General features: G+C 72.8%; 49 protein-coding genes, 1 other RNA gene and 1 pseudogene (1 of these 51 only partly in view). 26 read left to right on the forward strand and 25 right to left on the reverse strand.

The window, feature by feature from the left end; genetic code table 11:
- The 6 genes from ACZ4TO_RS11400 to ACZ4TO_RS11425 form a co-directional block, all read left to right on the forward strand.
- Window positions 1-136, forward strand: partial view of a FecCD family ABC transporter permease gene (locus ACZ4TO_RS11400; protein ID WP_385042294.1) — the 3' portion only. 896 nt of this gene lie to the left of the window's left edge; only the last 136 of its 1,032 coding nucleotides appear in the window; its start codon lies off the left edge, out of view; its stop codon occupies window positions 134-136.
- Window positions 133-1,008 carry a heme ABC transporter ATP-binding protein gene (locus tag ACZ4TO_RS11405; RefSeq protein WP_468024039.1) on the forward strand — a complete coding sequence of 292 codons (876 nt, stop codon included), beginning with the start codon at window positions 133-135 and terminating at the stop codon, window positions 1,006-1,008. The genes ACZ4TO_RS11400 and ACZ4TO_RS11405 overlap by 4 nt, the downstream gene beginning before the upstream one ends.
- A gap of 178 nt (window positions 1,009-1,186) precedes the next feature.
- Window positions 1,187-2,323 carry an iron uptake system protein EfeO gene (gene efeO / locus ACZ4TO_RS11410; protein WP_382781372.1) on the forward strand — a complete coding sequence of 379 codons (1,137 nt, stop codon included), beginning with the start codon at window positions 1,187-1,189 and terminating at the stop codon, window positions 2,321-2,323.
- A 10-nt stretch (window positions 2,324-2,333) separates the two neighbouring features.
- The gene (gene efeB / locus ACZ4TO_RS11415) at window positions 2,334-3,644 is read left to right on the forward strand and encodes an iron uptake transporter deferrochelatase/peroxidase subunit (protein WP_385042127.1); all 1,311 of its coding nucleotides are present in this window, start codon (window positions 2,334-2,336) and stop codon (window positions 3,642-3,644) included.
- Between the two features lie 2 nt (window positions 3,645-3,646).
- Entirely contained in the window at window positions 3,647-4,522 is an 876-nt protein-coding gene (gene efeU, locus ACZ4TO_RS11420; protein WP_382781377.1) for an iron uptake transporter permease EfeU, read from the forward strand.
- Window positions 4,479-5,501 carry an SCO2278 family lipoprotein gene (locus ACZ4TO_RS11425; protein WP_468024040.1) on the forward strand — a complete coding sequence of 341 codons (1,023 nt, stop codon included), beginning with the start codon at window positions 4,479-4,481 and terminating at the stop codon, window positions 5,499-5,501. Before efeU ends, ACZ4TO_RS11425 begins: the two co-directional genes overlap by 44 nt.
- A gap of 39 nt (window positions 5,502-5,540) precedes the next feature.
- On the opposite strand, the gene ACZ4TO_RS11430 is transcribed toward ACZ4TO_RS11425, so the two are convergent.
- Window positions 5,541-6,275, reverse strand: a complete 735-nt coding sequence (locus ACZ4TO_RS11430; protein ID WP_382781382.1) for a bifunctional DNA primase/polymerase — start codon at window positions 6,273-6,275, stop codon at window positions 5,541-5,543.
- Between the two features lie 508 nt (window positions 6,276-6,783).
- On the opposite strand from ACZ4TO_RS11430, the gene ddaH reads away from it, so the two are divergent.
- Window positions 6,784-7,605, forward strand: a complete 822-nt coding sequence (gene ddaH, locus ACZ4TO_RS11435; protein ID WP_468024041.1) for a dimethylargininase — start codon at window positions 6,784-6,786, stop codon at window positions 7,603-7,605.
- A gap of 1 nt (window position 7,606) precedes the next feature.
- Here ddaH and ACZ4TO_RS11440 read toward each other — a convergent pair whose 3' ends face one another.
- From ACZ4TO_RS11440 to ACZ4TO_RS11450, 3 genes are all read right to left on the reverse strand, one after another.
- Window positions 7,607-8,602: a small ribosomal subunit Rsm22 family protein gene (locus ACZ4TO_RS11440; protein WP_468024042.1), complete on the reverse strand. Its 996-nt coding sequence runs from the start codon at window positions 8,600-8,602 to the stop codon at window positions 7,607-7,609.
- Window positions 8,603-8,710: 108 nt separating this feature from the next.
- On the reverse strand, window positions 8,711-9,892 hold the full coding sequence (locus ACZ4TO_RS11445) for a serine hydrolase domain-containing protein (RefSeq protein ID WP_468024043.1): 1,182 nt from the start codon (window positions 9,890-9,892) through the stop codon (window positions 8,711-8,713).
- Window positions 9,838-11,241 carry a multidrug effflux MFS transporter gene (locus ACZ4TO_RS11450; RefSeq protein ID WP_468024044.1) on the reverse strand — a complete coding sequence of 468 codons (1,404 nt, stop codon included), beginning with the start codon at window positions 11,239-11,241 and terminating at the stop codon, window positions 9,838-9,840. The genes ACZ4TO_RS11445 and ACZ4TO_RS11450 overlap by 55 nt, the downstream gene beginning before the upstream one ends.
- An 80-nt stretch (window positions 11,242-11,321) precedes the next feature.
- Between ACZ4TO_RS11450 and ACZ4TO_RS11455 the strand changes: the two genes are divergently transcribed.
- Window positions 11,322-12,332, forward strand: coding sequence for a Gfo/Idh/MocA family protein (locus ACZ4TO_RS11455; RefSeq protein WP_468024045.1), 1,011 nt, complete (start codon window positions 11,322-11,324; stop codon window positions 12,330-12,332).
- 343 nt (window positions 12,333-12,675) lie between these two features.
- Here the strand turns inward: ACZ4TO_RS11455 and ACZ4TO_RS11460 are convergent, their stop codons facing one another.
- Entirely contained in the window at window positions 12,676-13,953 is a 1,278-nt protein-coding gene (locus ACZ4TO_RS11460; RefSeq protein WP_468024046.1) for a D-alanyl-D-alanine carboxypeptidase family protein, read from the reverse strand.
- Between the two features lie 361 nt (window positions 13,954-14,314).
- Between ACZ4TO_RS11460 and ACZ4TO_RS11465 the strand changes: the two genes are divergently transcribed.
- Both ACZ4TO_RS11465 and ACZ4TO_RS11470 read left to right on the forward strand, forming a co-directional pair.
- Window positions 14,315-15,766, forward strand: coding sequence for an ABC transporter permease (locus ACZ4TO_RS11465; protein ID WP_468024047.1), 1,452 nt, complete (start codon window positions 14,315-14,317; stop codon window positions 15,764-15,766).
- A 92-nt stretch (window positions 15,767-15,858) separates the two neighbouring features.
- Window positions 15,859-16,653 (forward strand): ABC transporter ATP-binding protein, encoded by a 795-nt coding sequence (locus ACZ4TO_RS11470; RefSeq protein WP_385042136.1) that lies wholly within the window; start codon window positions 15,859-15,861, stop codon window positions 16,651-16,653.
- Window positions 16,654-16,752: 99 nt separating this feature from the next.
- On the opposite strand, the gene ACZ4TO_RS11475 is transcribed toward ACZ4TO_RS11470, so the two are convergent.
- Complete coding sequence (locus ACZ4TO_RS11475) at window positions 16,753-17,076, reverse strand: nuclear transport factor 2 family protein (protein ID WP_382781409.1); 324 nt, start codon at window positions 17,074-17,076, stop codon at window positions 16,753-16,755.
- A gap of 130 nt (window positions 17,077-17,206) precedes the next feature.
- Here ACZ4TO_RS11475 and ACZ4TO_RS11480 point away from each other — a divergent pair, with 130 nt between their 5' ends.
- Complete coding sequence (locus tag ACZ4TO_RS11480) at window positions 17,207-17,752, forward strand: DoxX family membrane protein (protein ID WP_382781412.1); 546 nt, start codon at window positions 17,207-17,209, stop codon at window positions 17,750-17,752.
- A gap of 19 nt (window positions 17,753-17,771) precedes the next feature.
- Here the strand turns inward: ACZ4TO_RS11480 and ACZ4TO_RS11485 are convergent, their stop codons facing one another.
- The 5 genes and pseudogenes from ACZ4TO_RS11485 to ACZ4TO_RS11505 all read right to left on the reverse strand — a co-directional run bounded on the left by ACZ4TO_RS11485 (window position 17,772) and on the right by ACZ4TO_RS11505 (window position 22,807).
- Complete coding sequence (locus tag ACZ4TO_RS11485) at window positions 17,772-18,455, reverse strand: hypothetical protein (protein ID WP_382781415.1); 684 nt, start codon at window positions 18,453-18,455, stop codon at window positions 17,772-17,774.
- 467 nt (window positions 18,456-18,922) lie between these two features.
- Window positions 18,923-19,336, reverse strand: an RNA gene (gene rnpB / locus ACZ4TO_RS11490) — RNase P RNA component class A.
- Window positions 19,337-19,406: 70 nt separating this feature from the next.
- Window positions 19,407-20,234 (reverse strand): annotated as a pseudogene (locus ACZ4TO_RS11495) (DMT family transporter); the annotation flags it as partial.
- A 14-nt stretch (window positions 20,235-20,248) separates the two neighbouring features.
- Window positions 20,249-21,268, reverse strand: coding sequence for a helix-turn-helix domain-containing protein (locus ACZ4TO_RS11500; protein WP_382781417.1), 1,020 nt, complete (start codon window positions 21,266-21,268; stop codon window positions 20,249-20,251).
- Window positions 21,269-21,373: 105 nt separating this feature from the next.
- Entirely contained in the window at window positions 21,374-22,807 is a 1,434-nt protein-coding gene (locus ACZ4TO_RS11505) for an RNB domain-containing ribonuclease (protein WP_468024048.1), read from the reverse strand.
- A gap of 141 nt (window positions 22,808-22,948) precedes the next feature.
- On the opposite strand from ACZ4TO_RS11505, the gene yaaA reads away from it, so the two are divergent.
- Complete coding sequence (gene yaaA, locus ACZ4TO_RS11510; protein WP_468024049.1) at window positions 22,949-23,749, forward strand: peroxide stress protein YaaA; 801 nt, start codon at window positions 22,949-22,951, stop codon at window positions 23,747-23,749.
- Window positions 23,750-23,937: 188 nt separating this feature from the next.
- Window positions 23,938-24,582 carry a bifunctional 4-hydroxy-2-oxoglutarate aldolase/2-dehydro-3-deoxy-phosphogluconate aldolase gene (gene eda / locus ACZ4TO_RS11515; protein WP_468024050.1) on the forward strand — a complete coding sequence of 215 codons (645 nt, stop codon included), beginning with the start codon at window positions 23,938-23,940 and terminating at the stop codon, window positions 24,580-24,582.
- Between the two features lie 67 nt (window positions 24,583-24,649).
- Here eda and ACZ4TO_RS11520 read toward each other — a convergent pair whose 3' ends face one another.
- On the reverse strand, window positions 24,650-25,705 hold the full coding sequence (locus ACZ4TO_RS11520) for a zinc-dependent alcohol dehydrogenase family protein (RefSeq protein ID WP_382781426.1): 1,056 nt from the start codon (window positions 25,703-25,705) through the stop codon (window positions 24,650-24,652).
- Window positions 25,706-25,820: 115 nt separating this feature from the next.
- Here ACZ4TO_RS11520 and ACZ4TO_RS11525 point away from each other — a divergent pair, with 115 nt between their 5' ends.
- On the forward strand, window positions 25,821-26,621 hold the full coding sequence (locus ACZ4TO_RS11525) for a helix-turn-helix domain-containing protein (protein WP_468024051.1): 801 nt from the start codon (window positions 25,821-25,823) through the stop codon (window positions 26,619-26,621).
- 33 nt (window positions 26,622-26,654) lie between these two features.
- Here the strand turns inward: ACZ4TO_RS11525 and ACZ4TO_RS11530 are convergent, their stop codons facing one another.
- From ACZ4TO_RS11530 to ACZ4TO_RS11540, 3 genes are read right to left on the reverse strand one after another with little or no spacing between them, the layout of a single operon-like run.
- On the reverse strand, window positions 26,655-28,394 hold the full coding sequence (locus ACZ4TO_RS11530; protein ID WP_468024052.1) for a bifunctional RNase H/acid phosphatase: 1,740 nt from the start codon (window positions 28,392-28,394) through the stop codon (window positions 26,655-26,657).
- 12 nt (window positions 28,395-28,406) lie between these two features.
- Window positions 28,407-29,150 (reverse strand): zinc ribbon domain-containing protein, encoded by a 744-nt coding sequence (locus ACZ4TO_RS11535; RefSeq protein WP_382782737.1) that lies wholly within the window; start codon window positions 29,148-29,150, stop codon window positions 28,407-28,409.
- Window positions 29,147-29,998 carry a Nif3-like dinuclear metal center hexameric protein gene (locus tag ACZ4TO_RS11540; RefSeq protein ID WP_382781435.1) on the reverse strand — a complete coding sequence of 284 codons (852 nt, stop codon included), beginning with the start codon at window positions 29,996-29,998 and terminating at the stop codon, window positions 29,147-29,149. Before ACZ4TO_RS11540 ends, ACZ4TO_RS11535 begins: the two co-directional genes overlap by 4 nt.
- A 287-nt stretch (window positions 29,999-30,285) precedes the next feature.
- Here ACZ4TO_RS11540 and ACZ4TO_RS11545 point away from each other — a divergent pair, with 287 nt between their 5' ends.
- Both ACZ4TO_RS11545 and ACZ4TO_RS11550 read left to right on the forward strand, forming a co-directional pair.
- Window positions 30,286-32,847, forward strand: coding sequence for a hypothetical protein (locus tag ACZ4TO_RS11545; RefSeq protein ID WP_468024053.1), 2,562 nt, complete (start codon window positions 30,286-30,288; stop codon window positions 32,845-32,847).
- Between the two features lie 48 nt (window positions 32,848-32,895).
- Window positions 32,896-33,066 carry a hypothetical protein gene (locus ACZ4TO_RS11550; protein ID WP_382781441.1) on the forward strand — a complete coding sequence of 57 codons (171 nt, stop codon included), beginning with the start codon at window positions 32,896-32,898 and terminating at the stop codon, window positions 33,064-33,066.
- Between the two features lie 142 nt (window positions 33,067-33,208).
- Here ACZ4TO_RS11550 and ACZ4TO_RS11555 read toward each other — a convergent pair whose 3' ends face one another.
- The 3 genes from ACZ4TO_RS11555 to ACZ4TO_RS11565 are packed head-to-tail and all read right to left on the reverse strand — an operon-like array spanning window position 33,209 to window position 36,167.
- The gene (locus tag ACZ4TO_RS11555; protein WP_468024054.1) at window positions 33,209-34,159 is read right to left on the reverse strand and encodes a 3-oxoacyl-ACP reductase; all 951 of its coding nucleotides are present in this window, start codon (window positions 34,157-34,159) and stop codon (window positions 33,209-33,211) included.
- A 39-nt stretch (window positions 34,160-34,198) separates the two neighbouring features.
- Window positions 34,199-35,275, reverse strand: coding sequence for a Zn-dependent alcohol dehydrogenase (locus ACZ4TO_RS11560; protein ID WP_468024055.1), 1,077 nt, complete (start codon window positions 35,273-35,275; stop codon window positions 34,199-34,201).
- 34 nt (window positions 35,276-35,309) lie between these two features.
- The gene (locus ACZ4TO_RS11565; protein WP_385042144.1) at window positions 35,310-36,167 is read right to left on the reverse strand and encodes a MaoC/PaaZ C-terminal domain-containing protein; all 858 of its coding nucleotides are present in this window, start codon (window positions 36,165-36,167) and stop codon (window positions 35,310-35,312) included.
- Between the two features lie 395 nt (window positions 36,168-36,562).
- Here ACZ4TO_RS11565 and ACZ4TO_RS11570 point away from each other — a divergent pair, with 395 nt between their 5' ends.
- Genes ACZ4TO_RS11570 through ACZ4TO_RS11580 form a run of 3 tightly spaced genes read left to right on the forward strand, consistent with a single transcriptional unit; the run spans window position 36,563 to window position 39,428 of the window.
- The gene (locus tag ACZ4TO_RS11570; protein WP_468024365.1) at window positions 36,563-37,444 is read left to right on the forward strand and encodes an ABC transporter ATP-binding protein; all 882 of its coding nucleotides are present in this window, start codon (window positions 36,563-36,565) and stop codon (window positions 37,442-37,444) included.
- Window positions 37,444-38,163: an ABC transporter permease gene (locus ACZ4TO_RS11575; RefSeq protein WP_468024056.1), complete on the forward strand. Its 720-nt coding sequence runs from the start codon at window positions 37,444-37,446 to the stop codon at window positions 38,161-38,163. The genes ACZ4TO_RS11570 and ACZ4TO_RS11575 overlap by 1 nt, the downstream gene beginning before the upstream one ends.
- 14 nt (window positions 38,164-38,177) lie before the next feature.
- Complete coding sequence (locus ACZ4TO_RS11580; protein WP_468024057.1) at window positions 38,178-39,428, forward strand: sensor histidine kinase; 1,251 nt, start codon at window positions 38,178-38,180, stop codon at window positions 39,426-39,428.
- A gap of 60 nt (window positions 39,429-39,488) precedes the next feature.
- Here the strand turns inward: ACZ4TO_RS11580 and ACZ4TO_RS11585 are convergent, their stop codons facing one another.
- Entirely contained in the window at window positions 39,489-41,030 is a 1,542-nt protein-coding gene (locus tag ACZ4TO_RS11585) for an alpha-L-arabinofuranosidase B (protein WP_468024058.1), read from the reverse strand.
- A 308-nt stretch (window positions 41,031-41,338) separates the two neighbouring features.
- Between ACZ4TO_RS11585 and ACZ4TO_RS11590 the strand changes: the two genes are divergently transcribed.
- Window positions 41,339-41,971, forward strand: coding sequence for a response regulator (locus tag ACZ4TO_RS11590; RefSeq protein ID WP_382782743.1), 633 nt, complete (start codon window positions 41,339-41,341; stop codon window positions 41,969-41,971).
- 13 nt (window positions 41,972-41,984) lie between these two features.
- Here the strand turns inward: ACZ4TO_RS11590 and ACZ4TO_RS11595 are convergent, their stop codons facing one another.
- The 5 genes from ACZ4TO_RS11595 to ACZ4TO_RS11615 all read right to left on the reverse strand — a co-directional run bounded on the left by ACZ4TO_RS11595 (window position 41,985) and on the right by ACZ4TO_RS11615 (window position 48,505).
- Window positions 41,985-42,872, reverse strand: a complete 888-nt coding sequence (locus tag ACZ4TO_RS11595) for a hypothetical protein (protein WP_468024059.1) — start codon at window positions 42,870-42,872, stop codon at window positions 41,985-41,987.
- Window positions 42,869-43,411, reverse strand: a complete 543-nt coding sequence (locus ACZ4TO_RS11600) for a SigE family RNA polymerase sigma factor (RefSeq protein ID WP_382781464.1) — start codon at window positions 43,409-43,411, stop codon at window positions 42,869-42,871. The genes ACZ4TO_RS11595 and ACZ4TO_RS11600 overlap by 4 nt, the downstream gene beginning before the upstream one ends.
- Before the next feature lie 50 nt (window positions 43,412-43,461).
- Window positions 43,462-44,880, reverse strand: a complete 1,419-nt coding sequence (locus ACZ4TO_RS11605; protein ID WP_468024060.1) for an MFS transporter — start codon at window positions 44,878-44,880, stop codon at window positions 43,462-43,464.
- Window positions 44,881-45,007: 127 nt separating this feature from the next.
- On the reverse strand, window positions 45,008-46,198 hold the full coding sequence (locus ACZ4TO_RS11610; RefSeq protein WP_382781469.1) for a lipid-transfer protein: 1,191 nt from the start codon (window positions 46,196-46,198) through the stop codon (window positions 45,008-45,010).
- A gap of 9 nt (window positions 46,199-46,207) precedes the next feature.
- On the reverse strand, window positions 46,208-48,505 hold the full coding sequence (locus ACZ4TO_RS11615) for an acyl-CoA dehydrogenase (RefSeq protein WP_468024061.1): 2,298 nt from the start codon (window positions 48,503-48,505) through the stop codon (window positions 46,208-46,210).
- A gap of 294 nt (window positions 48,506-48,799) precedes the next feature.
- On the opposite strand from ACZ4TO_RS11615, the gene ACZ4TO_RS11620 reads away from it, so the two are divergent.
- The 5 genes from ACZ4TO_RS11620 to ACZ4TO_RS11640 all read left to right on the forward strand — a co-directional run bounded on the left by ACZ4TO_RS11620 (window position 48,800) and on the right by ACZ4TO_RS11640 (window position 54,436).
- A complete protein-coding gene (locus ACZ4TO_RS11620) occupies window positions 48,800-50,545 on the forward strand; it encodes an MFS transporter (RefSeq protein WP_468024062.1) in 1,746 nt (581 codons plus the stop codon).
- 122 nt (window positions 50,546-50,667) lie between these two features.
- Complete coding sequence (locus ACZ4TO_RS11625; RefSeq protein ID WP_468024063.1) at window positions 50,668-51,318, forward strand: class I SAM-dependent methyltransferase; 651 nt, start codon at window positions 50,668-50,670, stop codon at window positions 51,316-51,318.
- Window positions 51,319-51,340: 22 nt separating this feature from the next.
- Window positions 51,341-52,327, forward strand: a complete 987-nt coding sequence (locus tag ACZ4TO_RS11630) for an N-acetylmuramoyl-L-alanine amidase (protein WP_385042151.1) — start codon at window positions 51,341-51,343, stop codon at window positions 52,325-52,327.
- Window positions 52,328-52,531: 204 nt separating this feature from the next.
- Window positions 52,532-53,299, forward strand: coding sequence for a hypothetical protein (locus tag ACZ4TO_RS11635; protein WP_382781599.1), 768 nt, complete (start codon window positions 52,532-52,534; stop codon window positions 53,297-53,299).
- Between the two features lie 126 nt (window positions 53,300-53,425).
- Entirely contained in the window at window positions 53,426-54,436 is a 1,011-nt protein-coding gene (locus ACZ4TO_RS11640; RefSeq protein ID WP_468024064.1) for an LLM class F420-dependent oxidoreductase, read from the forward strand.
- 111 nt (window positions 54,437-54,547) lie between these two features.
- Here the strand turns inward: ACZ4TO_RS11640 and ACZ4TO_RS11645 are convergent, their stop codons facing one another.
- Complete coding sequence (locus tag ACZ4TO_RS11645; RefSeq protein ID WP_382781606.1) at window positions 54,548-55,108, reverse strand: hypothetical protein; 561 nt, start codon at window positions 55,106-55,108, stop codon at window positions 54,548-54,550.
- Between the two features lie 162 nt (window positions 55,109-55,270).
- Here ACZ4TO_RS11645 and ACZ4TO_RS11650 point away from each other — a divergent pair, with 162 nt between their 5' ends.
- Window positions 55,271-55,561, forward strand: a complete 291-nt coding sequence (locus ACZ4TO_RS11650) for a hypothetical protein (protein WP_382781609.1) — start codon at window positions 55,271-55,273, stop codon at window positions 55,559-55,561.
- Window positions 55,562-55,678: the final 117 nt, after the last annotated feature.

Consider the following 55,678-nt stretch of genomic DNA (forward strand, 5'->3'; position numbering starts at 1 on the left):
CGCGGCCGACCTCGCCGCCCGGACCCTCGCGCAGCCCGCCGAACTCCCCCTCGGTGTCCTCACCGCGCTGCTGGGCAGCCCGTTCTTCCTCTGGCTGCTGCGCAGGACCCGTCGCAAGCAAGGAGGCTGGGCATGAGACCCACTCGACGCAACGGCACCAGGCGCCCGCTGCTCCCGCGTTCGGTGCGGCCCGTGCCGCCGTCCGCGCCCGATCCCGGTGACGTCCTCGCCGAGACCGAGGGCCTGCGGGTCCGGCTCGGCGGCCGGGAGGTGCTGCGCGGTGTCGACGTCACCGCCCGCGCGGGCGAGGTGCTCGCGCTGGTCGGGCCCAACGGGGCCGGAAAGTCGACCCTGCTGGGCGCGCTGGCGGCCGATCTGCCCGCCGCGGAAGGGGTCGTACGGGTCCACGGGCGTCCCGTGCGGGACTGGTCCGCCGCCGAACTCGCCCTGCGACGGGCGGTGCTTCCCCAGTCGGCGACGCTCTCCTTCCCGTTCACCGTGGAAGAGGTCGTCCGGATGGGACGGGCGCCCTGGGCCCACGTCCGGCGGGACGACGACGCCGCGGTCGGCGCGGCGATGGCGGCCACCGAGGTCACCGCGTTCGCGGCCCGCCCGTTCGGCGCGCTCAGCGGCGGGGAGCGGGCGCGGGTGGCGCTCGCCCGGGTGCTCGCGCAGCGCGCTCCGCTGCTGCTGCTCGACGAGCCGACCGCCGCACTCGACCTGCGGCACCAGGAGTTGGTGCTGCGGGTGTGCCGGGACAGGGCGCGCGCCGGTGACGCGGTGGTCGTGGTGCTGCACGATCTGGGGCTGGCGGCGGCCTACGCGCACCGGGTCGCGATTCTGTGCGCCGGTCGTGTCGCGGCCCACGGCCGGCCGGTGGAGGTCTTCACCGACGGGCTGTTGACGGACGTGTACCGGCAGCCGGTCGAGGTGTTGCCGCACCCCAGGACCGGCGCCGCGCTCATCACCCCGAAACGCGACGAACCGCTCCCCTTGACCTCCCCTTGACGATTCCATGGGGTGCGTTTTGAGTCACCGTGATCAAGCCGTTCCTGTACGGCTTCTGTGAGAGGTGAATCACCGCACGCGTGGGTATCAGTGAGGCAAGCCTCAGATAAGTTAGGCCAGCCTCACCATGCCGAACGGGCCCCGCCGTGCGGCTTGTCCGACTTCTCTTGGAGCCTGCATGCGAGCCGTCCGACTGTCCGTTGTCACCGCTGCCGCCACCGCGGCCGCTCTGGCCGCCGTCACGGGTTGCACCCAGAAGAGCGACGCGAAGAACGGCGACGCGATCCAGGTGACCGCCGCGGACTCGAAGTGCGAGACCTCCGCCAAGACCGTGCCGGCCGGACAGGTCACCCTGAAGATCGAGAACAAGGGGTCCCAGGCCACCGAGGTCGAGATCGTCTTCCCCGACGACCGGATCGTCTCGGAGAAGGAGAACATCGGCCCCGGCACCAAGTACACGCTCACCGCCGAGGTCAAGGCCGGTTCGTACGAGATCGCCTGCCGCCCGGGGATGAAGGGCCACGGTGTCCGCCAGAAGCTCACCGTGACCGGCGGCAAGGTCGCCAAGCGCGACCCGCGCCTGGACAAGGCGGTCGCCTCCTACCGCGAGTGGGCGCAGTCCGAGGCCGACGCCACGCTCCCGAAGGTGAAGACGTTCGCCGACGCGATCAAGGCCGGCGACCTCGAGGCCGCCAAGAAGGCCTACGCCCCCTCGCGCGTCGGCTGGGAGAGCACGGAGCCCATCGCCGAGTCCTTCGGCGACATCGACCCCAAGACCGACACCCGCGCCGACGGCCTGGAGAAGGGCCAGAAGTGGACCGGCTGGCACGCGCTGGAGAAGGCCCTGTGGGCGGACAAGAAGATCGGTGACGAGCAGAAGGCCCTCGCCGACCAGCTCGTCACGGACCTGACCGACTGGCAGAAGCGCGTCGGCAAGGCCGAGATCACCCCGACCTCCATGGCCAACGGCGCCAAGGAACTGCTCGACGAGGTCGCCACCGGCAAGGTCACCGGCGAGGAGGACCGCTACTCGCACACCGACCTCAGCGACTTCAAGGGCAACGTCGACGGCGCGCAGAAGGCGTACGAGCTGCTCAAGCCGGTCGCCTCGGAGAACGACGCGGCGCTGACGGCGGAGCTCGACAAGCAGTTCGCCGCGCTCAACAAGCTGCTCGACACGTACCGGACCGACAAGACCTCGGACGGCTTCGTGTCGTACGACACCGTCGGCAAGGCCGACCGCAAGCAGCTCTCGGACGCGGTCAACGCGCTCGCCGAGCCCCTGTCCAAGCTCGCCGCCGCCGTCGTGAAGTAGGAGCAGCGCCATGACGGACACCCAGGACAGCACGAACGGCACGAACGGCGCCGACGCGGCCGAGCCCGCGCCCGCCGGCTCCGCGCCGACCCGGCGTTCCCTGATCGGCTGGGGCGGTGCCGGGCTCGCGCTCGGCGCCGCCGCGGCCGGGGGTGCCGTCGCGATGACCCGCGTCGGCAACGACGTCGACCCGGCCGGCGCCGACACCGGCGCGGCCGTCCCCTTCCACGGCGCGCACCAGGCCGGCATCGCGACCGCGGTGCAGGACCGGCTGCACTTCGCCGCGTTCGACGTGAAGACCGACGACCGCGCCGAGTTCGTCCAGCTCCTCAAGGACTGGACGCAGGCGGCCGCCCGGATGACCGCAGGACACACGGTCGGCGAGGGGGCGTACGGCGGTCTGGCCGAGGCTCCGCCGGACGACACCGGTGAGGCCCTCGGGCTCAAGCCGTCCCGGCTGACACTGACCATCGGCTTCGGTCCGTCGCTGTTCGCGAAGTTCGGTCTGGCGGACCGGCGGCCGGAGGCGCTCGTCGACCTGCCCGCCTTCTCGGGCGACAACCTGGACAAGGCCCGCAGCGACGGCGACCTGTGCATCCAGGCCTGCGCGGACGACCCGCAGGTGGCGGTGCACGCCATCCGCAACCTGGCCCGTATCGGCTTCGGCAAGGTCGCCATCCGCTGGTCGCAGCTCGGCTTCGGCAAGACGTCGTCGACGACCCCGGACGCGCAGACCCCGCGCAACCTGATGGGCTTCAAGGACGGCACCCGCAACATCGCGGGCACCGAGACCGCGCGGCTCGACAAGTTCGTGTGGGCCGACGCGAAGGACAACGGCGCGAACGCGGCCTGGATGAACGGCGGTTCCTATCTCGTCGCCCGGCGCATCCGGATGAACATCGAGACCTGGGACCGGACCTCGCTGCAGGAGCAGGAGGACGTCTTCGGCCGCGACAAGGGCGAGGGCGCCCCCGTCGGCAAGGCCAAGGAGCACGACAAGCCGTTCCTGAAGGCCATGAAGCCCGACGCGCACGTCCGGCTCGCGCACCCCGACTCCAACGACGGTGTGACGATCCTGCGCCGCGGCTACTCCTTCACGGACGGCACGGACGGTCTCGGCCGCCTCGAAGCGGGCCTGTTCTTCCTCGCCTACCAGCGGGACGTGCGCAAGGGGTTCATCCCCCTGCAGCGCAACCTGTCGCGCTCCGACGCGCTCAACGAGTACATCCAGCACGTGAGTTCGGCGGTCTTCGCCGTTCCGCCCGGCGTCCGGGACAAGGACGACTGGTGGGGCCGGGCGCTGTTCTCCAAGGAGGCGTAGCCGTGTTCAGCAACTACCTGATCGGTCTTCGCGAGGGACTTGAGGCCAGCCTCGTCGTCTGCATCCTCATCGCCTACCTGGTGAAGACGGGGCGTACGGACGCCCTGAAGCCGATCTGGGCCGGTATCGGCGTCGCGATCACCGTGGCGCTCGGTTTCGGCTGCGCCCTGGAGTTCGGCTCCCAGGAGATGACGTTCCAGGCCCAGGAGGCGCTCGGCGGTTCGCTGTCGATCCTCGCCGTGGGCCTGGTGACGTGGATGGTCTTCTGGATGCGGCGCACCGCCCGGCACCTGAAGTCCGAGCTGCACGGCAAGCTGGACGCCGCGCTCGCCATGGGCACGGGCGCGCTGGTGGCGACCGCGTTCCTGGCGGTCGGCCGGGAGGGCCTGGAGACGGCCCTGTTCGTGTGGGCGTCGGTGCACGCGGCCAGCGACGGCACACCCCGCCCGCTGATCGGTGTGGCGCTGGGCCTGGCCACCGCGGTCCTGCTCGGCTGGCTGTTCTACCGCGGCGCGCTCAAGATCAACCTCGCCAAGTTCTTCACCTGGACCGGCGGCATGCTGGTCGTCGTCGCCGCGGGCGTGCTCGCGTACGGCGTCCACGACCTCCAGGAGGCCGACTTCGTCCCGGGTCTGACGAACCTGGCCTTCGACATCAGCGGCACGATCGACCCGACGAGCTGGTACGGCACCCTGCTGAAGGGCGTCTTCAACTTCCAGCCCGACCCGACGGTCCTTCAGGTCACGGTGTGGGCGCTGTACTTGGTCCCGACGCTCACGATCTTCTTCGCCCCGGTAGGGTTCGCCTCCGGGAAGAAGAAGGTGAAGGCACCTGATGAGCAGGCATCACACGGGTCGCAGCCCTCGAAGGCCTCGTAGTCACGGCCGTCTCGGCCGTCTCGCCCTGGCGGCGACGACGGTGACCGCGCTGTTGGGGGCGGCGAGCGGCTGTGTGGTGGTGCACGGCGAGCGGGAGGTGGTCCCGGCCACGAGCCGCGCCGAAGCCGCCCGTGCGCTGCGGGAGTTCACCGCCGCGTACAACAAGGCGGACGCGACGTACGACCGTTCGAAGGACGCGGACCGGGTGACCGGTCCGCTCGCGGACATCGACGGCGCCAAGCTCAAGGCCGGGCACCTCACCAAGCCGGGCGGCAATCCCACGCATTCGGCGCTGACGTTCGACGACGCCGAGTTCTCGATCCCCGCCAAGGCCGGCTGGCCCCGCTGGTTCGTGGCGAACGCGACCGCGAACAAGGGCCTGGCGGGCAGTCGCTGGCTGCTCGTCTTCACCCGGGACAACGCCCGTGAGAAGTGGCAGGCCTCGTACCTGACGGTCCTCGGGGCCGGTGACGTACCGAAGTTCGCGACGGACGAGGGCGGCTGGGCGCAGCCCGTCGCCGCCGACGACGCGGCGCTGGCGGTCGCGCCGCGACAGCTCGGCCGGTCGTACGCGACGTATCTGAAGGACGGCGGCGACACCTTCGCCGCGGGCGTGCACACCTCGCAGTGGCGGGCCCAGCGGGAGAAGTTCGCGACCCGGCCCGGCCTCGCCCGGCAGTACATCGACGAGCCGCTGGCCTCGGGCGACTACGCGCCGGTCGGGCTGCGCACGGCGGACGGCGGGGCGCTCGTGTTCTTCGCCACGCACCGCTTCGAGAAGGAGACCGCCGCCGCGGGTACCGAGATCCCCTCGCCCACCCCGGACGTGCAGGCCCTGACGACCGGTGAGGTCAACCAGTCGCTGACCCTGGAGTTCGTCTCCAACCAGGTCGTCCTCGACCCGCCGAAGGGCGCGGGCCGGGGGCAGGTGTCCGTCCTCGGACGGGTGGAGGGGCTGACGGGCGCCAAGGGCGAGTAGGCCCCGCCCCACGCCACGGACGGCTCCCCGCGCGGCGGCTCAGCCCCGGTGGGGCCAGGCGGCGAGCTGGTCCGCGCCGTTCTCCCCGGCGTAGCGGGCGCACGCGTCGGTGAGGGTCTCCAGGAGCGTGAGCGGGTCCGGCAGCGGATGCTCGGGGCCACGCACCCAGTCGACGCTCAGACCGCCGGGGAGCTGGGCCGGCGGTACGAGGACGTACGAGCCGCGGCAGTGCCAGCGGAAGCCGGGGTGTTCGTCCATCGTCTCCGGGTGGCAGTCCAGCTCGCACGGCCACCACTCGTCCTCGTCCTCGGGCGTACCGCGGGTGAGGGTGAAGAACAGCATGCGGCCGTCGCCGGTCTCCGCGACGGGGCCGACCTCGATGTCGGAGGCGAGCAGGCGCTCCAGGGCCTCGCGGCCCGCGTCCAGAGGAACGTCCAGGACGTCGTGCACCATGCCGGTCGCGGTGATGAAGTTCGCCTTCGGCTGGTGCCGGGCCCAGCGCTCGATCTGGGCGCGGTCGGTCGTCGACTGTGTCTGCCAGGCGAAGGAGACGGGGTGGCGCGCGGGCGTGGGACAGCCGACGCGGTCGCAGGAACAGCGGTAGCCGGCGGGGTACGCGGCCTGCGCGAGCGGCAGCCCCGCGGCGGCGGCGGCGAGCAGCAGGGCCTCACGGCCGTCGGCGGTCGTCTCCGCCGGGGCTTTGGGCCGGTCTCCGCGCAGCCACTTCGAGAACCTGTCCCACGCGCCGGAGCGGCTGCCGAACTCTGCGCTCATCTATCCCCTCGCCTGCCTCGCCGTAGGGCGACTCGTCCTCGCCCCATCGTCCCACCATCCTGGGCTCCGGGTGGCCGGAGCCGACAACCGGGGTAGGTGGGGCGATGCGCCCGCCAGACCCTGATCAGGTGTTATTGCATGATTAGGGGTGATTTCACGGGTGCCGGGCCGAGGCCTGACCGGTGCGGGGAGTAGTCGTCCGGCGCGTCCGCGTAGCCGCACGAGACAGATGCCACTCCGGCGGGGAGGGCGGTCCCGGTGGACGGGACGGGGCGGTCCCGGCGGACGGGGTGGGCCGTGCCGGTGGACGGGACGGGCGGTCTCCGGTGCACGGGCGGGCGGTCCCGGTGGACGCCGGCGGGCCGTGCCGGTGGACGGCGGTGGGCCGTGCCGGTGGGCGGCGTGGGAGCCGTTCCTGCGGACACCACCCGCACGCCTCCCGCTCCCGGGGCCGGGCGCACCGCACCATGAGCATCAACTGCCCCTGCGGTTGCGTAAGGAGCCTTCCTTGCACCCTGTCCGCCGCGCCACGCCCCGGCGCTACCTCATGTGCCCACCGGTGCACTTCGACGTCACGTACGCGATCAATCCGTGGATGAACCCCGCCAAACCCGTCGACGTGCCGCTCGCGCTGGCCCAGTGGGAGGACCTGCGGGACCGCTACCGCTCCCTCGGCCACTCGGTCGAGGAGCTCGCCCCGCGTCCCGGCCTGCCGGACATGGTCTTCGCGGCGAACGGCGCGACGGTCGTGGACGGCCTGGTGCTGGGCGCGCGGTTCGCCTACCCGCAGCGCGAGGCGGAGGCGGCGGCGCATCTGGAGTGGTTCCGCGCCCTCGGCTTCGGGCAGGTCCGCGAACCGGAGCACGTCAACGAGGGCGAGGGCGACTTCGTCGTCACGGGGTCGTACCTGCTCGCGGGCCGGGGCTTTCGCGCGAGCCCGCTCTCGCACGGGGAGGCACAGGAGTTCTTCGGCCGCCCGGTGATCGGCCTGGACCTCGTCGACCCGCGCTACTACCACCTGGACACGGCACTGGCCGTCCTCGACGACCGCGCCGACGAGATCATGTACTACCCGCCCGCGTTCTCCCCCGGCAGCCGCGAGGTCCTGCGCCGGTTGTTCCCGGACGCGCTGACCGCCTCGCCGGAGGACGCCGCCGCGCTGGGGCTCAACGCCGTCTCGGACGGTCTGCACGTGCTGCTGCCGCAGGAGGCGGCGGGCCTGTTCGAGCCGCTCCGGGAACGCGGCTTCGTTCCCGTCGGCGTCGACCTCGGCGAACTCCTCAAGGGCGGCGGAAGCGTGAAGTGCTGCACGCAGGAGCTGCGGCCCTGATTCAGGAGGCGCCCTCGGGCGGCGGCCAGGCGTCGCCCCACTCGGCGTCGCGGGCCGCCTTGTACAGCGGCCCGTGGCGCTTGGTGACCGTCTGCCGGCGCAGCGCCTCGTCCGGCTCGCACAGGTCGAGCAGGACCTGGCCCTTGCGGATCTGCGGTTTGCGCACGACGCGGGAGGGCGCCGGCTCGGGCGGGAAGCGGGTCGCGGCGACGTAGCTGAACTTCTCGTCCTCGTAGGGCAGGGAGCCGCCCTTGACCTGGCGGTGCAGCGAGGAACGGGCGACCCGCGCGGAGAAGTGGCACCAGTCCTGGCCGGGGACGATCGGGCAGGACGCGCTGTGCGGGCAGGGCGCGGCGACATGGAAGCCGGCGCCGATCAGGCGTTCGCGGGCGGCGAGGACCCGGGTGTAGCCGTCCGGGGTGCCGGGCTCGATGATCACCACCGCCCCGGCGGCGCGCGCGGCCGCGTCCACGACCGAGGCGCGGTCGTCCTCGGTGAGCTCGCCGAGGACGTACGAGACGGTGACGAGATCAGTGCTCTCGATGGTGAGCGCCGCTCCGATACGAGAGCGCTGCCACGCGGCGCCGCGGAGTTCCGGGTTGGCGTCGGCGATCTCCCGGCCGAGCGCGAGGGCCGGCTCGGCCCAGTCGAGCACGGTCACCGGGCGGACGCCCTCCCAGGTCGCGTTGACCGCCCAGGTCGCCGCGCCGGTGCCGCCGCCGACGTCCACATGGCTCCCCGGCGCCCAGCCGGGCACCGTGTCCGCGAACGCCTCCAGCGCCGCGGACACCGCCTCGAACGTCGCGGGCATCCGGTACGCGGCGTACGCGGCCACGTCCGAGCGGTCCCGAAGGATCGGCGTGTGGGTCGGGGTGGTCCCCCGGTAGTTCGCGATCAGCCGCTCGACCGCCTGCGCGGCGGTCTTCGGCGGCAGGCCGTCGAGCAGTCCGGCGAGGGCACCGCGCAGGAGGTCGGCGGAGGGTACGGGGGCGTTCACGGCCCGATTCTCTCAGGTGCCGCGCATCCCCCCGAACCGGCCGGCGGTCCCCCGGAGGCGCCACCCCCCGCCGGCCGGCGCCCTCCCCCGTACCGGCCGGGCGCCCGCTCAGGTGCCGCGCACCGCCCGCCGCAGCCGGGTGGCCGCCGCCGCGCGGGGCGCGTTGTCCGCCGGACGGCGCCGGGGATGGACCGTGTTGGCCAGCAGGACCAGGAACGTGTCCGTCGCCGGGTCCAGGACCAGCGAGGTACCGGTGAACCCGGTGTGGCCGGCCGCTCCGTGGCCCGAGAGGGTGCCCATGAACCAGGGCTGGTCGATGGCGAACCCGAGGCCGGGCGGGGTGAGGAGGAGTTCGACGAAGTCGGGACCGAGGATGCGCGCGGGACCGTACGAGCCGCCCGCGAGCAGGGTGCGGCAGAAGACCGCCAGATCCCGCGCGGTGGAGAACAGCCCGGCGTGCCCGGCCACCCCGCCCAGCGCCCAGGCGTTCTCGTCGTGCACGACGCCCCGCAGCATGCCCCGGTCCGCCTTGGCCCACGGCCGCCGCTGGTCCTCGGTGGCCGCCGCGCCGGGGCAGGGTCCGAAGGTGGTGGCGTTCATCCCGAGCGGGCGGGTGATGCCGTCCCTGACAAGGATGTCGAGCCCCCGGCCGGTGACGCGTTCCAGCACGTACTGCAGGAGGAGCAGGTTGACGTCGGAGTAGCGGTACTCGCCCGGCTTCGACGAGGGGGCCTCGGCCCGCAGCAGCGCCAGCCGGGCCGTGTCGTCCGGGCAGTCGTACAGCGGGAGCTCGGGGCGCAGCCCGGAGGTGTGGGTGAGGAGCTGCCGTACGGTGATGCCGTGTTCGCGGGCCGCGCGGAACTCCGGCAGGTACGCGCCGACGCGCGCCTCGATGCCCAGCGTGCCGCGTTCCAGTTGCTGCACCGCGGCGACCGCCGTGAACAGCTTGGTGAGCGAGGCCAGGTCGAAGGGCGTGTGCACGGTCATCGGCACGCGCGCGTGCGGCGGCAGCTCGACGCCCGTGCCCTTGGCCTCGTCGTGCGCCGCGTACCGCACCGCCCAGCCGGCCGCCTCCTCGACGGCGATGACCGGGCCCCGCCCCGCGACGACGACCACGCCCGCCGCCCACGGGTCGGGCCCGCCGGTGAGGGAACGGACCTCCTGGACGAGCCCGCGCAGTTCACCGGCGTCGAGTCCGGCGCGTTCCGGCGTACCGTTCCGCAGTCTTGGTGCGCTCAGTTCCCCGCCCCTTTTCCGTTCGAAGTGCGTCCCGTCCGCCGGGGACGGCACAGTCCCACGAAGCAGGCGACGGCCACCGACGCGGCCACCAGTTGGACGACGGCCATCGGGACGGCGGTGTGCTCGCCCGCGATGCCGACGAGCGGTGAGGCGACCGCGCCGACGAGGAAGGAGGTGGTGCCGAGCAGCGCGGAGGCGGATCCGGCCGTGTGCCGTACGCGCATGAGGGCGAGGGCCTGGGTGTTGGGCAGGGCGAGGCCCATGGCCGACATCAGCACGAACAGCGCGGCGGCGACCGGGGCGAGCCCGACCGGGCCGAGGACACCGGTGGACATGAGCAGCAGCGCGGTCGCGGCGAGGACGACGAGGGCGAGGCCGGTGGCGAGGACCTTTTCGAGGGCGACCCGGCCGACCAGCAGTTTGCCGTTGATCTGCCCGGCGGCCACGAGGCCCACGGAGTTCACGCCGAACAGCAGGCTGAAGGTCTGCGGGGAGGCGCCGTACAGGTCCTGGATCACGAACGGAGAGGCCGAGATGTAGGCGAAGAGGGCCGCGAAGGTGAAGCCGCCCGCGAGCATGTACCCGGTGAACACACGGTCGGCGAGCAGCCGGCGCATGGCGTGCAGGGCCTCGCCGACACCGCCGCCGTGCCGGTCGGCGGGTTCGAGGGTCTCGGGCAGTTTCGCCCAGACGAGGGCCGACAGCGCGATGCCGACGGCGGTGAGGACGACGAACACGCCCCGCCAGTCGGTGAAGCGCAGGATCTGTCCGCCGATGAGCGGGGCGACGACCGGGGCGACGCCGGAGATCAGCATCAGGGTGGAGAAGAAGCGGGCCATCGCGACGCCGTCGTACAGGTCGCGCACGACCGCGCGGGCGATCACGATCCCGGCCGCGCCGGCGAGTCCCTGGACGAGGCGGAAGGCGACGAGGAGGCCGATGCCGGGCGCGAGGGCGCACAGGGCGGTGGCGAGGACGTAGACGGCGAGACCGGCGAGCAGCGGGCGCCTGCGGCCCCACCGGTCGCTCATCGGCCCGACGACGAGCTGTCCGAGCGCCATGCCCGCCAGGCACGCGGTGAGCGTGAGCTGCACGGTGGCGGCCGGGGCGTGCAGGGAGCCGGTGACCTCCGGCAGCGAGGGAAGGTACATGTCCATCGCCAGCGGCGGCGTGGCGGTGAGGCCGCCGAGGACGAGGGTGACGAGGAGCCCGGTGCGGCGCGGGCCGCCGGGTCCGGCGTGCGCCCGCGCCTCGGCGCCGGCCTTCGCCCCGGCGGACGGGGTGCCGGCGGCCGGAGCCGATGCCTCGGCGGCCGCCGGCGCTGTGCCCGCGGTTGCTGCCTCCGGTATATGCCCTCGCGGGCCTTCCTGGTCCCGCGCGGTGCGGCCACGCTCGGGCATGTGCCCCCCTCTCGGAAAGATGCGGCCCCTATGCTCTCAGTTCGAACAGCGGGTTCGGAGTCACGGATCAAGGGGCGGGCATGACGGGCGAGCGTGAACGCGTGCGGTGGGGGATTCTGGCGACCGGCGGGATCGCCGCGGCGTTCACGGCGGACCTGGTGGACATGCCGGACGCCGAGGTGGTGGCCGTCGCCTCACGCTCGGACTCCTCGGCGCGGGCGTTCGCGGAGCGGTTCGGGATTCCCCGGGCGTACGGGGACTGGGCCTCGCTCGCCGCGGACGAGGACGTCGACGTCGTGTACGTCGCCACGCCGCACTCGGCGCACCGGGTGGCCGCCGGGATGTGTCTGGAGGCGGGGCGCCATGTGCTGTGCGAGAAGGCGTTCACGCTGAACGCGCGGGAGGCCGGGGAACTGGTCGCCCTCGCCCGCGGGAGCGGCCGCTTCCTGATGGAGGCCATGTGGATGTACTGCAATCCGCTGGTCGTGCGGCTGAAGGCGCTGGTCGACGACGGGGTGATCGGTGAGGTGCGCACGGTGCAGGCGGACTTCGGTCTGGCCGGGCCGTTCCCGCCCTCGCACCGGCTGCGGGATCCCGCTCAGGGCGGTGGCGCGCTGCTGGACCTGGGCGTGTACCCGGTGTCGTTCGCGCAGTTGCTGCTCGGGGAACCCTCGGACGTCGTCGCGAGAGCGGTGCTCTCCGAGGAGGGCGTCGATCTCCAGACGGGTGCGTTGCTCTCCTTCGAGAGCGGTGCTCTGGCTTCGGTGCACTGCTCCATCAACGGCGGCACTCCCGTCGCCGCCTCCGTCACCGGCTCCGCGGGCCGCATCGACATCCCGGGCGGCTTCTTCTTCCCGGACCACTTCGTCCTGCACCGCGACGGCCGCGAGCCGGAGACCTTCCGCGCCGACCCCGCCTCCGGTCCCCGCACCAGCCTCAAGCACGAGGCGGCCGAGGTGATGCGCGCCCTGCGCGCCGGCGAGACCGAGTCCCCCCTCGTCCCCCTCGACGGCACGCTCGCCGTGATGCGGACGCTCGACACGATCCGCGAGCACATCGGCGTCCGCTACCCCGGCGAGGCGAAGGCGTAGCGGCCCGCACCCGGCCGGCGGCGGACCGGTCCCGACCGGCGGCGAACCGGACGCGAACCGGACGCGAACCGGCGCGCACGTACGCCGGAGCCCGGCGGTTCACCACGGAATGGCAAACGCCGCAATCCACACATACGGAAGCTGACTCTCCGGACCATATAAGCCGTTGGTGCGCTTATGCTCGTCATCTCCCCATCAGGGCTTCACAGTTGGAGCACACGGCTTCGGTAGACCACGGTCCACTCCGAGGGGGAGGTGGCAGCCGCTCCGCCGCCCGGGTGGGGGCCGACCTCGCGCGGGACCGCGAGGCGCGCACCGGACCGCGGAGCGGCTGCCCCCGTCGTCAGTCCCGGCCGCCGCCGTCCGCCTCGGCCGACTCCACGGCCGGATCCGCAGCCGTCTCCACGACCGCAGCCGCACCCGTCTCCCGCGCCGGACCCCCGGCCGTCTCCCGGGCCGGCTCCGCCGCCCGCTCCCCGGCCGACCGGCGCGCGCGGGCGCGCAGCGCGAGCGCGCCGCCCGCGAGGAGCGCCACCGCCGCCCCGGCCCCGCCGATCAGCCCCCACGGCGCGCCGCCGTCCTGCCCGGAGGCGGCCGCAGCCGGAGCGCCCGCCGCCGCCTTCGCCGCCTTGCGCGTGGGCTTCGCGCTCGCGCCGCCCGCGCTGAGCGGATCGACCAGCGTCCCGACCGGCTCGGCGTTCGCTCCCTTGCCGAACCCCCAGTCGAGGAGCCGCGCCGTCTCCTCGTAGACACCGTTGCCGCCGCTCTTGGGGTGCATCACCGTGACGAGCAGGGTCCGTCCGTCGCGGGTCGCCGCGCCGGTGAAGGTGTTGCCTGCGTGACTGGTGTAGCCGTTCTTCACCCCGATCAGACCCTCGTACGGCTTCATGCCCCACGCGCCCGTCAGCAGGCGGTCGGTGTTCTGTATCTGGAAGGTCTTCTTGCCGCCGGCGGGGAAGTCTGCGGTCCTCGTCGAGCAGTAGCCGCGGAAGTCGGCGTCCGCGAGCCCGTGCCGGGCGAAGAGCGTCAGGTCGTACGCGGAGGAGAGCTGGCCCTTGTGGTCGAAGCCGTCGGGGCTGACCACGTGGGTGTCGAGGGCCTGGAGGTCCTTCGCGAGCGCCTGCATCTCGGCGACGGTGGCCTCGATGCCGCCGTTCATGTGGCTGAGCACGTGCACCGCGTCGTTGCCGGAGCGCAGGAACACGCCCTGCCACAACTGCTCGACGGTGTAGGTGATGCCGGGCTTGATCCCGACGAGGCTGGAGCCCGCGGGGACGTCGGCTATGTCGGCGTCGACCACCTTGTACGTCCGGGCGCGCTCGAACTTCTTCAGGACCGTGTCCGCGAACAGCATCTTCAGGGTGGAGGCGGGCGCGAGGCGCCGGTGGGCGTTGTACGCGGCGAGCACCTCGCCCGTGGTGAGGTCGGCGACCAGCCAGGAGCGGGCCGTGAGGTGCTCGGGCAGTCCCGACGCGCCGCTCACCTGTATCCCGGCACGGGCCAGCCGCTCCCCGCCGATCGTCGTCGTGGCGTACGCGGTCGCGGCCGTCGCGGCGGCGAAGGGGACGGCTGCGGCGAGGCCGAGAGCGGCACGGCGGGAGAGCCCGGAAGAATCACGCATCCCGGGACCGTACAAAGTCCGTCCGGGAAGCCCGACAGCGGGGTGACAAAGAAAAGCACCGGCGCTTCCAAAGCGGCGGTAAACAAGCCACGCGAGAACACGGCCGCCCGCCGGCACCCGCGGGCGCTCCCCTCCCCCGACGCGCGCGGGCGGGCGCCCGAAAGCCCGTCTCCGGGCCAGTCAACAGGCGTTTCCTGGCAAAGAGCCCTCGAAAGCCTGGGAATGGACTGTCTGACCCAATATTGATTCCCGCGTGCCGATTCTCAGGCCTCACACATCCCTCGCTCAGCCCGGCGCAAAGGTTCCTCCCTAGCTTGTGACTGCGCCCACAGGGGGGCGCCAAGAACCTTTGAGGAACGGGATGTTTGGCATCTATCTCAAGCGTGAGCTGAGCCGGCGCAAGAAGGCGGCGCTGGTGATCGCCATGGGTCTGGCGCTCGGTATCGCGCTGGTCATCACCGTCAACTCGGTGTCGGCCGGCATGCAGCAGGCTCAGGAGAAAGTCCTGAAGTCGCTGTACGGGCTCGGCACGGACATGACCGTCACCAAGGCGCAGGCGGCGCCGTCCGCCAACTCCTCCGGCCGCCCGAAGTTCAACTTCGACGCCAAGTCGGACAGCTCCACGTCGCAGAGCTCGGACCGGGTGATGACCCAGGGCGGACAGACGCTGAAGTCCTCGCTGGTCACCGAAGTGGCCGCGCAGAAGGGCGTGTCGAGCGCGGTCGGCTCGCTCAGCCTGAACGTCGTCAAGGTCGACGGCTCGTTCACCCAGGGCAAGGCGAAGTCCTCGACGTCGAACCAGGGCGGCCCCGGCGGCCAGGGCGGCAGCACCGGTATGCCCCAGGTCCAGGGCGGCGGCGCCTCCTTCGACGTGAACTCCTACTCGGTCGCCGGCGTCGACGTGAGCCACCAGGCACTCGGCCCGCTGGCCACCTCGAAGATCACCACGGGCAGCACGTTCACGGCCGCGCAGAGCTCCGCGAAGGTCGCGGTGATCAGCAAGTCGTACGCCAAGGAGAACAAGTACAAGGTCGGTTCGACCCTCAAGATCTCCGGCAAGAAGTACAAGGTCATCGGCATCGCGACGCCCGACAGCAGCGAGTCGACCACCGACGTCTACCTGCCGCTGAAGCAGGCCCAGACGCTCGGCGACGCCAAGAACAAGGTCACCACGATCTACGTCAAGGCGACCGACTCGAAGCAGATCGCCACGGTCAAGTCGACCATCCAGAAGAACATCTCCGGGACGACGGTCACCACCTCCGCCGACCTCGCGGACACCGTCTCCGGCTCGCTGTCCACCGCCTCGAACCTCGCCACGAGCGTCGGCAAGTGGCTGTCCATCGCGGTCCTGGTCGCCGCGTTCCTGGTCGCCGCGCTCCTCACCTCCTCCGCCGTCTCCCGCCGGGTGCGTGAGTTCGGCACGCTGAAGGCGCTCGGCTGGCCGTCCCGCAAGGTCACCCGCCAGGTCGTCGGCGAGTCGATCGTGAACGGCCTGCTCGGCGGCGCCCTCGGTATCGCCCTCGGCCTCGCCGCGGCCTACACCGTGACCGCGATCAGCCCGAAGCTGACGGCCGAACTCGGCTCGACCGGCTCCACCGGCGGCCCGGGCGGCCCCGGCGGCGGCGGTCCCGGCGCGGCGGCCTCCGCGGCCAAGAACACCGTCGACATCGCGCTGTCCGCGCCGGTGTCGGTGACCACCATCGCGCTGGCCGTGGGCCTCGCCGTCACCGGCGGTCTGATCGCCGGCGCGATGGGCGGCTGGCGCGCCTCCCGGATGCGCCCGGCGGACGCGCTCCGCAGCGTCTCCTGACCCACCCCCCGGGCACACCCCACGAGTCGGGGCGCCGCGTCCACTCCCCCCGGGCCGCGGCGCCCCACCCCCTTCATCCTCGGAGAACCCTCATGTACAAGCTCACCGGCGTCACCAAGCGCTACACACGGGGCAAGGACACGGTCGAGGCGCTGCGAGGCGTCGACCTCACCATCGAGGACGGCGACCAGCTCGTCATCCAGGGCCCCACGGGCGGCGGCAAGTCGACGCTGCTCCAGATGATCGGCGGGCTCGACCGGCCGACCTCCGGTTCGGTCGAGCTGGACGGCGTGGACCTCGGCGGCATCAGCGAGGCCAAGCTGACCCGGCTGCGGGCCGAGAAGATCGGCATCATCTTCCAGTCCTTCAACCTCATCCCGACGCTGACCGCGCAGGAGAACGTCGAGACCGCCCTCGTACCCCTCGGGGTCAAGCCCGCCGAGCGGCGCGAGCGTGCCGCGGAGGCGCTGCGCTCGGTCGGTCTCGGCGAACGGCTCACGCACGTCCCCACCGAGCTGTCGGGCGGTCAGCAGCAGCGCGTGGCCATCGCCCGGGCCCTGGTCAAGAAGCCGAAGGTGCTGCTCGCCGACGAGCCGACCGGCAACCTCGACGAGGGCACCCGCGACGACATCATGGGCCTGCTCGAAGGGCTGTGGCACGAGTACGGGCTGACGTTCGTCATGGTCACCCACGACTCGTCGATCGCCCGCCGCGCGCCGCGCCTCGCGACCATCAAGGCGGGGCAGATCACGCTGACCGAGCAGGGTGCCCGCCGGGCCGTCACCGAGCGGGCCGGACACCCGGCCCCGCAGCGGCAGTTCACGCCGCAGGAGTACGCCCAGGCGCAGTACGCGCAGGAACAGTACGGGGCCGCCCAGGGCCACTGAGCCGCGCGGCGGCCACGGCCTCCCGCGGCCACTCCCCGCTCCACGCTCCCCGCGCCGAACGGGCCGCGCACCGGACCTCGGTGCGCGGCCCGTCGGCGTTCACGCCTGGCCGGTCTCGAAGCGGCTGATCCTGCCGCCGTCGACGGTGAAGCTCCACCTGGTCTTCATCTCGCCCCAGGTGTCGTTGCGGTACCGCACGAGGAGGGAACGGCCCGCGTCGGACTCGTTGTCGACCTCCATGTGGCCGCGCGAGGAGAAGATCTCCCGGTCGGTCCAGTCGGCGAGGTCCCGGTCGGAGCCGTCGTCCGACATGGTGGCGCCCGGTGCGAGAAGGGCCTCGAACGCGTCCCGGTCATGGGCGTTCACGGCGGTGACGAACGCCCGGACGACCGGGTCGCTGAGGCGCGTCGGCTGAATGGTCATGGGAGTCACCCTCACACCGGCTCCCCGCACCCGCCACCCGAACGGCCGCCCGGGGCCGCCGGGCCGCGCCGATCGGTGCGACGGTGGACACCCGGGCAAACCGCTGCCGCCGTCTGGACTGGGAGTCACCGTGACCTGTATCGACCGGCGTGATCTGGGGCTGCTGCTGATCCGTCTGAGCACCGGCGGCGTACTGGCCGCGCACGGAGCGCAGAAGCTGTTCGGATGGTTCGGCGGCGGCGGCATCGAGGGCACCGGGCAGGCCATGGAGGCCATGGGGTACGCGCCCGGAGAGGCGAGCGCCAGGGCCGCCGGCCTCGCGGAGGCGGGCGGCGGCACCCTGCTGATGCTGGGCCTCGCCACGCCCGCGGCCGGTGCCGCGGCGGCCGGCGCGATGGCGGGCGCGGCGGCCGTGCACGTACCGAACGGGTTCTTCGCGCAGAGCGGCGGCTACGAGTACACGGCCTCGCTCGGCCTCGCGGCGGCGGGCCTGGCGGTGGCGGGCCCGGGCCGGCTGTCGCTCGACCATCTGATGGGCCACACGGTGAACCGGGGCTGGATGGTGCCGGTCGCCCTGGGCACGACGGCCGCGGTCACCGCGGTCGTCGTGGGCGTCCGGAACAGACGGGTGCGCGTGGCACGGGAGGGCAAGCAGGAGGCCCTGTTCGAGGAGTAGCGGCACGTGAGACGGCGTGTCAGGACAGGGCCGCGTCGCCCAGGCCGCCGTAGAAGTAGCTTGCCGACTCCTCTCCGGACTTGGTCATCACGCAGGTGATGCGGATCTGGTCCTGTCCGGAGATGTCCACCGAGAGGTCCTGGGCATCGCTGGAGCGGAAGGACAGCGGCTTGCCGATCGGGTTGCCCGCCGCGTTGCTGACCTGGATCGAACCCAGTGATCCGATCGCGTTGGGCGAGTCGGCCAGGATTCCCACCTTCGCGCTCAGCCGCTTGTAGCCGCTGGTGCTGTAGACGGCGCTCCCGCCGGCGCTGGTGCATCCGAGCCGGACACTCTTAGCGTAGTGCGCTCCGCCCATGGTCACGGGCTCGACCGTCGCGCCACCGTCACCGTCGATCACGTCCCGCTCCGCGAGGTAGACGGAGGAACCGGGCGCGGGTGACTCCGCGCCCGACGACTGCTGCCCGGTGTCCCCGGGCTCCGGGGTGGCCTCCGCGGTCGGGTCGGACGCGGGCGTCGCGGTGACCGTCGCCGTCGCCGTGACGGTCACCTCCGGCTTCGGGGTGTCCGCCTGGACGACCGTCTGCCGCCCGCCGAAGAACCCCGCCGCGACGGTGGCGGCACAGATGCACAGCAGCTCGAACCACTTCGGAATGACGCCGAACCGGCGCCGAGCACGCCGTTCCTGTTTGGTGAGATCCATTCCCGCCCCCTGTGTGTCGATCGTTCCGGCCGGGCCGGGAGCCGACGTCGTCGCGTCCCCTCAGACCTTGTTCGAGGTACGCGGAGGGAGAACGACGGAGGACGCCGGCCGTGTGCGATGGGTATGGAGGCGTCCTCGGCCCACCGAGTTCACGTGTCCCCCTGGCAGCACAGCGCGCTCGGCAGTTCCTCGACCTCACAACCGCAACCACAGTAGGGAGCGCGCGGGCAGATATGCCTCAAGTACGCAGTTCCTGTTGTCGGCACGGAAGCGCGAGGCATTCGGAGGGCACCCGGTTCGAGCACGCGCCCTCGTCGCGCGCCCGCCGGCGCCCCCCCGTTTCGGGCACCGCGGGTCATGGCATCGCCTTCGGGAACGCGGGGCACGGCACCAACGCACCGCGGTCGGGGGAACCTCGACACCAAAAGGCCCCGGCCAGGTCGTTCACCTGGTCAGGGCTGGAACGGCAGACGAGTCGGGCTGTACGCCGGGTTCTGTCGCCCGGTCGCCTCGCGGCGGCCGGGGAGACGGCCATCCATCTAGGGCCGACGTTGCCGCCGGCCTCGTGCGGTCTACCCGCGGACTCGGGCGGGCAGCCCTCGAACGTCCGCGCAGAACCGCCTTCCCTCGCGGGAGAGCGGCTCCTCTTGACCTTGCTCCGGGTGGGGTTTACCTAGCCGCCTGAGTCGCCTCAGGCGCTGGTGGTCTCTTACACCACCGTTTCACCCTTACCGCGAACCGGAGTTCGCGGCGGTCTGCTTTCTGTGGCACTGTCCCGCGGGTCACCCCGGGTGGCCGTTAGCCACCACCCTGCCCTGTGGAGCCCGGACGTTCCTCGGGAAGGTCCGCAAGGACCTCCACGCGGCCGTCCGCCCGGCTCGTCTGCCGTGCCGACCATGGTACCGGGCGGACGGGGCGCCGGGGACCGGCGGTCGCGGTGGCCAGGACGGAGCCCGCCAGGATGAGGGCGAAGGCGGCGAGGATCCCGGCGGTCAGGTGTTCGTGCAGGAAGAGGGCGCCCGCGGCGACCGCGACCGCCGGATTGACGTACGTGATCACCGTCGCCCGGGTCGGGCCCGCCTCCTTGATCAGTTCCAGGAAGGCCACGAAGGCGACGGCCGTGCAGATGACGCCGAGGCCCGCGAGGGCGGCCAGGACCTGTCCGGAAGGTATCGCCTCGGGCCGGGTGAAGGCCGCCGCGGGGGCGTAGACCAGCGCCGCCAAGGCCAGGCAGGGGGCCGTCAGATGCAGCGAGGGCACGTCCTTGAGGCGGCGGGCGACGATGAGCGGCGCGGTGGCGTAGCCGACGACCGTGAGCAGCACCTCGACGAGGGACCGGGCGTCGCCGCCGGTCAGATGCGGTGCGGTGAGGACCGCGACGCCGGCGAGGCCGAGGGCGAGGCCCGTGACGCGGCGGGCGCCGAGCCGTTCCGTGTCGCCGAAGGAGCGGGCCGCGACGACGCCGACGATCGGCACTCCGGCGATCAGCAGGCCCGCGGTGGAGCTGGACAGATGGCGTTCGGCGTCCGTGAGCGTCCACCAGGGGACCATGATCTCGATGACCGCGAAGGCCAGCATGGGGCGCCAGTGGGCCCGTACGGTGCCGGCCAGGCCGCCCTGCCGGATCGCGAAGGGGAGCAGCAGCGCGGCGCCGACCGCGCAGCGCGTGAACACCACCACCGACGGGGACACCTCGTCCACCGCCACCTTGATCATCAGATAGGGGATGCCCCAGATCACTCCCATCAGGGAGAACAGAAACCAGCCGCGTGCAGTCATACGGGCAGTCTCGGTCACCGCCCCGCGGCGGGTCTTGAACGCTGTTGCGCCGCGGCCGGGGGCGTGAGGACGCTCGCCCGGTACGCCGCCGGGGTCACGCCCAGCACGCGGCGGAACCAGCGGGTCAGATGCGCCTGGTCGGCGAAGCCCACGAGGGCGGCGACCTCGGCGGGGCGCAGTCCGGACTCCAGGAGCCGGCGGGCCCGGTTCACCCGGTACTGGGCCAGCCAGGCGTACGGCGGTATGCCCGTCGTCGTACGGAAGGCGCGCAGGAGCTGGTAGCGGGACAGGCCCAGGTCGCCGGCGAGGGAGGCGAGGGAGGGCGGGGCCTGGAGTTCGCCGGCCAGGCGGTCCCGTACGGCGTCGGCTATGCGCGCCGCGCCGGGTATCTCGTCGCGTTCGGGGCGGGCCGTGGAGTGCCGCCGGGTCAGTGCGGCGAGCAGCCACGGCAGGCGGGACTCGGCCTCCAACGGGTCCGGGCAGGCGCTCAGTTCGGCGTGCGCGGCGCGCAGGGCTGCGGCGAGTTCGGGGTCGTCGAGCAGCGGTTCCCGGAAGTGCGGGAGGCCGCCGACGGCGCCCTCGGTGAGCAGGGACGGCTCCGCGTACAGGGCCCGGTAGGCGTAGCCGTCGCAGGCGGCGGGGCCGCCGGTGTGGGTCTCGCCGGGGGCCAGCACGACGATGGACCCCGGTCCGGTCCTGATGTGGCCGCCGCGGTAGCCGATGAGCTCCGAGCCGCCGACGCTGACGCCGATGGTGAACTCGTCGTGGGTGTGCGGGGCGTAGCGGTGCCGGTCGAAGCGCGCGGTGAGCAGGTCCAGGGGCCGGCCGTCCCGGCCGAGGGTGGCCCGGGTCCAGCGGGCCTCCTCTTTCACGGGGTGCCGCGGAGACCGCGGTGCCTGTGTGGTCGTCCCCCGGGCCGCGGCGGTCGCCGCCACGGCCGTCGGCGGGCGCCGCGTGGTCCCGGTCGTCGCCGCTGCCGCCGTCGGCGGGCGTCGCGCGGCCCCGGTCGTCGCCGCCTGTCCCCGTGCGGTCATGTCCGTCCCTCCCCCTCGCGACCGTGACCGGTCGCGTTCCACCGCCTTCGCTCTACGGGAGCAACGCCCGCGTCCCCCGTTTCCATGCCGGGGCCGCCCCCGGGATCAGGCGGGTTCGAACCGCGCCTTCGCCGTCCCGGGGTCCGCCTCGGCGAGCCGGACCCGCAGGCGTTCGCCCAGCGGCAGTTCCGTCGTGCCGCCGGAGATCCGGGCGAAGACCGCCGGGGACTCCAGTTGCACGGTCCCGACCGTGGGGTCGTGATCCTGTACGTCCACCACACAGGCTTCGAACAGGTCGCCGACGCGGTCCTTGAGGAGCGCGGCCTCCACGATGTCGACGCACTCGCGCTCGACGGTCCCGGCGCGTCTGCTGCCCTCGGCCATCTCCTTGGGCAGGGCGTCGAGTGCCGCGAGGACCCACTCCGGGGTCGGCAGACCGGCGGCCGCCGAGAGGCAGATCTCCGAGGCGTAGCGGTCGACGAGCCGGCGCAGCGGGGCCGTGCAGTGGGCGTAGGGCGCGGCGACGGCGGCGTGCGCGGTGACCTCGGGCAGCGCCCCGTCCCGGAAGACGGTGTACCCGGCGCCGCGCAGCAGGGTCGTGCACTCCTGGAGGAAGGCGGCGTGGTGCGGCAGGTGCGGGTCCAGGGAGCGGACGAGCTGCGCGTACGAGACGTGGTGCGGCCAGTCGATGCGCAGGGCGCGCGCGGTCCGGCGCAGCCGTCCGACCGCCCCGTCGGGCGCGGCGGGCAGGGTCCGCAGCACTCCGGTGCCGTGGTCGAGCATCAGCTCGGCCGCCGCCATCCCGGTGAGCAGGGAGATCTGCGCGTTCCAGGCGTCGGCGGGCAGCGGGGCGCGGTAGGCGAGTTCGTAGGTCCCGTCCTTCTCGACGATCTCCTGCTCGGGCACGTTCAGTGAGATGCCGCCGCGCTCGGTCTCCAGTGCCTCGCGCAGTTCGCCGACCTCCTTGAGCAGGGTGAGGGGTTCCTCCGCCGTGCCCTCGTCGATCCGGTGCTGCACGGTCGCGTAGTCGAGCTTGGCGCGGCTGCGGACCAGGGCGCGGCGGACGTCGACGATCTCCGTACGGCCGTCCGGGCCGAGGTCGATCGTCCACAGGACGGCCGGGCAGGTCTGGTTCGGGAGGAGGCTCGCGACGCCCTCGGAGAGGGCGGGCGGGTGGAGGGGGATCTTTCCGTCGGGGAAGTAGAGCGTCATCACGCGCCGGTGCGCCTCGGCGTCCAGGGCTCCGCCGGGCGCCACGAAGGCGCCGACGTCGGCGATGGCGTACTGGACGCGGTAGCCGCCCCGCTCGCGGCGCGAGAGGTGCATCGCCTGGTCGAGGTCCTCGGAGGACGGCGGGTCGATGGTGAAGAGGGGGATGTCCGTCGCGTCGTACGCGGGCAGGCGGGCCGGCCGGCCCGCCTCCGCGAGGACGTCGGCCGGGAAACTCCCGGGAACGCCGAGCTCGGTCCGCAGCGCGCGGAGAGCGGCTCGCAGCGGGGCCTGCGGGGCACCGGTGACACGGACGTGACGGCGGGGCATGGGTCGAGCGTAGGCCGGGGGCGGGGGTTGAGCACGCGGGGCGCCCTCCGGGCGAGGGGGACCGGTGGACTGGCGGGAAGGGGGGTCGGGGCTACGCCGTAGGCTGGCGGAGGTCTGTTTTCAGTGTGAGGAGAACCAAGCGTGCTCGTGCTGCTGCCGCCCTCCGAGGGCAAGGCACCCTCCGGCCGGGGAACCGCGCTCAAGCCGGAGTCGCTGTCCCTGCCGGCGCTCGCGGAGGCACGTCGGGCGGTCCTCGACGAGCTGGTCGAGCTGTGCGTGGCCGACGAGGACAAGGCCCGCGAGGTGCTCGGGCTGAGCGAGGGCCTGCGGGGCGAGATCGCGAAGAACACGGAGCTGCGGACCGCGGGCACCCGCCCGGCCGGGGAGATCTACACGGGGGTCCTGTACGACGCCCTGGACCTGGCCTCGCTGGACACGGCCGCCAAGCGGCGCGCGGGCCGTTCGCTGCTCGTCTTCTCCGGACTGTGGGGCGCGGTACGGGTCACCGACCGCATCCCCTCGTACCGCTGCTCGATGGGAGTGAAGCTGCCGGGCCTCGGAGCGCTGGGCACGCACTGGCGTACGGCGATGGCCGCCGCGCTCCCCGAAGCCGCGGGCGACGGACTCGTGCTGGACCTGCGGTCCTCGGCGTACGCCACGGCGTGGAAGCCCCAGGGCGAGGTGGCCGGGCGGACGGCGACCGTGCGGGTGCTGCACGCGCACCTGGTGAACGGCGTCGAGAAGCGTTCCGTCGTCAGCCACTTCAACAAGGCGACCAAGGGCCGGATCGTCCGCAGCCTGCTGACCGCGAACGCCGCGCCGAAGAACCCGGCGGAGCTGGTGGAGGCCCTGCGCGACCTCGGCCACACGGTGGAGGCGGAGGCTCCCGCCAGGGCGGGCCGGTCGTGGGCCCTCGACGTGGTGGTACGGGAGATCCACTGACAGGGCTCTGCTGATCGGGCTCCCCTGATCGGGATCCGCTGATCGGGCTTCACTGATCGGCATTCGCTGAGGGGTGCCCCCCGTCGAGAGGCCCCCGCCGAGGGGTGCCCGGCGAGGGCCTCCGCAATCACGTTGCAGCATGTGCAACGACCTTTGCGCATGCTGCACACCCCGGGCAGGATGAGGGCATGACTTCGTCGTCGCCCTCGCCTTCGCACGCCTCCGTCCTGGATCTCGCGCCCGTCGTCCCCGTCGTCGTGGTCGCGGACGTCTCCGACGCGGTGCCGCTGGCGCGGGCGCTGGTCGCCGGCGGGCTGCCCGCCATCGAGGTGACCCTGCGGACCCCGGCGGCGCTCGACGCGATCCGGGCCATCGCGGCCGAGGTGCCCGACGCGGTGGTGGGCGCGGGCACGGTCCTGACGCCGGAGCACGTGACGGAGTCGGTGGCGGCCGGCGCCCGCTTCCTGGTCAGCCCCGGCTGGACGGACGGACTGCTGGACGCGATGAAGGCGTCCGGACTCCCCTTCCTGCCCGGGGTGTCCACGACCACCGAGGTGGTGGCGCTGCTGGAGCGGGGGGTGCGTGAGATGAAGTTCTTCCCCGCGCAGGCCGCGGGCGGCACGGCCTACCTGAAGTCACTGGCGGGACCGCTCCCCCAGGCCCGGTTCTGCCCGACGGGCGGCATCGGCGCCGACAGCGCGCCGGACTACCTGGCGCTCTCCAACGTCGGCTGTGTGGGCGGCAGTTGGATGCTCCCCGTCGACGCGGTCGCCGCGCGGGACTGGCGCCGGGTGGAGGACCTGGCCCGGGCGGCCTCGGCGCTGCGCCGGTAGTCGCCGCCCGAGGGCGCCGGTGCTCGCACCCCGGGTGCCGGTGGTCGCGCCGAACGCCCCGCCCGGCTCAGCTCACGCGGATCACCACCTTGCCGAAGGCCGTGCCGCTCTCGTAGTAGCGGAACGCCTCCCCCACCTCGTCGAAGCCGAGGACCCGGTCCACGACCGGGCGGATGCCGTGCAGTTCCAGGGCCCTGTTCATCGACTCGAAGTGCGCGCGGCTGCCGACGAAGACCCGGCGGATCGTGGCCAGACTCGCCGCGTACGCGGCGTTGGAGATCCCGATCCCGGACCCGCGCCCGTTGCCGGTGGCCAGCAGCACGATCTGGCCGTAGAGCGCGGCGGCGCGCATCGACTGCTCGATGGTGTCGGGCCCGTTGGTCTCCACGATGAGGTCGGCGCCGCGACCACCGGTCAACTCCCTCACCGCGCGCCCCCATTCGGGGTTCCGTACGTAGTCGACGACGTGGTCCGCGCCGAGTGCCTTGAGGCGGTCCGCCCTGGCCCCGCTCGATGTCGTCGCGATCACCTCGGCGCCCAGCGTCTTGGCGAACTGCACGACGAACAGGGACAGCGCGCCGGTGCCGAGGGTGAGTACGGTCTGGCCGGGGGTGACGGGCTCGCCGCCGGTCAGGCTGTGCCAGGCGGTCACCCCGGCACAGGGCAGACAGGCCGCTTCCTCCCAGGTCAGATGGCCGGGAACGCGTACGGCGGCCGCCTGGTCCAGGCGGGCGTACTCGGTCAGCATGCCGTCGAGGGTGGCGCCGGGCTGGTCGAACCGGTCCGGGGTGATCCGGCCGTCCGGCCAGTTCGGGAAGTACGTGCCGGCCACCCGGTCGCCCACCGCGAACCGGGTCACCTCCGCCCCGACCGCGACGACCTCCCCGGCGCCGTCGCTCAGCGGGATCACGTCCGGCACGGCCTTCAGCGGGTAAGCCCCCTTCAGGAGCAGCAGGTCGCGCTTGTTGAGGGAGACGGCACGCACCCGGACGAGGATGTCCCGGGGCCCCGGTTCGGGGCGGGGCGACTCCCGCGGCACGATCCCGTCGACGGTGCCGAGCGTTTCGAGGTGGTAGGCGCGCATGTCCGCTCCCTGGGTGGGCTCCTGCGTGGATGCGTCCATGCTGTTCGCACCGGAGATCCCGCTCAATTCCCGGCAAGGTATGACGAGGCGTTCCGGGCGCGGCACGACGAGTGCCGCCGTGCCGCTGTCGTGGCGGTGACGTACAACTGATCGCATGACGACCGGTATCTCCACCCAGCCCCCGCCCTTCGCCCGGGAGCTGCTGCGCTGGCGGCACGCGCGCAGGGTGAGCCAACTGGAGCTCGCCTCCCGGGCGGGCACGACCCAGCGGTACGTCAGTTTCATCGAGCGCGGGCGATCGGTCCCCGGCAGGGAGATCGTGATCCGGCTCGCCGAGTCGCTGGGCCTGACCCTGCGGGAGCGCAACGCGCTGCTCCTGGCGGCCGGTTACGCTCCCGCGTTCGCCGAGTCGCCGCTGGACGCGGCCGCGCTCAAGCCCGTACGCGAGGCGCTGGACAGCATCCTCGAAGGGCATCTGCCGTATCCGGCGGTGGTGGCGGGGCCGCGGGGTGAACTCGTCGCCGCCAACGCCGCGTTCGACGTCCTGTCGGAAGGTGCCGATCCCGTGCTGCTGGAACCGCCGGTGAACGTCCTGCGGTTGGCCCTTCATCCGCGCGGGATGGCGGCACGGGTGGTGAACCTGGACGCGTGGGGGCGGCACATCGTGGAGAACCTGCGGGCCCGCGCCCTGCGCAGCCCCGACCCCCGTCTCGACGCGCTGGTCGGGGAGTTGGCGGCGTACGTGCCGGAGAGCGAGCCGGGCGCGGACTATCTCGGCTTCGCCGTACCGCTGCGACTGCGGTGCCCGGAGGGCGAGTTGAGGCTGCTCACGACGCTGACGTCGTTCGCCACCGCGGTGGACGTCACGCTCGCCGAACTCCATCTGGAGGCGTTCCTCCCGGCGGACCCGGAGACGGCGGGGATCCTCCGCGACCGTGCCGCGCGGCGGGGATGAGGCCGCCGTGCGGCGCCGGGGGCGGCGCGGTGGTCAGCGCAGGTGCGAGGTGTCGTTGAACAGGCGGACGCTCGCGTTGCCGTCCCCGTAGTACGCCACCGCCGACAGCGACGCCGCCGACAGTTCCATCCGGAACAGGGACTCCGGCGGGGCGCCGAGGGCCAGTCGTACGAGGGTCTTGATCGGCGTGACGTGCGTGACGAGCAGGACCGTGCGGCCGGCGTAGGCGGCGATCAGCTTGTCGCGGGTGGCCGCCATGCGCAGCGCCGTCGCGGCGAAGCTCTCGCCGCCGCCGGTCGGTTCGGCCTCCGGGGAGGCGAGCCAGGCGTTCAGGTCGTCCGGGTGGCGTTCGCGCACCTCGCCGAAGGTCAGCCCCTCCCAGGCGCCGAAGTCCGTCTCGCGCAGGCCGTCCTCGATGACGACGTCGAGGCCGAGCCGGGCGGCGACGGCGGCCGCGGTCTCGCGGGTGCGGGCCAGCGGGGAGGCCACGACGGCCTGGATGGTGCCGCGTGCCGCCAGTGCCGCGGCGACGCGCTCCGCCTGTTCGCGGCCCGCGGCGGACAGGGACGGGTCGGTGCCGCCGCTGCCCGAGAACCGCTTCTGCGGGGTCAGGGGGGTCTCGCCGTGGCGGAGCAGGACGAAGGTGGCGGGGGCGCCCATGTCCGGCGGGGCGCTCCAGCCTGCGGTGGGCGTGGTGGCGGCCACGTTTCTCGCGGCGCGCTCGTCGTCACCGGGCTTTCCGGCTCGGCCGGGGGCTCCCGGCCCTGCGGGCGCCTTGCCGGCTTCGCCGCCGGTCGACGGGGTGCCGCCTGTGGCCGTCGGCCGGGTGCCGCCCGCCGGGGGCTGGTCGCGCAGTTCCCCGCGCCCCTGACGGGGCGCTGCCCCTGCCGCCGGGATCGCGGCTTCGCCGCCGGACGACGGGGTGCTGCCTGTGGCCGTCGGCCGGGTGCCGCCCGCCGGGGGCTGGTCGCGCAGTTCCTCGCGCCCCTCAAGGGGCGCTGCCCCCGCCGCCGGGATCGCGGCTTCGCCGCCGGACGACGGGGTGCCGCCTGTGGCCGTCGGCCGGGTGCCTCCCGACGGGGGCTGGGCGCGCAGTTCCTCGCGCCCCTCGCGGGGCACGTGCGTGCCACCCGGCGCCGTCGGCCGGGTATCGCCCGTCGCGGGCTGGGCGTGCAGTTCCTCGCGGGGTGCTGCCCCCGTCGCCTTGTGGGGTGTTTCTCCTTCGCGGGATTCCTTCAGGGCCGCTCGGGCCCTTGCCGCGCCCGCTGTCGCGTCGCCGGGTGGGCCCGTCGGGTCGGGTGCCGCGGCGCGGGCCGCGCGGGCGTTCAGTTCGGCGGTCGACGCGGACGGGGACCAGGCCTCGCCGCGCTTGCCGGCGTCCATCGCCTCGTTGGCCAGACGGTCCGCGTGCTTGTTGCGTTCGCGCGGCATCCACTCGTACGTGACCTGGGAGCCCGGGAGGACCGCGGCCGCCCGTGCCGCCAGCGGCTTCATGTCCGGGTGCTTGATCTTCCAGCGCCCGGACATCTGCTCCACGACGAGCTTGGAGTCCATCCGGACCCTGACCCGCGCGGTCGCGTCGAGGTCGCGGGCCGCCTCCAGACCCGCGACGAGGCCCCGGTACTCGGCGACGTTGTTGGTGGCGACGCCGATGTACTCGGCGCGCTCCGCCAGCGTCTCCCCGGTGGCCGCGTCGATCACCACGGAGCCGTAGCCCGCGGGCCCCGGGTTGCCCCGGGAACCTCCGTCGGCCTCGACGATGAACTCCCGCACGGACGAGTCTCCCTACAGGCCGGACTCGGACGTACGCACCAGGATGCGCTGGCAGTTCTCGCAGCGCAGGACGGCGTCGGGAGCGGCCGCCTTCACCTCGTTGACCTCGGTGATGTTGAGCTCCAGGCGGCAGCCCTCGCAGCGGCGCTGGTAGAGCCGGGCGGCGCCGACGCCACCCTGCTGGAGGCGCAGCTTGTCGTAGAGCTTGAGGAGATCGGCGGGCACGGAGGCCGAGATGACCTCGCGCTCCTTGGTGACCGAGGCGGCCTCACCGTCGAACTGCTCGAAGGCGGCGTCCCGGCGCGCGGTCGCGTCGTCGATCTTGGCCTGGACGGAGGAGACCCGCTCGGTCAGCTCGGCGACCCGCTCCTGGGCGGACTCGCGGCGCTCCATGACCTCGAGGACGACGTCCTCCAGGTCGCCCTGGCGCTTGGCGAGGGAGACGATCTCGCGCTGGAGGTTCTCCAGGTCCTTGGGGGAGGTGACGGCGCCCGAGTCGAGGCGCTGCTGGTCGCGGACGGCACGCTGGCGCACCTGGTCGACGTCCTGCTCGGCCTTGGTCTGCTCGCGGGCGCAGTCGCTCTCCTCGGTCTGCGCGGCGACGAGCAGGTCGCGGAGCTGGGTGAGGTCCTTGTTCAGCGACTCGATCTCGGCGTGCTCGGGCAGCGACTTCCGCTTGTGCGCGAGCTGCTGCAGCCGCGAGTCGAGGGACTGGACGTCGAGAAGTCGGATCTGGTCGGCGGGCGCGGCGTTCAGTTGGGGGCTCCTGATGTGTCGTTGTGTGAGGCCGCGTGGGCGGTCCAGGGGTCGGTGACCGTCCGGGAGACGTGGACGCGCAGTCCCCATCCCTTCCGGTCGGAGATCTCGTCGAGCTGGGCGGCGGCCAGCTCGCACCAGGGCCACTCGGTGGCCCAGTGCGCCGCGTCGAGCAGCGCGAGAGGACTGTGGGCGCGGGCCTCGGACACCGGGTGGTGCCGCAGGTCCGCGGTGAGGAAGGCGTCCACGCCGGCGGCGCGCACGTCCTCGAAGAGGCTGTCGCCGGAGCCGCCGCTGACGGCGACGGTCCGCACCAGCGCCTCGGGGTCGCCCGCGACGCGGATGCCCTGCGCGGTGGCGGGCAGCCGCTCGGCGGCGCGGGCGGCGAGTTCGCGCACGGTCAGCGGATGGTCGAGCTCGCAGACGCGGCCGAGGCCACGGCGTCCCTCGGGGTCGGTGGTGTCCGGTACGAGGGGCCGTACGACCCTGAGGTCCAGCGCCCCGGCCAGCGCGTCGCTGACTCCCGGGTCGGCACGGTCGGCGTTGGTGTGGGCGACGTGCAGCGCGATGTCGTTCTTGATCAGCGTGTGCACGACCCGGCCCTTGAAGGTGCCGGCCGCCACCGTCGTCGTACCGCGCAGATAGAGCGGGTGGTGGGTGACGAGCAGGTCGGCCTCCAGCTTCACCGCCTCGTCGACGATGTCCTGGACCGGGTCGACGGCGAACAGGACGCGCGTGACGTCCTGGTCGGGGTCGCCGCAGACGGTGCCGACCGCGTCCCATCCCTCGGCCCGCTCGGGGGGCCAGAGGGCGTCGAGCTCGGCGATGACTTCAGACAGACGGGGCACGGGGAAAGGCTACCTGGCTCACGTCCCTGTCCGACCGGTCGTGGGCCACCGGCCCGTACCGGGGGCGGGCGCGGGACGAGCGGGTCCGCGCCGGGGCCGGGCCGGGGCCGGGGCGGGACGTGGTTTCCGCCGGTTTCCGGCGTACGTCTTCGCGCCATCGTTCAGCACATCCGCCCCGTTCCCTCAGGAGAATCCCGACAGGGCCACCCTTATGTGTGAAGCAACAGCCCGTCGCTCCCCCGCGTGTGCGTGCGAAAACTACCTTCGTCGCCGGAGGTGACCGAACGATGACGGCCGGTGCGAGAGAACCCGAGGTGCGCAGCGAGCGTGCGAACGGCGGCGAGTACGGTGACGCCACGAGCCGGTGGGCCGCTCCTCCCGGCTGCGTGATCACCGCCGACGGCGCCTACGGGGCACGGCTCGCCCGCGACGGCGACTCCTGGTATCCGGAGCGCTGGACCCTGGACGGCCCCGAGCCGTACGCCGTACCGCTGCCCGGTCCGCAGCCGGAGCAGCCCGGCAGCGAGGTGCTGCCACTGACCGACGGCAGGGTGCTGATCCACCGGGTGCACGACGGGCGCCACACCTTCTCCCTGCTGTATCCGACCGGTCCGGGCACCGGCGAGCTCCCGCTGGGCGCGGTGGAGTGTCCCGACGCGGGCACCGTGCTGCGGCTGCTGCCGCCCGCGCCGGACGGGGAGCGCGCGTACGCCCTGGCGGTGGGCCGGGGGTCGACGGCGGTGTGGCTGGTCGCGGGCGGCGCGTTCGGCCCGGAACATCTGGCGGAGGTCCCGGGCCACTGCTCGGGAGGGGTGTGGCTGGACCGTACGGGACGTCTGCTCGCGCTGGACCGCTTCCATGACGGCCGTACGAAGAGCGTGGTCGTCGACCTGGAGCGCGGCGGAGAGGTGTCACCGCTCCTCCAGATCTCCGAGCACAGCAACGACCGGCTGCTCCTCGCGGACGCGGACAGCGGGCTCCTGCTCATCCGGTCCGACGCGCCGTCGCCCGGCCGGGACCGGCTCGGCTGGGGCGTGCTCGGCAGCACCCTGCCCGTCCGCTTCCCGGACTGTCTGAGCGCGACGGGCTGCTCGATCAGCCCGTTCGCGATCCAGCCGGGACAGGTGCTGACCCCGGAGTCCTGCGCGGTCGCCCTGCGCATGGACGGACCGGGCGGCACCTGGGTGGGCGTGTGGCGTCCGACCGAGCGCCGGATCGACCATCGGCCAGCGCCGGAGGGCTGGTTGCCCGGCACCGGGCTGTGGACCGCGGAGGGGGTGCTCCACCTGCCGTACGTGACGGGGGGCGTCCCCTGCGGTGTCGCGCGGCTGGCGGCGACCGGGCGGGCGGAGGAGCCGGACACGGGGGATCCGGCGCTCCGCGGGCTCCCGGCACCGCGGCCGGTCCCTCTCCAGCAGGCGCCGCTGCGGACCGCGCCGACGGCCGCATCACCGCACCGGGCCCAAGCCCCGGCTCCGGCCCCGGCCCCGGCCCCGGGAACCGAGCAGCCTCGGGCGCTCCCGGTCCACCTGACCCTCGGCGGCGGCACCGCCCGCGCGTCGAGGGAGGAGGCGGTCCACGCCGTCGACGCAGCGGCCCGCGCCGTCCATGCCGTCCACGGAGGGGAGGCCTCGTCCGCCGGCACGGATTCCGCGCCGGACGGGACGGGTTCCGCGCCCGGGGGCCAGGAGCCGCTGTCGACGGTGACGAGCCTCACCCCGAGGACCTCGCCCGGCGAAGCGCGGCGTGCGGACACGCACCCCGGCCTCGCGACGGGCGCGGCGCTCCCGCCCGCCGTGCGGCCGGATGACGAACGGACCGAACCGGTCCCGCCGGTCGCGCGACGCGCCCCCGAACCCGCCCCGCCCGCCGCCGCACGGCAACACCAGCCCCAACCCCGGACCCAGCCGAGCCGCTGGACCAGGGTTCCCCTGCCCCTCGCACCGGACCGGAGACCCCGGGCGGAGGCCGCCGGACCACCCGCACAGGAACAGGGCATCTGGACCGAGCACCCCGGAACACCGGCACAGGACCAGGGACATCCGGCCGAAGCGGTCGGAACGTCCGTACGGGAGCGGGCGCATCCGACCGGAGGCCCCGCAACACCGGCGCCCGAGCAGAGACGCCGGGCCGAAGCCGCCGCAAGTGCCGCGGCCCAGGCGGACCTCTGGACCAAGGTCGCCGAGACTCCCCCGCCCGGTATGAGCCTCAGGACCCGGGCCGACGGGACACTCCCGGGCGGCATGACCGTCACCGTCGAACCGGCCGGGCCGCTCCCGCCGGCCACGACCATCGCCCCCGCCCAGGCCACAGCCGTCGTTCCCGTCATCCCCGCCACGGCCGCCACCGAGGCCGCCGCTGAGGCCGCAAGGGAGGCCGGGGCCGCCGCGCGGACCAAGGCGGCCTTCGAGGCGGCCTCCGAGGCCGAAGTCCGCAGCGCGGACACCGCCGTCGCCGGAACGGGCCGCCCCACCGAACCCGCCCCCACGACCACCGAAGCCGACGACAACCGGCCCGACGGCACCCGGCCCCACCGCAAGCCGACCCCCCGCACCGACCCGGGTCTGTGGACCAAGGTCGCCGAGACTCCCCCGCCCGGCATGAACCTCGGTGCCCTGACCGGCGCGACACCCGCGGGCGGGACCGTCTCCGGGGACGGGAACACCGACGCGGTGCCGGCCACCGGTGAGTTCAGGGGGCAGGTCGCCCTGAGGTCCCTCGCCGCCGTGGCGCACCTCCCCGCGGAGTCCGGGGTTCCGAGTGTGACGGCCCACACGGACGAGGAGAAAAGGGGCAGCAGGGGCGAAGAAACGTCACCCTCCGACTCCCGCGCGATGACCGCACGTTAGACTCCCCCGGCTGTAAAGAAGGATCTTGCATACGGGGTGAACACTTCAATGAACGACTCGAGCACCATGGAAGCGCCGGGCGCGGACGTCCACGAGACGTCGGCGGCCCGGTCCGAAGGCCACGGCAGACACCGCGGCCCGGTCTCCGGCCACGACGACGAGGCGACCCCTCAGGGCCGCCACCGCAAGCCGTCCGGCCAGTCGGCCACGACGGCCTGACGGACCTCACGGCAGCCGGAACCGGCGTACGGCCCCGCTCGCACCTTGGCGAGCGGGGCCGTGCCCGTTCGGGGCGTCCCGGCCGACGGGCGCGATCCGCCGACGACCGTCCGTTCGGCGAGGGGCCCTCGGCGAAGAGCCCTCAGCGGGGCGCGTCCTCCCGTTTGAGACCCAGCACCTCCATCGCCGCGAACGTCTCGCCGCTCGGCCGGTCCGCGTAGTACGGGGTGAGCAGCGCGTCGAGCTCGTCGTGGCTGAAGGTGTCCTGCTTGCTGTCGAACTTCACCGCCACCCGGGGCCGTTCGACGACCGCGACCATTCCTCCGTGCACGACGAGGAGCTGCCCGTTGACGTGCGCGGCGGCGGGTGAGGCCAAGTAGCCGACGAGCGGGGCGACATGCTCGGGGGCGAGCGGGTCGAGGCCCTCGTCCGGCTGCCCGAATCCGGCGAAGACGTCCTCCGTCATCCGGGTCCGGGCGCGCGGGCAGATGACGTTGGCCGTGACGCCGTACTTGGCGAGTGCCAGCGCCGTCGAGGTGGTCAGCCCGACGATTCCGCCTTTCGCCGCCGCGTAGTTGGGCTGTCCGGCGGAGCCGGCGAGGAACGCCTCGGACGAGGTGTTCACGATCCGTCCGTAGACGGGCCCGTCGGCCGCCTTGGAGCGGGCCCGCCAGTGCGCGGAGGCGAAGTGGGTGGTGTTGAAATGGCCCTTGAGGTGGACCCTGATGACCGAGTCCCACTCGTCCTCGGTCATCGAGAAGACCATCCGGTCGCGCAGGATGCCCGCGTTGTTGACGAGGATGTCCAGCTTCCCGAACGCGGTGACGGCCGACTCGACCAGTTCGCGGGCCTGTTCGTGGTCGGCGACGTCCCCGGTGTGGGCGACGGCCCGGCCGCCGCTGTCGCGGATCTCGGCGGCGACCTCTTCGGCGGGGGTGGCCGAGGCCGCGCCCGATCCGTCCCGTCCGGGCTGTCCGTAGTCGTTGACGACGACGGCGGCGCCCAGCCGGCCGAGTTCCAGCGCCTCGGCCCGGCCGAGCCCGCGCCCCGCGCCGGTGACGATCGCGGTGAGCCCTTCAAGTGGCAGTGACATCAGGGTCCTTAGCGGTTGGGGTGGAGGTCCGCGCCCGGGTCAGATCTCGATGCACGTCCGCAGGGCGGTGCCCGAACGCATCTGGTCGAGCGCCTCGTTGATCCCGACCAGCGGAACCCGGTGGGTGATCAGGCCTTCGAGGTCGATGCGGCCCGCGCGCCACAGGGCGATCGTGCGCTCGTAGGAGGCGAGGACGTCCCCGCCGCCGTACATGGAGGGCAGGATGCGCTTCTCGTCGAAGAACAGCTCGAACATGTTGAGCTGGAGGAAGTCGTCCATGGCGCCGGCGCCGACGACCACGAGGGTGCCGCCGCGGCGGGTGTGGTCGTAGGCGGTGCGGGCGGTGGCCGACCTGCCGACGACCTCGAAGACGTAGTCGAAGCCCTCGCCCGCGGTCACCGACTGCTTGGCGTCGGCGAGTTCGTCGGGCGAGACGGCCCGGGTGGCACCGAAGCCGAGGGCGGCCTCGCGGCGGGAGGCGACCGGGTCGACGGCGACGATCTCCGCGGCCCCCTTGAGCCGGGCGCCCTGGATCGCGGAGATGCCGACGCCGCCGCAGCCGATGACGGCGACCGACGAACCGGCCTCCACGTCGGCGGTGTTGAGGGCCGCGCCGAGTCCGGTGGTGACGCCGCAGCCGATCAGGGCGGCGATGTCGAAGGGCACGTCGTCGGGGATGGGAACCGCGCAGCCGGCGGAGACGACGACCTCCTCGGTGAAGGTGCCGGTGCCGGCGAAGCCGAAGACGTCGCCGCCGGGGCGCTTGAAGTTGGGGGTGCCCGCGTTCATGAAGCCGGCCAGGCACAGTTCGGTCTGGCCCCGCTTGCAGGCGGGACAGGCGCCGCAGGCGGGCAGCCAGCAGATGACGACGCGGTCGCCGGGCTTCACGTGGGTGACGCCCTCGCCGACCTCGGTGATCTCGCCGGCGCCCTCGTGTCCGGGCACGAACGGCGCGGGCTGCGGCAGGACGCCGTTCATCGCGGACAGGTCCGAGTGGCACAGTCCCGTGGCCCGCACCCGGATGCGCACCTTGCCGGGCCCGAAGCCCACCGCCTCGACGTCATCGAGGACCTCGAGCTTGTCCTGGCCTATCTCGTGCAGTACGGCTGCGCGCATGGTGCGGCTCCCCTCGGGACGGTTCGTACGGGTGTCAGAGGTGTTCGACGACGGTGTCGGCGAGGACCGGCGCGTCGTCCCGCTCGACCGCGCTCACCGCGACCCGGACCGCGCCGTCGCCCCGCCACATCCGGATGCGCAGGGTCTCGCCGGGGAAGACGACTCCGGCGAAGCGGGTGGTGTACGCGCGGACGCGGGTCACATCGCCGCCGAGCAGGGTGTCGACGACGGCCTTGAGCGTCATGCCGTACGTGCACAGCCCGTGCAGGATGGGCCGGTCGAAGCCGGCGAGCTTGGCGAACTCGGGGTCGGCGTGCAGCGGGTTCCAGTCCCCGGAGAGCCGGTAGAGCAGGGCCTGTTCCTCGCGGATCGGGCGTTCGACGGTGCGGTCCGGTGGGCCGGAGGGGGCTTCGAGGCGGGCACTGGGCCCACGGTCGCCGCCCCAGCCGCCTTCGCCGCGTACGAAGATCTGGGCGTCGTTGGTCCACAACGGGCCCTCGGCGTCGGTCACTTCGGTGCGCATGACGAGGACGGCGGCGGTGCCCTTGTCGTAGACGGCGGCGATGCGGCCGGTGGCGGTGGCCGTGCCCTCGGCGGGGATCGGCCGGTGCAGCCGGACGCTCTGGCCGCCGTGCAGGACGCGGGCGAGGTCGACGTCGATGCCGGGCATGGACAGTGAGCTGATCACGCCCGGTGAGCCGGCGCCCGCGACGGTGGCGAAGCTCGGCAGGACGTGCAGCCGGGATTCGAGGGTGTAGCGCAGTTCGTCGGGGTCGGTCGCGGGGACGCCCGCGCCGAGGCCGAGGTGGTAGAGCTGGACGTCCTTGTGACTCCAGGCGATCTCGCCGGTCCGCGGTTCCGCTGCGACGGCCTTGGCGGCGTCAATGGGCATGGGGCTCCTTGCTCGACTGCGCGAAAGACCTCGGTGCGGCCGTCCGCACCGTCGGCCGCACCGAGGTCGCCACTGGGCCGCGGAACCCGCTCGTTCTAGAACGCGTTCCAGTACGGCGAACCCTTGTATAGCCGAGCGCCCAGCACTTGTGAAGACTACTGACGCCATGTCAGATCGAGGCGCGTCGCGGCCGGCGGCGGGTCGCGGGGCGGGCTGCGGGGAGTCGTGGTGCGGCCGTCGGCCGTGACATTTGTCCCGGCCGATCGCCGACAACTGCATCTGCCGGGGCACCGCCCCGGACCCCTAGCGTCGTCCTCATGACACGGACGACGGGGACGACGGCGGGAAAGCCGGAGGGAACGTGCGCGCCGCCGGTGACGGGGACGACACCGGCGGTGCGGTTCAGGGGCGCGGTCAAGACCTTCGGCGACGTGCGCGCCGTGGACGGTCTCGACCTGGACGTGGCGAACGGCGAGACGGTGGCGCTGCTGGGACGCAACGGAGCGGGGAAGTCGACGGCGATCTCGCTGCTCCTCGGCCTGGACGAGCCGGACGAGGGCTCGGTCGCGCTCTTCGGCGGCCGCCCGCAGGACTCGGTGCGCGCCGGACGGGTCGGCGCGATGCTCCAGGACAGCCGGCCGGTGCCGCGGGTCACCGTCCGGGAGCTGGTCTCCTTCGTGGCGGGACGCTATCCGGCGCCCCTGCCGGTGGCCGAGGCGCTGCGGCTGGCGGGCGTCACGGAGCTGGCCGGGCGACGCGTCGACCGGCTGTCGGGAGGGCAGACGCAGCGGGTGCGCTTCGCCGTGGCGCTGGCCGGGAATCCCGCGCTGATCGTGCTGGACGAGCCCACCGCGGCGCTCGACGTGGAGGCACGGCACGCGTTCTGGGAGTCGATGCGGGCCTACGCCCGGCGCGGCCACACCGTGCTGTTCTCCACGCACTACCTGGATGAGGCCGACGCGCACGCCGACCGGATCGTCGTCGTGGACCGGGGGCGGCTCGTCGCGAACGGGACCGGGGAGGAGCTCCGGCGGTCGGTGGGCGGCAACCTGGTCTCCTTCGACCTGGCGGGGCTCGCCGCGGACGCTCTGGCGCTGCTGCCGGGGGTGGTGTCCGTGGAGGTGCGCGGGGAGCGGGCCCGGCTGCGCACGGACGACTCCGACGCGACGGTGGTCGCGCTGGCCGAACGGGGGGCGATCCGCGGTCTGGAGGTCGTCCCGGCGTCCCTGGACGACGCTTTCTTGGCCCTCACCTCACGCGACCGGGAGACGGTGTGATGTTCGACTATCTGCGGCTCGAAGTGCGCCGGACGCTGCGCGACACCGGCTTCGTGATCGGCGGCGTCGCGATGCCGGTGATGATGTATCTGCTGTTCACCAACCTCGGCGGGGGCGACGACGGGGCGTGGAGGACCGCGTCGATGGTCGGCATGGCGGCCTACGGGGCGGTCGGCTCGGCGCTGAACACCGGCGGCGGGGTCGCCGAGGACAAGGTGACCGGCTGGCTGCGGCAGCTCCGGGTGACCCCGATGACCTCGCGCGAGGTGGTGCTCGGCCGGGCGCTGACCGGTTCGGTGACGGTGCTGCCCGCGATCGTCTCGGTGCTCGCGGCCGGCGGCCTGGTCAACGGCGTGCGGCTGGACGTGTGGCAGTGGGCCGCGACGGCGCTGCTGCTGTGGCTCGGCTCGATCCCGTTCACCCTGCTGGGCCTCGGCAACGGCTACCGGATGACCGCGCAGACGACGGGCGTCGTGAACATGGTGTGCAATCTGGGGCTGGCGGTGGTGGGCGGGCTGTGGTTCCCGCTCGCCCTCTTCCCCGGCTGGCTGCGCTCGGTCTCCGCGTACACGCCCACGAACCGGTTCGCGCAGCTCGGCGTGTCGGTCACCGAGGGCCGGGCGCCCGGCGCCACGGCGGTGGCGGTGCTGGTCGCCTGGCTGCTGGTGTTCGGTTCGTACGCCGTGGTCTCGTACCGTCGATCAGCACGAACCGTCTGAACGGGGAGCGGGACATGTCCTGGATGAAAGGCATCGGCTGCCAGGTCCGCGCGCTGCGGGCCGAACGGAGGCGCTGGAAGGCCGACATGGAGCGGTTCAAGGAGGAACAGCGGGCCGCGCGCCGGAGCGGCGGCGCGATGCCGGAGAACCCGGGGCCGCCGCCGACGGGCTTCGCGCTGCTGCCGTGGCTGCTGCTGGGGATGGGCGCGTTCTCCAACCTCTTCCAGGGCCGGACCCCGCAGCCCTGGGTCGGCGCTCTTGGCCTGCTGGCCTTCAACTCCCTGTACATCTACGTGACGTTCCGCGCGTTCACGAAGGCGACGAGGCAGGCCCGGTCGACCCGGGTCGCGCTCGTCCTGATGGGCGTGGTCACCTGCGCGCTGGCCATCGGGTACGGCGGAACCTGGCTGTACTTCTTCCCGCTGCTCGGGCTGGCCACCGGGGCGGTGGTGCGCGGGCCCTGGCTCGGGAAGATCGGCCTCGGTCTGACGGTGCTCGCCGCGTCGGTGTCCGTCTTCCGGGCGGGCTGGGACGCGGTGAACGTCGCCTACGGCACCTTCCTGTCCACGATGGTGACGGCCGCGATCCTCTCCCTCTCCGAGGCGGTACGGGAACTGCGGGCGGCCCGCGAGGAACTGGCGCGCCGGGCCGTGGAGAAGGAGCGGATGCGCTTCTCGCGCGACCTGCACGACCTGCTCGGGCACACGCTGTCCGTCATCGTGGTGAAGTCGGAGGCGGCCCGCAGGCTGGCTCCCCGGGATCTGGACGCGGCGCTCACGCAGGTCACGGACATCGAGTCGGTCGGCCGGCAGGCGCTGACGGAGATCCGTGAGGCGGTCACCGGCTATCGCGAGGGCAGCCTCGCCACAGAGCTGGACCGGGCCCGCTCGGCGCTGTCGGCGGCGCGGGTGGAGCCGGTCGTACGGCAGTCGGGGCCGCCGCTGGTCCCGCAGACGGAGGCCCTGCTCGGCTGGGTGCTGCGCGAGGCCGTCACCAACGTCGTGCGCCACAGCGACGCGACGCGCTGCGAGATCACCGTCGACGGGACCGCGGACGTCGTCCGGCTGACCGTCTCGGACAACGGCACCGACGCCTCCCCGGCACAGCCCGAACCGGGGGTCGGCGGCACCGGCCTCAAGGGCCTCACCGAACGTCTCGCGACGGCCGGCGGCTCCCTGCGGGCGGGCCGGACCGCGCGCGGCGGGTTCGAGGTGAGGGCCGAACTGCCGGTGGAGGCGGCGGACTTGACGGAGGCGTCGGTCTGAGGGCGGAACTCCGCCCGGCGGCGGGGCCGTGGGGGCCGGTCCGTCGCCGGGCGGCCGGGGCTACGGAGCCCAGGGAGCCGTCACGGCCCAGCTCACGTCGTCCGTCCACGAGGTGGCGCTGTCGAAGGCGTTCGAGCCTCCGTCGCTCGCGATGTAGAGGGTGTGGTTGTAGTGCCGGAGGTAGCGCGTCGGGTAGTTGTACGACGCGAACGAGGTCCCCGTACCGCTCTTGCCGCTCTGGGCGCAGAACGTGGCGTCCTGTCTGAACTGCGTGGTGCCGGTCATGGGCTGCCGGTAGAGCTGGTAGTTGAAGTGGCGCAGGAAGTCGCCCGGGTAGTTCCGTGACTCGAACGAGTAGCAGGAACTGTCGGCGAGCCCCCGGCGGACGATCCAGGTGGCGTCGCTCTTGTCGAGTGCCGCACTGCCCGAGGTGATCGTCGAGACGACCGCCGCGTCGTTCTGGTGGCGGACGTAGCCGGTCGTGCAGCACGCGGTGGTGGCGCGCAGCGAGATCTCGGACCCGGCCGTGAGCGAGCCCGTGCTGCCGGTCGGGCCGCCGTAGCCGACGGAGACGATGTTCGACTGCACCTGGTCGTCGGCGGCGTCCGTCGGGATGCCCGCGGTCATGACGCCCTCGAAGAAGGAGCCGATGGAGCCGTTGCTGTTGTCGCCTCCGGTGCCGAGGACGATCGCGCCTTCCTGGTGCATGGGCGAGTAGCCTCCGGCGGTGGGTTCACCGCCGGAATAGGTGGTCGTGAGAGCGCCCGATCGGGCGTTGCCGTATTTCAGCGCGAAATGGTCCTGACCGTTGTTCTTCAGCAAAGCGGTCACGAACGGCATCGGGCCGGTTCCGGTGTTCGACGTGTTCCTGCTGTATCCGGCGTCCGACTGGAAGAGCCCGTTCTCCAGGTCGGCCTGCACCCAGGGGCCCTGGCCGTAGCAGGGCGAGAACCAGCACTCGGTGCCGAAGTTGATGGCGTCCATGTGGCCGTTGCCGGTGTCGAGGTTGTTGGTCTCGGCGTTGCCGTAGTCGAAACAGCAGCTCCCGTTGACGTGGGTGCCGGAGGTCACCATGTACATCCCCTCGGCGGCGCCGTTCGTGGCGACTCCCGAGGTGGAGTTGTCGCGGTAGCCCATGCCGGCGGAGATCTCCAGGCCGTAGACCTGATGGCCGCCGGCGGTCACCGGCAGCGCGTCCGCGGGCGCCCCGACGTCGGCGGCCCCCGCCCCGCCCGCGCCCTCGACCGTGAGGTCGTTGTGGCGCGAGGACTGGTCGTAGATCTTCGTGACGATGCAGGTGGTGCCGCCGCAGAAGGAGTCCTGCGCCGCCGCGTTCGCGTACCCGCCGGCCGCGAGGAGACCGATGTTCGCGGTGGCGCCGTCGGAGGCGCGCTGCACCTGGTAGAGCGAGCCGTTGTACGAGGAGTAGAGCGCCCTGACGAGGCTGTGCGCGGCGACACAGGGGGTGCCGGCGGTGGCGTAGACGTCGCACGGGAGCGAGCCCGCGGCGGTGGCCTGCGGCGCGCCGACGGCGAACGCGACGACGGCCGCCGTCACCGACAGCGCGGCCAGGACTGTGTTTCTGAGGCGCTGTAAGCGCACGAAGGCTGACAACACGGTGCACCTCTTCCGTTCCTGGTAGGACAGTGCGGGTGCCCGGTCGAAATACCGGACATCGTTCGATCGATATGCCGAACCCCTTCACGGTCGAAATTCCGAACGTTTGCGGAAAACGGTCCGGCCCGGGAAAAACCAAGGGGAGCGCTGAATTCCGAGGCGATTATTTGCCTGCGGCCGGGGGCCGTCAAGACGCGCGGACACGGACGAGGACGATTTCCCGGAATCCGCCGGAACGCGCGGGGCGGGCCGCGGGACGCCCGTCTCGTCCTACCCTTGGCCGCGTGAACGAGATGCCCCGGGACCACCGGCCCGCCAAGTCCGTCCGTGTCCTGCTCGCCGAGGACCAGAAGATGATGCGTGGGGCACTCGCCCTGCTGCTCGGGATGGAGCCGGACATCGAGGTGGTCGCGCAGGTGTCCGCGGGCGACGAGATCGTGGACGCGGTGCTCACGAGCCGGCCCGATGTGGCCCTGCTGGACATCGAGTTGCCGGGGATGAGCGGACTGGACGCCGCCGCCGAACTGCGGGAGCAGGCGCCCGACTGCCGGGTGCTGATCCTCACCACCTTCGGCCGCCCCGGCTATCTGCGCCGGGCCATGGAGGCGGGGGCCGCCGGGTTCCTGGTCAAGGACGGGCCCGTGGAGGAACTGGCCGAGGCGATCCGGCGGGTCCTGACCGGGGAGACCGTCATCGATCCCGCGCTCGCCGCCGCGGCGCTGAGCGCGGGACCCAGTCCGCTCACGGCCCGCGAGTGCGACGTCCTGAAGGCCTCGGTGGACGGGGCCACCGTCGCCGACATCGCCGGCAAGCTGCACCTCTCCGAGTCGACCGTCCGCAACTACCTCTCGTCCGCCATCGGCAAGACGGGCACCCGCAACCGCATGGAGGCGATGCGGGAGGCCCGCCAACAGGGGTGGCTGTAGCCCCGGGAGATCCTCAGGGCTTCGTCACCACCGCGTCCGCCGACCCGCTGCCCTTGCCCTCCGGTGCCACGCACACGAACCAGTCGGGCAGGGAACCGTCCACCCGCCAGATCAGGTTCGGAACGCCGTAGGGAAGCATGGTGCCCCGGTGGGCGACCCTCCGGGCCTTGACCGTCGTGCCGTCGTCCCAGGTGCAGGTGACCTCCTTGGCGGTCTGGGCGACCTTGCCGATCACGAGCCCCTGAGGAGGCTTCTTCTTCTCCTTGGCCGCCTCGGCGTCCAGCGGCAGCGAGAAGGCCTCGATGTCCTTGCCCGAGAACGGATCCTTCTTCTGGGCTCCGTCGATCGTGTCCCTCGAGTGCCCTACTCCGACCCGGACAACGCTGACGAAGGCCCACTTCTTGTCCGCGACGTCCGGAGCGTCCCTGGCACCCGTCGGCGTGACGCCGTACTGGGTCATCATCGTGCGCTGCTTCCGGGCCTCCGCCTCGTCCTTCGGCGCCGGCCACATGTCCACGAGGACCGACCATGTCGTGTGGTCGGGGTTGGTCCACTGCGACACGAAGGTTCCCCGTGGCCCGAGGGTCCGCCACTCCTCCGGAAGGCCGCCCGGTCCGGTCCCGGGGCTGATCGACGGGCGAACGGGGCCGGCCGGCACGACCCCCTTGGCGTCGTCGCCGCTGCCGCCGGTCAGCGCCAGTGTCCCCGTGGACCCGGCGACGACCAGGGCGACCGCCGCCGCCGTCGCCCACCGGCGCGCCCTGCGGCGCCGGCCGCCGCGCAGCACCGCCTGGTAGGGGGCCGTACCGATCTCGACCCCGTCCGCCGCCTCGGCCAGCAGGAAGGAGATGTCCGCGTCCGTCGCCGCCATGTCGTGATTCGTCTCCCGGTTCGCGCTCATCGGATCCGCCCTCCCTGCGCCATCGTGTCCGCCAGCTCCGGTACGGCACGGAGCTTCGCGATGCCCTTGGCCGCGTTGCTCTTCACCGCGCCCACCGAGCAGCCCATCGCCTCGGCCGCCTGGCTCTCGCTCAGGTCCTCCCAGTAGCGCAGGACCACCGCCTCGCGCTGGCGCGGGGGCAGTTGGGACAGCGCGGCGATCAGGGTGCCGCGGTCGTCGGCGCGCGCGATCGCGTCGGCGCCGTCGGGGACCTCGTGTCCGATCCCCGAGTCGTCCCTCGGCGCGAGGAACTCCTTCAGTTTTCTGCGGTGTCTTCGAGCGTGCGCGTTGATCATCATGCGCCGCACGTACGCGTCCGGTTCGTCGGCCGAGCCGACCCGGCGCCAGGCCACGTACACCTGCTCCAGCGTCGTCTGGACCAGGTCCTCGGCGGCGTGCTGCTCCCCCGTCAGGAGAAACGCCGTACGCATCAGCCGCGGCCAGCGACCGACCACGAAGCCCTGGAACTCCTCGTCCCGAGCCTGCTTCCGAACCCCCATGGGCACCTCCTAGTGACCCAAGGAGTCCACAGGCACCTGAATTCGTTGCCTCACCGCCGTGACATCGTCCGGGGCAGCCACAAGAACATCAGGACGGCCCCGGCGAGCAGCATCACGCCGCTGACGCGGAACGCCAGCGCGTACCCGGCGGTCAGCGCCTCCCCCGCGAGGCTTCCCCCGGTACGGGCCGCCGCGATCGTGGACATCACCGCGAGTCCCAGCGAACCGCCCATCACCCGCGAGGTGTTGACCAGGCCCGAGACCACCCCCGCGTCCTCCGGCACCGCGCCCGAGGTCGCGATCGCGGCCAGCGGTGTCGCGGCCAGACCGGCGCCCGCCATCATCAGGACGCCGGGGAGCATGATGGCCGTGAGGTACGGGCCGTCCGCCGTCATCGTCGACTGCCAGCCGAACCCGGCCGCGGCCAGGAGCGTGCCGAGCACCGCCACGTTGCGCGCGCCGACGACCGGCATCAGGCGGGGCGCCGACTTCGAGCCGACGACCACGGCGAGCGAGCTCGGCACCAGGGCGAGGCCCGCGCCGAGCGGCGAGTAGCCGAGCACGTTCTGCGCGTACAGCGTCATGAAGAACCACATGCAGAACATCGCCGAGCCGGAGACGAACATGGCCGCGTTCGCGGACGCCACCGAGCGCAGCCGCAGCAGCTTCAGCGGCATCAACGGCGCTCCGGTCCGGGCCTCGACGGCCAGGAAGGCCCCGATGAGCGCCGCTCCCGCGCCGAGCGGTACGAGTGTCTCCGTCGCGGTCCAGCCCTCGGCCTCCGTCTGCACGATCCCGTACGCGAGGGTCGCGAGTCCCGCCGTCACCAGGAGCGCGCCCGGCAGGTCGAGCCGCCGCCCGTCCCCGGCCCGGCTCTCCCTCAGCCGGTACGCCGCGCCGGCCAGCACGAGCGCGCCGACGGGCACGTTGATGAGGAGCACCCAGCGCCACGACAGCCCGTCGACCAGCAGTCCGCCGACGAGTCCGCCCGCCGCGCCGCCACCGGCTCCCACGGCGGTCCAGGTCGCGATGGCCCGCGCCCGTGCGGGGCCCTCGGGGACGGCGGACGTCAGGATCGTCAGGGTCGAGGGCGCGAGCACCGCCGCCCCCAGGCCCTGCGCGGCGCGCGCGACGAGCAGTTGGGTGCCCTCCTGGGCGAGGCCTCCGGCGGCCGAGGCCAGCGTGAACAGCGCCAGACCCACCAGGAACATCCGCTTGCGCCCGTACAGGTCACCGGCCCGCCCGCCCAGGAGCATGAATCCGGCGAAGGCGATGGAGTAGGCGTTCACCACCCACTGGAGTCCGGGGGCGCTCAGCCCCAGGTCGGCGCGCATGGAGGGCAGGGCCACGTTGACGACGGACACGTCCAGGACGACCAGGAACTGTCCGGCGCACGCGAGCGCGATCACCACCCAGGTGGGCGGGGCGGTACGGGCGGTCGTCCTGGTGTCTTCAGCGGCTCGGAGCATGACTGTCATGCTCTCAACCCGCTGACGCTCCTTGCATCGGTATTTCGGCGCAGCCGGACGTGGGACACCGGACCTAGGCCCTGTCCGCGAGGTCGCCCCCGTGACTCCCCCTGTGACTCCCGGTGCCCTAGGACCTGCGCAGCAGGGTGACCACCGCAGCGCCGCCCAGTCCGATGTTGTGCGCGAGCCCGACGCGTGCGCCCTGGACCTGCCGGGCCTCGGCCTGTCCCCGCAACTGCCAGACCAGTTCGGCCACTTGCGCGATCCCGGTGGCCCCCAGGGGGTGCCCCTTGGAGATCAGCCCGCCGGAGGGGTTGACCACCCAGCGTCCGCCGTACGTCGTCGCCCCGGACTCCACGAGTGCGCCCGACTCTCCTTCCGCGCACATGCCGAGGGCCTCGTAGGTCAGCAGTTCGTTGACGGAGAAGCAGTCGTGGAGCTCCACGACGTCCACGTCCTCGATGCCGAGCCCGGAGCGCTCGTACACCCGGCGCGCGGCATCCCGCGACATCGGCCGGCCGACGACGTCGATGCAGGAACCGGAGGCGAAGGACTCCTCGGTGTCGGTGGCCATCGCCTGCGCGACGATCTCGACCGCCCTGTCCTCCAGCGCGTGCCGCTCGGCGAACCGTTCGGACACGACGACGGCCGCGGCGGCTCCGTCGGAGGTGGGCGAGCACTGGAGTCGGGTGAGCGGCCGGTGCACGGCCTTGGCGGCGAGGATCTCGTCGACGGAGTACACGTCCTGGAACTGGGCGTAGGGGTTGTGCGCCGAGTGGCGGTGGTTCTTGGCGCCGACGGCGGCGAGCTGGGCCTCGGTCGTGCCGTACCGCTCCATGTGCTCACGGGCCGCGTCGCCGAAGATCTGCGCGGTGGGCGGTGACATCTCGAAACCGTGCCGGGCGGCCATGATCCCGTAGTGGCGGGCGACCGGTGACGTGGCGAAGTCCCCGCCGTCGGCTCCCGACCCGAGCGATCCCCGCTTCATCTTCTCGAAGCCCAGCGCGAGGACGCAGTCGCTGACGCCGCCCTCCACGAACTGCCGGGCCAGCATCAACGCGCTCGCCCCGGTGGCGCAGTTGTTGTTCACGTTGTAGACGGGCACGCCGGTCAGGCCCAGTTCGTAGGCGGCGCGCTGACCGGCGGTGGACGGCTGGAAGCAGTGGCCGACGGGGACCTGTTCCACGTCCGTGTAGGAGATGCCCGCGTCGGCCAGGGCGTTGGTGCCGGCCTCGCGGACCATGTCCCAGTACTGCCACTCCCGGGTCTCGGGCTTCTCGAACCTGGTCATGCCGACACCGACGACGTACGTCCTCATGGCGCGCTCCTAGTCCCGTGGCAGGCCGAGCAGGCGCTCGGCGACGACGTTGAGCTGGACCTGGGTGGTGCCGCCCGCGATGGTCAGGCACCGGGAGAGCAGGAATCCGTGCACCGCCCGTTTGCCGGGGCCCTCGCACGACGCGCCTTCGGGGCCGAGGAGTTCGAGCGCGAGTTCGGCGACCTTCTGCTGGTGCGCGGTCTGCACCAGTTTGCGGACGGAGGCGCCCGCGCCGGGCTCCACGCCGGAGACCCGGCGCAGGGTGGTGCGCAGCGTGACGCAGGCCAGGGCGTGGGCCTCGGCCAGCAGCGCCCCCAGCCGGGAGGCGTCGACGTCGGCCGGTATCAGCGCCTCCAGGCCGGTGTCGAAGGTCAACTGGTCGGCCATGTGGACGCGTTCGTTGCCGAGCGTGTTGCGGGCCACCCGCCAGCCGTCGTCGACCTCGCCGACGACCGCGTCCGCGGGCAGCAGCACGTCGTCGAACCAGACCTCGTTGAAGAGGGAGTCCCCGGTGATCTCCTTCAGGGGGCGGATGTCGATGCCGTCCGTGGTCTTCATGTCGACGACGAAATAGGTGAGCCCCTTGTGCTTGGGCGCGGCCGGGTTCGTCCGGGCGAGGAGGATCCCGTGGTCGGCCCACTGCGCCGCGCTCGTCCACACCTTCTGTCCGTTGATCCGCCATCGCCCGTCGGCGGTGCGCTCGGCGCTGGTGCGCAGCGAGGCGAGGTCGGATCCGGCGCCGGGCTCGGAGAAGAGCTGGCACCACAGGACGTCGCCGCGCAGGGTGGGCAGCAGATAGCGCTCCTGCTGCCGCGGGGTCCCGTGCGCGATGAGGGACGGCACGACCCAGGTCGCGATCCCCAGGTCGCTGATCCGCACTCCGGCCGCGGTCAGCTCCTGCTGCACGGCGAGCTGCTGGACCGGGCCCGCGCCGAGGCCGTGGGGCGGGGGCAGGTGCGGGGCGGCGTAGCCGGTGGGCGCCAGCGTCCGGCGGGCCTCCGCGGGGCCGAGCCCGCGCACCCGGTCGGCCACCGCACGGGCCTCGGCCCGGTACGCGGACGCCTCCGGGGGCAGCTCCAGGCGTAGTTCCCGCCGTACGCCGGAGCGCGCGAGCCGTACGGCCCGCCGCAGGTGTCCGCTCCCGGCGCCGAGCAACTGCCGTGCCACCAGGGCCCGGCGCAGATACAGATGGGCGTCGTGCTCCCAGGTGAACCCGATGCCGCCGAGGATCTGGACGCAGTCCTTGGCGCAGGAGGCGGCGGCGTCGAGGGCGGTGCCGGCGGCGAGCGCGGCCACCAGCCCCCGCGCACCGGGCGGCTCCTGGGCCGCGCGGGCCGCGTCCCAGGTGAGCGCTCTCGCCTGTTCCAGCCGCAGGAGCATGTCGGCGCACAGGTGCTTGACGCCCTGGAAGTGTCCGATGGGGCGGCCGAACTGCTCGCGGACCCTGGCGTGCGCGGCGGCCGTCTCCAGCGACCAGGCCGCGGTGCCGCAGGCGTCGGCGGCGAGGACGACGGCGGCGAGGTCCGTGACCAGCGACGGGTCGACCGCGAGGACGCGGCCGGCGGGGACCCGTACCCGTTCGGCCCGGACCTCGGCGGTCCCCCGGGTCGGATCGGCGCTCTCGTGCGGCCGGACGACCAGGTCGGCGGCGTCCACCACCAGCCGGATCACGCCGTCGGCCGCGGCGCCCGTCCCGGCGGCGGCATCCGTGCCGGAGCCGCGTTCGGGCCCGGCGAGTGTCGCCGCCAGCACGAGCACGTCCGCGTCGGCGCCCGACAGCACGGGCGGCGCCGTCCCGTCCAGCACGTATCCGCCGTCCACCGCCAGAGCCGTCAGGGAACCGGCGCCGAACGCGACGGCACCGATGCGCTCCCCGCACCCCAGGGCCCGTACGAGATCGGCGCGCCCCGAATCCCGTACGAGATCGATGCGCTCCCGCTCCCGTACGGCATCGGCGCGCCCCGAAGCCCGTACGGAATCACCCGATGAGCCCGGTTCACCCGCGAGTTCCGCCGCCAGCACCGCCGACGCCAGGACGTTCGCGACGAAGGGCCCCGGCAGTGCCGCCCGAGCGGCCTCCTCCACGACGACGGCCAGGTCGGCCAGGTCACCGCCGCCACCCCCGTACGCCTCGGGCAGGTGCACGGCGAGCAGCCCCTGCCCGGCCAGCGCGTCCCAGAACGAGGGCCTGCCGCCACCGGGCGCGTCCAGGAGTTTGCGGACCTCCTCGGGCGGCACGGCGCGGGCGATCCAGCCGCGCACGGCCTCGGCCAGCTCCCCCTGCTCCGGCGTCACCGCGATGCCCATGCATGCCTCCCCCGAAGGCCCAAGGTGCGTGGATCCGCGCCAGACTAGAACACGTTTCATTCTGACGATAGGTCAGATACCCATGGATCGGTCAAGAATTCGTTAGTACGCCGAAGCATCGGAATAGTTGCCCGGGCACACCGGGTTCCCCCTGCACGTACCTCGCGTGGACCACCCGACCGACGCCCCCGCATCCCCCTGGATCACCCGGCCGACCGTCTCCCCGGCATCCGCACGGAACCCCTCGCTCCGCTCCCGAGAGCTCCCTTCGCTATGGCCTGGAGGCCCCCCTCAATGACGCACACGACGACCGACCGACCCGCGCGGAGGCCCGGCGGCGCGACCGTGCCGGTGCTCGCCTTCGCGGGCATCGTTGTCGCGGTGATGCAGACCCTGCTCGTCCCGGTCATCAAGGACCTGCCGGCGCTGCTGGACACCGCGCCCAGCAACGCCACCTGGGTCCTGACCTCGACCCTGCTCGCGGGTGCCGTGGCCACCCCGATCATGGGCCGCCTCGGCGACCTCTTCGGCAAGCGGCGCATGCTGCTGACCAGCCTGTCCATCATGGTGATCGGCGCCCTGATCAGCGCGCTGACCAGCACCCTGCTGCCGATGATCGTGGGCCGCTCGCTCCAGGGCTTCGCGATGGGCGCGATCCCGCTCGGCATCGGCCTGATGCGCGACCTGCTCCCCCGCGAGAAGCTCGGCTCCGCCATGGCCCTGATGAGCTCCTCGATCGGCGTCGGCGGCGGACTCGCGCTGCCCGCCGCGGCCCTCGTCGCCCAGCACGCCGACTGGCACGCCCTCTTCTACGGCGCCGCCGGACTCGGCGTCGTCTCGATCGTCCTCACCCTCCTCGTCGTGCCGGAGTCCCCGATGCGGGCCAAGGGCACCTTCGACGTGCTCGGCGCGATCGGCCTGTCCATCGGACTCGTGCTCTTCCTGCTGCCGATCACCAAGGGCAGCGACTGGGGCTGGACCGCGCCCACCACGCTCGGCCTGTTCGGCGCGTCCGTCGCCGTCCTGCTGCTGTGGGGCGTCATGGAGCTGCGCCTGAAGGCCCCCCTGGTCGACCTGCGCACCACGGCCCGCCCCGCGGTCCTCTTCACCAACCTCGCCTCGATCATGGTCGGCGTCTCCTTCTACGTCGTCTCCCTCGTCCTGCCGCAACTGCTCCAGCTCCCGAAGTCCACCGGCTACGGCCTCGGCCAGTCGATGGTGAGCGCGGGCCTGCTCGTCATGCCGCTGGGCCTGACGATGATGGTCACGGCGCCCGTGTACGCGCGGCTGTCGGCGAAGTACGGCCCCAAGGTCACCCTGATCATCGGCATGGTGATCATCGGCATCGGCTACGGCGCGGGCCTCGGCCTGATGAGCGCCGCCTGGCAGTCCCTGGTCATCGCCGTGATCCTCGGCGCGGGCATCGGCCTCGCCTACTCCTCGCTCCCCGCCCTGATCATCGGTTCCGTCCCGGCCTCGGAGACCGGCGCGGCCAACGGTCTGAACACCCTCATGCGTTCCATCGGCACGTCGGTGTCGAGCGCCGTCATCGGCATGGTGCTCGCCAACACCGCGCACCACGTCGGCGGGGTCGCGATCCCCACCATGCACGGCTTCCGCGTGTCCTTCCTGATCGCGACGGGCGCGGTCGCGGTCGGCCTGCTGATGGCCCTGTTCCTGCCCGGCCGACGCCCGGCGACCAAGCCCTCGCTGCTGGCGAGCAGCGAGGAGGAGGCGGCCCTGGAGCGGGCGCACGAGATCCTCGGCGGCTTCCGCGGCCGGGTGCTGGACGCCGAGGGCGGCCCCGTCGCCCGCGCCAAGGTCACCCTGATCGACCGGCGCGGCCGCCAGGCGGGCGCCACCCTCTCCGCCGAGGACGGCAGCTACGCGCTCGCCGTACCGGCCCAGGGCGCGTACGTGCTCGCCGCGCGGGCGGCCGGCCACGGCCCGCTCGCCTCCTCGGCCACCCACGCGGGCGACGACTCCCCGGTCGCCCTCGACCTCTCGCTGCCGGGCGAGAACGCCGACGTCACGGCCTGACGCACCGGCCTCGCGAGTGATCATCGCCACCCCCGCCGCCCACGCGGCGGGGGTGTGGTGCACGATGCTGCGCGTACCCGTTGTCCGCACCGCTGGAGTTCGCACCGATGGAGGAAAACCCCATGTCCTCGGCACCCAAGCCCGAGATCCTCGCCGCCTTCGAGGCCGCGAAGGGGTTCATGCCGCGCGGTGAGGGACTCGCGCTCCACGCCGCCGCGGTGGAGGCCGGACGGCTCGGGCTGCCGCTCCTGGAGGTCGGCACCTACTGCGGCCGTTCCACGATCCTGCTCGCGGACGCGGCCCGCGAGGCCGGGGTGACCGCCCTCACGGTCGACCACCACCGGGGCAGCGAGGAGCAGCAGCCGGGCTGGGAGTACCACGACCCGACCACGGTCGACCCGGAGCTCGGCCTGATGGACACGCTCCCCACCTTCCGCCGCACCCTGCACCGGGCGGGCCTGGAGGAGCACGTGGTCGCGCTGGTCGGCCGCTCGCCGCAGATCGCCGCGTTCTGGGGCACGCCCCTCGGTCTCGTCTTCATCGACGGCGGCCACACCGACGAGCACGCGAGCGGCGACTACGAGGGCTGGGCGCCGCACGTCGCCGAGGGCGGCCTCCTCGTCATCCACGACGTGTTCCCCGACCCCGTCGACGAGTTCACCGGCCAGGCCCCCTACCGCGTCTACCTCAGGGCCCTGGAATCGGGCGCGTTCACCGAGACCGCGGTGAGCGGCTCCCTGCGCGTACTGCGGCGAACCGGAGCGGGGATCTGAGCACCCGGTTAGAGTCGCTGACGTGTCGTACGTAGGCCCAGACTTCGATCCGCCCCAGCCGCGCCGCTCCCGGCGCGGACCGCTCACCGTCGCGCTCGCCGCGCTCGTACCCGGCGCACTGGCCGGGTACCTCGTGTGGCAGGCCGTGGGAGACGGCTCGGGAGGCGGGTCCGACCGGGCCGTCTCCCCGGCGTCGTCCTCCGCGCCCGGCTCCGGCTCCCCTTCCGCACCGGCGTCCGCCTCCACGAAGGACGACGGCCGGCCGGGCTCGTCCTCGGCACCGGCGCCCTCACGCTCCTCCTCGTCCTCCCCGTCCTCGAAGCCGGCCGCGTCCGGCTCCCTCAAGGGCAAGGTCATCGTCATCGACCCGGGGCACAATCCCGCCAACTTCCGGCACGCCTCCGAGATCAACCGCAAGGTGAACATCGGAACGAACTGGAAGGAGTGCGACACCACCGGCACGTCGACCAACGCGGGTTACACGGAAGCCCGGTTCACCCTCGACGTCGCGCACCGCATGCGGGCCATCCTCGAAAAGCAGGGCGCCACGGTGAAGTTGACCCAGGACGGCGACCGTTCCTTCGGTCCCTGCGTCGACGAGCGCGCCCGCATCGGCAACGCGGCGCACGCGGACGCGGTCGTCTCCCTGCACGCCGACGGATCGGCGGCGGGCAACCGCGGCTTCCACGTGATCCTTCCGGCGTCCGTGCACGCGGGGGCCGCCGACACCCGCCCGATCGTCGCCGCCTCCCGCGACCTCGGCGAGCACATCGCCGGTCTGTTCGTCCGCGAGACGGGCAGCGCGCCCTCCAACTACGTCGGTGACGGAACCGGACTGGTGGTCCGTAAGGACCTCGGCGGTCTCAATCTGTCAACGGTTCCGAAGGTGTTCATCGAGTGCGGCAACATGCGCGATACGAAGGACGCGGCGCTGCTCACCAGTGGCGCCTGGCGGGAGAAAGCGGCACGGGGGATCTCTGAAGGAATCGTTGGTTTCCTGCACGGGTAGTGATCTACGGATCCAACCCGGCGACACCCTGATCGTCCGGGCGATAGTGTCGTCCGTACGATAAAGGGCCACCCCCGCGCTTCACACCGTGTGCCGACGGCTGCACCATGTCGGCGGCACGGCGTACGGCGATGCCTCACCGACGACGAGACGACTGACGAAGGACCTGAAGTGAATATCCGCTCCCTCACTCGAGGCGACGGCGTGGTGATCGGAGCAGCGGTGTTGCTGTTCATCGCGTCGTTCCTGCACCTCTACTCCGTTTCCGGGTACAACCTGGACACGAACGCCTGGGACAACCTCGGTTACGGCCTCGGCGTCTACATGGGCGGGGTCATCGGCGCCGCCCTGATCGTCGTCAACCGCTGCCTGCCCCAGCCGCGCAAGGTCCTCGGGCTCGACCTGGGCGCGGTCGGCGTGGCGTTCACGGTCCTCGTCGCGTGGACCCTGTTCTGGTCGCTCGTGGACGTCGGCGACGGCGCCAGCGCCGCCGCGGGTCTCATCCTCGGCTTCATCGCGGCCCTCGTCCTGGCCGGCGCGGCCGTCGCGACCCCGCTCGTCCCCGCGCTCCAGGCCGCCCTCATGGGTGCCCCGACCCCGATCGCCCCGGCGCCCTACGGCGGTCAGCCGCAGGGTGGTTACGGCTACCCGGGCGCCTCGCAGCCCGGCCAGCCCGCTCAGCAGCCCTACGGCGCCCAGCCCTCGCAGCCCACGCAGCCGTTCGGCGGACAGCCGAGCCAGCCGTCGGCTCCGCAGACGCAGTCGCCGGCCCAGGACTTCTCGCCGTTCTGGTTCGCCGTCCCGGTCGCCCGGCCGCTCTTCTCGGAGGACGGCGCCTCGACGCCGATCGCCGAACTGGCTCCGGGCACCTGGTACCTGGCCGTCGAGCAGCGTGGCGCGACCCTCGTGGCGCAGACGCAGGACGGTCGTCGTGGTGTGCTTCAGGACACCTCAGGGATCCAGCGCGGCTGATCCGCCCCTCGCTCGCGCGACGGCCCCCCGCCCTTTCCGGCGGGGGGCCGTTGTCGTACAGTCGCAGCACGCACCGGACCTGACGGATCGTCAGAACCTTGTCAGAACTCTGCTTCTGGAGGCGCCATGCGGCTCGGTCTCGCGCTCGGCTACTGGGGGCGCGGCCCCTCGGCGGACCATGTGCCGCTCGCCCAGGAGGCGGAGCGGCTCGGCTACCACTCGGTGTGGACCGCGGAGTCCTGGGGCTCGGACGCGTTCACCCCGCTCACCTGGATCGCCGCGCGGACCACGCGCATCCGGCTGGGCACGGCCGTCGCGCAGATGGCCGCCCGCTCCCCCACCACCACCGCGATGCACGCGCTCACGCTCGACCATCTCTCCGGCGGCCGCATGATGCTCGGCCTCGGCCTGTCGGGACCCCAGGTCGTCGAGGGCTGGTACGGGCGGCCGTTCCCCAAGTCGCCGCTGACCGCGACCCGGGAGTACGTCGACGTCGTACGCCAGGTCCTGCGGCGCGAGGGACCGGTAGAGCTGGACGGCCGCTTCCACTCCCACCCGTACCGGGGCGCCGACGGCACGGGGCTCGGCAAGGCGCTGAAGCCGATCACGCACCCGCTGCGGGCCGGACTGCCGCTCCTGCTCGGCGCCGAGGGGCCGAAGAACATCGCGCAGACGACCCGGATCGCCGACGGCTGGCTGCCGCTGTACTGGTCGCCGACCCGCCCTCAGGCGTACGAGGCCTCGCTCACCGACCTGCCCGAGGGCTTCCTCGTCGCACCGATGGCCCGAGCGCACGTGTGTGACGACGTCGCCGAGGGGCTGCTGCCGGTCAAGGCGATGCTCGGCTTCTACATCGGCGGGATGGGGCACGCGGCCCGCAACTTCCACGCCGACCTGATGGCCCGGATGGGCTTCGGGGAGGAGGCCCGCAGAATCCAGCGGCTGTTCCTGGAAGGCCGCCGGGAGGAGGCCGTGCTGGCCGTCCCCGACGCCTTCGCCGACGAGATCTCCCTCGTCGGACCGCGTGAACGCATCGCCGAGCGCCTGGAATCGTGGCGCAAGGGCCCGGTGACCGACCTGCTGGTCCTGTCCCCGGACCCCCACACCCTGCGCGTGCTGGCCGAGCTGAACTCCTAGGGCGGGTACGGCCGTTCCCGCCGCTCCCCGGTCGTTGCCGCCGCCCCGGCCCGTACCGGTCCGTTCCGGCTCCGTACCCGTCCGCTCCGGCCCGCACCCGTCCTCGCCGCGTCAGCCGCCGCTGAGCTGGGACGCCGAGGGCACCTTGTCCTTGACCTCGGCGCCCGCGCTCTTCCCGGCCGCCTTCACCTGGTTGATGACGTCGTCGAAGGAGTTCACGACGGAGTCCGTGGAGTCGCCGTTGCGCAGTTTCGCGGGAAGGTCCTTGAGCGCGGCGATGCCCGCGGCGAGCGGGGCGACGGCCTTCGACAGCGCGGGGTCGCCCTCGGCGTTCTTCGAGGCGGCCTTGAGCCGGTTGTAGGCGAAGACACCGGCCAGCCCGGCCTTGACCAGCGCGAGCTTGCGGCCCTTCGCACCCTTCTTGAAGGTGCCCGCCTTCCAGGGTTTGACGATCCACTGGTAGGTGGCGCCGGCCGCGAGCCCGGCGTTCGCCACGAAGCGGGTCTTGGCGAACTTCTGCTTCTCGGCCGACGTGGTGGGCGTCGGCGTGGCGGCCAACTGCGTCGCGGTGGCGCTGTCCTGGCCGGATCCGTCACCACAGGCCGTGGCGCCGCCGATCAGGACGCAGGAGAGGGTCAGCGCCACGAGCAGGCGCCGTATCGGTACGGGCACGGGATCCTCCGGATGAGGGGACGGTTCTCCCTGTCCGCCGGTGCTCGCCTCCCACGGGGGCGGACACGGCTCTCCCCGGCAGCGTCACCCGGCTCCGGCGGCCGTGCCAGCCGGTGGGGGCCGTTCGGGTTTCATCCGGGGCCGACGGGCAATCCGCTCGACATGTCCCCTAGATATCGCAACGGCAATCAGGCGGGGACGATCATCGCGATCGTCGCCGACGTCATGGCCGTCATTCTCGGTCTCTGGATCCTGATGTATCTGCTCGACGCCAATCGTGGCAACGATCTCGTGCAGTTCATCCACAGCACCGCGGCCTGGCTGGCCGGCTGGTCGCGCGACCTGTTCACCTTCGACAAGGAGTGGGCGCGTGTCGTCGCGGGCTACGGCCTCGCCGCCGTCGTCTACCTGTTCATCGGCCACGCGGTGGCGAACCGCATCCACCGCCACTGACCGGCACCGAAAAAGCCGGGCAGCACCCGACGAGTCCCCCCAAGACTTCTACGAGTTCGACGAGTTCGACGAGTTCACCGTGTCCGGAGCGTCCGGACGGTCCGGGAAGCCGGGACC

It is taken from the genome of Streptomyces sp. NPDC028298, from assembly GCF_055565895.1.

Coding starts and splice junctions, on each gene's coding strand:
- ACZ4TO_RS11545 (WP_468024053.1), top strand. CDS start 30,286: ATGACGGCCGGTGCGAGAGAACCCGAGGTGCGCAGCGAGCGTGCGAAC.
- ACZ4TO_RS11610 (WP_382781469.1), bottom strand. CDS start 46,198: ATGAGGACGTACGTCGTCGGTGTCGGCATGACCAGGTTCGAGAAGCCC.
- ACZ4TO_RS11565 (WP_385042144.1), bottom strand. CDS start 36,167: ATGCCCATTGACGCCGCCAAGGCCGTCGCAGCGGAACCGCGGACCGGC.
- ACZ4TO_RS11470 (WP_385042136.1), top strand. CDS start 15,859: ATGTACAAGCTCACCGGCGTCACCAAGCGCTACACACGGGGCAAGGAC.
- ACZ4TO_RS11475 (WP_382781409.1), bottom strand. CDS start 17,076: ATGACCATTCAGCCGACGCGCCTCAGCGACCCGGTCGTCCGGGCGTTC.
- ACZ4TO_RS11455 (WP_468024045.1), top strand. CDS start 11,322: ATGACGGGCGAGCGTGAACGCGTGCGGTGGGGGATTCTGGCGACCGGC.
- ACZ4TO_RS11505 (WP_468024048.1), bottom strand. CDS start 22,807: ATGCCCCGCCGTCACGTCCGTGTCACCGGTGCCCCGCAGGCCCCGCTG.
- ACZ4TO_RS11600 (WP_382781464.1), bottom strand. CDS start 43,411: ATGGGGGTTCGGAAGCAGGCTCGGGACGAGGAGTTCCAGGGCTTCGTG.
- ACZ4TO_RS11405 (WP_468024039.1), top strand. CDS start 133: ATGAGACCCACTCGACGCAACGGCACCAGGCGCCCGCTGCTCCCGCGT.
- ACZ4TO_RS11520 (WP_382781426.1), bottom strand. CDS start 25,705: ATGGACGCATCCACGCAGGAGCCCACCCAGGGAGCGGACATGCGCGCC.
- ACZ4TO_RS11625 (WP_468024063.1), top strand. CDS start 50,668: ATGTCCTCGGCACCCAAGCCCGAGATCCTCGCCGCCTTCGAGGCCGCG.
- ACZ4TO_RS11465 (WP_468024047.1), top strand. CDS start 14,315: ATGTTTGGCATCTATCTCAAGCGTGAGCTGAGCCGGCGCAAGAAGGCG.
- ACZ4TO_RS11590 (WP_382782743.1), top strand. CDS start 41,339: ATGCCCCGGGACCACCGGCCCGCCAAGTCCGTCCGTGTCCTGCTCGCC.
- ACZ4TO_RS11560 (WP_468024055.1), bottom strand. CDS start 35,275: ATGCGCGCAGCCGTACTGCACGAGATAGGCCAGGACAAGCTCGAGGTC.
- ACZ4TO_RS11550 (WP_382781441.1), top strand. CDS start 32,896: ATGAACGACTCGAGCACCATGGAAGCGCCGGGCGCGGACGTCCACGAG.
- ACZ4TO_RS11555 (WP_468024054.1), bottom strand. CDS start 34,159: ATGTCACTGCCACTTGAAGGGCTCACCGCGATCGTCACCGGCGCGGGG.
- eda (WP_468024050.1), top strand. CDS start 23,938: ATGACTTCGTCGTCGCCCTCGCCTTCGCACGCCTCCGTCCTGGATCTC.
- efeO (WP_382781372.1), top strand. CDS start 1,187: ATGCGAGCCGTCCGACTGTCCGTTGTCACCGCTGCCGCCACCGCGGCC.
- ACZ4TO_RS11620 (WP_468024062.1), top strand. CDS start 48,800: ATGACGCACACGACGACCGACCGACCCGCGCGGAGGCCCGGCGGCGCG.
- ACZ4TO_RS11425 (WP_468024040.1), top strand. CDS start 4,479: ATGAGCAGGCATCACACGGGTCGCAGCCCTCGAAGGCCTCGTAGTCAC.
- ACZ4TO_RS11575 (WP_468024056.1), top strand. CDS start 37,444: ATGTTCGACTATCTGCGGCTCGAAGTGCGCCGGACGCTGCGCGACACC.
- efeB (WP_385042127.1), top strand. CDS start 2,334: ATGACGGACACCCAGGACAGCACGAACGGCACGAACGGCGCCGACGCG.
- ACZ4TO_RS11450 (WP_468024044.1), bottom strand. CDS start 11,241: ATGCCCGAGCGTGGCCGCACCGCGCGGGACCAGGAAGGCCCGCGAGGG.
- ACZ4TO_RS11460 (WP_468024046.1), bottom strand. CDS start 13,953: ATGCGTGATTCTTCCGGGCTCTCCCGCCGTGCCGCTCTCGGCCTCGCC.
- ACZ4TO_RS11525 (WP_468024051.1), top strand. CDS start 25,821: ATGACGACCGGTATCTCCACCCAGCCCCCGCCCTTCGCCCGGGAGCTG.
- ACZ4TO_RS11640 (WP_468024064.1), top strand. CDS start 53,426: ATGCGGCTCGGTCTCGCGCTCGGCTACTGGGGGCGCGGCCCCTCGGCG.
- ACZ4TO_RS11500 (WP_382781417.1), bottom strand. CDS start 21,268: ATGACCGCACGGGGACAGGCGGCGACGACCGGGGCCGCGCGACGCCCG.
- ACZ4TO_RS11605 (WP_468024060.1), bottom strand. CDS start 44,880: ATGCTCCGAGCCGCTGAAGACACCAGGACGACCGCCCGTACCGCCCCG.
- ACZ4TO_RS11615 (WP_468024061.1), bottom strand. CDS start 48,505: ATGGGCATCGCGGTGACGCCGGAGCAGGGGGAGCTGGCCGAGGCCGTG.
- ACZ4TO_RS11595 (WP_468024059.1), bottom strand. CDS start 42,872: ATGAGCGCGAACCGGGAGACGAATCACGACATGGCGGCGACGGACGCG.
- ACZ4TO_RS11430 (WP_382781382.1), bottom strand. CDS start 6,275: ATGAGCGCAGAGTTCGGCAGCCGCTCCGGCGCGTGGGACAGGTTCTCG.
- ACZ4TO_RS11650 (WP_382781609.1), top strand. CDS start 55,271: ATGTCCCCTAGATATCGCAACGGCAATCAGGCGGGGACGATCATCGCG.
- ACZ4TO_RS11580 (WP_468024057.1), top strand. CDS start 38,178: ATGTCCTGGATGAAAGGCATCGGCTGCCAGGTCCGCGCGCTGCGGGCC.
- ACZ4TO_RS11485 (WP_382781415.1), bottom strand. CDS start 18,455: ATGGATCTCACCAAACAGGAACGGCGTGCTCGGCGCCGGTTCGGCGTC.